The organism is Actinomycetospora succinea, from assembly GCF_004363095.1.
Classification (GTDB): Bacteria; Actinomycetota; Actinomycetes; order Mycobacteriales; family Pseudonocardiaceae; genus Actinomycetospora; species Actinomycetospora succinea.
Genome location: NZ_SNYO01000001.1, coordinates 1,196,410 through 1,251,586, shown reverse-complemented (window position 1 = coordinate 1,251,586; position 55,177 = coordinate 1,196,410). Strand labels below are relative to the sequence as shown.

Annotated in this window: 60 protein-coding genes (2 of these 60 running past the window's edge); 33 read left to right on the top strand and 27 right to left on the bottom strand. The window is 75.7% G+C overall.

Going from position 1 to position 55,177, the window contains the following annotated elements; translation table 11 throughout:
- The 5 genes in view from EV188_RS06020 to EV188_RS06000 are tightly spaced (at most 54 nt apart) and all read left to right on the top strand, a layout consistent with a single transcriptional unit that may run on beyond the window.
- A protein-coding gene (locus EV188_RS06020; protein ID WP_208113986.1) for a hypothetical protein crosses the window boundary here: on the top strand, positions 1-115 show its 3' end. 140 nt of this gene lie to the left of the window's left edge; the window shows 115 of its 255 coding nt (coding positions 141-255); the start codon falls outside the window, past its left edge; it ends in the stop codon at positions 113-115.
- Positions 116-169: 54 nt separating this feature from the next.
- The gene (locus tag EV188_RS06015) at positions 170-349 is read left to right on the top strand and encodes a hypothetical protein (protein WP_133825242.1); all 180 of its coding nucleotides are present in this window, start codon (positions 170-172) and stop codon (positions 347-349) included.
- Entirely contained in the window at positions 346-780 is a 435-nt protein-coding gene (locus EV188_RS06010; RefSeq protein WP_133825241.1) for an Asp23/Gls24 family envelope stress response protein, read from the top strand. Before EV188_RS06015 ends, EV188_RS06010 begins: the two co-directional genes overlap by 4 nt.
- A gap of 3 nt (positions 781-783) precedes the next feature.
- Entirely contained in the window at positions 784-1,317 is a 534-nt protein-coding gene (locus tag EV188_RS06005; RefSeq protein ID WP_133825240.1) for a DUF6286 domain-containing protein, read from the top strand.
- Entirely contained in the window at positions 1,314-1,919 is a 606-nt protein-coding gene (locus EV188_RS06000; protein ID WP_133825239.1) for an Asp23/Gls24 family envelope stress response protein, read from the top strand. Before EV188_RS06005 ends, EV188_RS06000 begins: the two co-directional genes overlap by 4 nt.
- Here EV188_RS06000 and EV188_RS05995 read toward each other — a convergent pair whose 3' ends face one another.
- The gene (locus tag EV188_RS05995; RefSeq protein ID WP_133825238.1) at positions 1,920-2,990 is read right to left on the bottom strand and encodes an ATP-dependent DNA ligase; all 1,071 of its coding nucleotides are present in this window, start codon (positions 2,988-2,990) and stop codon (positions 1,920-1,922) included. It abuts the gene before it with no gap.
- A 99-nt stretch (positions 2,991-3,089) separates the two neighbouring features.
- Between EV188_RS05995 and EV188_RS05990 the strand changes: the two genes are divergently transcribed.
- The 4 genes from EV188_RS05990 to EV188_RS05975 all read left to right on the top strand — a co-directional run bounded on the left by EV188_RS05990 (position 3,090) and on the right by EV188_RS05975 (position 7,595).
- On the top strand, positions 3,090-4,661 hold the full coding sequence (locus tag EV188_RS05990) for an alpha/beta hydrolase (RefSeq protein ID WP_133825237.1): 1,572 nt from the start codon (positions 3,090-3,092) through the stop codon (positions 4,659-4,661).
- 68 nt (positions 4,662-4,729) lie between these two features.
- The gene (locus tag EV188_RS05985; RefSeq protein WP_133825236.1) at positions 4,730-5,701 is read left to right on the top strand and encodes an SDR family NAD(P)-dependent oxidoreductase; all 972 of its coding nucleotides are present in this window, start codon (positions 4,730-4,732) and stop codon (positions 5,699-5,701) included.
- Positions 5,698-6,918 (top strand): acyl-CoA dehydrogenase family protein, encoded by a 1,221-nt coding sequence (locus EV188_RS05980; RefSeq protein WP_133825235.1) that lies wholly within the window; start codon positions 5,698-5,700, stop codon positions 6,916-6,918. The genes EV188_RS05985 and EV188_RS05980 overlap by 4 nt, the downstream gene beginning before the upstream one ends.
- A 257-nt stretch (positions 6,919-7,175) precedes the next feature.
- A complete protein-coding gene (locus EV188_RS05975) occupies positions 7,176-7,595 on the top strand; it encodes an ATP-binding protein (RefSeq protein ID WP_133825234.1) in 420 nt (139 codons plus the stop codon).
- Here EV188_RS05975 and EV188_RS05970 read toward each other — a convergent pair.
- On the bottom strand, positions 7,592-8,197 hold the full coding sequence (locus EV188_RS05970; RefSeq protein WP_133825233.1) for a TetR/AcrR family transcriptional regulator: 606 nt from the start codon (positions 8,195-8,197) through the stop codon (positions 7,592-7,594). The genes EV188_RS05975 and EV188_RS05970 overlap by 4 nt on opposite strands.
- Before the next feature lie 34 nt (positions 8,198-8,231).
- Here EV188_RS05970 and tsaA point away from each other — a divergent pair, with 34 nt between their 5' ends.
- Together tsaA and EV188_RS05960 are read left to right on the top strand one after the other, a co-directional pair.
- On the top strand, positions 8,232-8,663 hold the full coding sequence (gene tsaA / locus EV188_RS05965; protein WP_133825232.1) for a tRNA (N6-threonylcarbamoyladenosine(37)-N6)-methyltransferase TrmO: 432 nt from the start codon (positions 8,232-8,234) through the stop codon (positions 8,661-8,663).
- 245 nt (positions 8,664-8,908) lie between these two features.
- Entirely contained in the window at positions 8,909-11,077 is a 2,169-nt protein-coding gene (locus EV188_RS05960) for an HNH endonuclease signature motif containing protein (RefSeq protein WP_133825231.1), read from the top strand.
- Between the two features lie 59 nt (positions 11,078-11,136).
- Here EV188_RS05960 and EV188_RS05955 read toward each other — a convergent pair whose 3' ends face one another.
- Both EV188_RS05955 and EV188_RS05950 read right to left on the bottom strand, forming a co-directional pair.
- Positions 11,137-11,730: an Asp23/Gls24 family envelope stress response protein gene (locus EV188_RS05955; protein WP_133825230.1), complete on the bottom strand. Its 594-nt coding sequence runs from the start codon at positions 11,728-11,730 to the stop codon at positions 11,137-11,139.
- A complete protein-coding gene (locus EV188_RS05950; RefSeq protein ID WP_243741496.1) occupies positions 11,727-12,287 on the bottom strand; it encodes an RNA polymerase sigma factor in 561 nt (186 codons plus the stop codon). Before EV188_RS05950 ends, EV188_RS05955 begins: the two co-directional genes overlap by 4 nt.
- Positions 12,288-12,357: 70 nt before the next feature.
- Here EV188_RS05950 and EV188_RS05945 point away from each other — a divergent pair, with 70 nt between their 5' ends.
- On the top strand, positions 12,358-13,056 hold the full coding sequence (locus EV188_RS05945) for an SDR family NAD(P)-dependent oxidoreductase (protein ID WP_243741495.1): 699 nt from the start codon (positions 12,358-12,360) through the stop codon (positions 13,054-13,056).
- Positions 13,057-13,062: 6 nt separating this feature from the next.
- Here EV188_RS05945 and EV188_RS05940 read toward each other — a convergent pair whose 3' ends face one another.
- The 5 genes from EV188_RS05940 to EV188_RS05920 are packed head-to-tail and all read right to left on the bottom strand — an operon-like array spanning position 13,063 to position 18,581.
- Positions 13,063-14,568, bottom strand: a complete 1,506-nt coding sequence (locus EV188_RS05940; protein WP_133825228.1) for an FGGY-family carbohydrate kinase — start codon at positions 14,566-14,568, stop codon at positions 13,063-13,065.
- Entirely contained in the window at positions 14,565-15,635 is a 1,071-nt protein-coding gene (locus tag EV188_RS05935) for an NAD(P)-dependent oxidoreductase (RefSeq protein WP_133825227.1), read from the bottom strand. The genes EV188_RS05940 and EV188_RS05935 overlap by 4 nt, the downstream gene beginning before the upstream one ends.
- Positions 15,635-16,105, bottom strand: coding sequence for a ribose-5-phosphate isomerase (locus EV188_RS05930; RefSeq protein ID WP_133825434.1), 471 nt, complete (start codon positions 16,103-16,105; stop codon positions 15,635-15,637). The genes EV188_RS05935 and EV188_RS05930 overlap by 1 nt, the downstream gene beginning before the upstream one ends.
- Before the next feature lie 5 nt (positions 16,106-16,110).
- Positions 16,111-17,892, bottom strand: a complete 1,782-nt coding sequence (locus tag EV188_RS05925; protein WP_133825226.1) for a dihydroxyacetone kinase family protein — start codon at positions 17,890-17,892, stop codon at positions 16,111-16,113.
- Positions 17,889-18,581, bottom strand: a complete 693-nt coding sequence (locus tag EV188_RS05920; RefSeq protein WP_133825433.1) for an HAD family hydrolase — start codon at positions 18,579-18,581, stop codon at positions 17,889-17,891. The genes EV188_RS05925 and EV188_RS05920 overlap by 4 nt, the downstream gene beginning before the upstream one ends.
- Before the next feature lie 148 nt (positions 18,582-18,729).
- Here EV188_RS05920 and EV188_RS05915 point away from each other — a divergent pair, with 148 nt between their 5' ends.
- From EV188_RS05915 to EV188_RS05885, 7 genes are all read left to right on the top strand, one after another.
- Entirely contained in the window at positions 18,730-19,530 is an 801-nt protein-coding gene (locus EV188_RS05915) for a DeoR/GlpR family DNA-binding transcription regulator (RefSeq protein ID WP_243741494.1), read from the top strand.
- Positions 19,531-19,601: 71 nt separating this feature from the next.
- Positions 19,602-20,945: an RbtT/DalT/CsbX family MFS transporter gene (locus EV188_RS05910; RefSeq protein WP_243741493.1), complete on the top strand. Its 1,344-nt coding sequence runs from the start codon at positions 19,602-19,604 to the stop codon at positions 20,943-20,945.
- A 5-nt stretch (positions 20,946-20,950) separates the two neighbouring features.
- Positions 20,951-22,447, top strand: a complete 1,497-nt coding sequence (locus tag EV188_RS05905; RefSeq protein ID WP_133825223.1) for an FGGY-family carbohydrate kinase — start codon at positions 20,951-20,953, stop codon at positions 22,445-22,447.
- On the top strand, positions 22,444-23,049 hold the full coding sequence (locus EV188_RS05900; protein WP_133825222.1) for a histidine phosphatase family protein: 606 nt from the start codon (positions 22,444-22,446) through the stop codon (positions 23,047-23,049). The genes EV188_RS05905 and EV188_RS05900 overlap by 4 nt, the downstream gene beginning before the upstream one ends.
- Positions 23,050-23,074: 25 nt before the next feature.
- A complete protein-coding gene (locus EV188_RS05895) occupies positions 23,075-24,247 on the top strand; it encodes a glycosyltransferase (RefSeq protein WP_133825221.1) in 1,173 nt (390 codons plus the stop codon).
- A complete protein-coding gene (locus tag EV188_RS05890) occupies positions 24,244-24,945 on the top strand; it encodes a 2-keto-4-pentenoate hydratase (protein ID WP_133825220.1) in 702 nt (233 codons plus the stop codon). The genes EV188_RS05895 and EV188_RS05890 overlap by 4 nt, the downstream gene beginning before the upstream one ends.
- Complete coding sequence (locus EV188_RS05885) at positions 24,942-25,610, top strand: DUF427 domain-containing protein (RefSeq protein ID WP_133825219.1); 669 nt, start codon at positions 24,942-24,944, stop codon at positions 25,608-25,610. The genes EV188_RS05890 and EV188_RS05885 overlap by 4 nt, the downstream gene beginning before the upstream one ends.
- Positions 25,611-25,652: 42 nt before the next feature.
- Here the strand turns inward: EV188_RS05885 and EV188_RS05880 are convergent, their stop codons facing one another.
- Positions 25,653-26,399: an HAD family hydrolase gene (locus EV188_RS05880; RefSeq protein ID WP_133825218.1), complete on the bottom strand. Its 747-nt coding sequence runs from the start codon at positions 26,397-26,399 to the stop codon at positions 25,653-25,655.
- A complete protein-coding gene (locus tag EV188_RS05875) occupies positions 26,396-28,747 on the bottom strand; it encodes a phosphoribosyltransferase domain-containing protein (protein ID WP_133825217.1) in 2,352 nt (783 codons plus the stop codon). Before EV188_RS05875 ends, EV188_RS05880 begins: the two co-directional genes overlap by 4 nt.
- A gap of 71 nt (positions 28,748-28,818) precedes the next feature.
- On the opposite strand from EV188_RS05875, the gene EV188_RS05870 reads away from it, so the two are divergent.
- Positions 28,819-29,481 (top strand): GNAT family N-acetyltransferase, encoded by a 663-nt coding sequence (locus EV188_RS05870; RefSeq protein ID WP_133825216.1) that lies wholly within the window; start codon positions 28,819-28,821, stop codon positions 29,479-29,481.
- A gap of 205 nt (positions 29,482-29,686) precedes the next feature.
- Entirely contained in the window at positions 29,687-30,499 is an 813-nt protein-coding gene (locus tag EV188_RS05865) for a hypothetical protein (protein ID WP_133825215.1), read from the top strand.
- Between the two features lie 9 nt (positions 30,500-30,508).
- Here EV188_RS05865 and EV188_RS05860 read toward each other — a convergent pair whose 3' ends face one another.
- The 6 genes from EV188_RS05860 to EV188_RS05835 all read right to left on the bottom strand — a co-directional run bounded on the left by EV188_RS05860 (position 30,509) and on the right by EV188_RS05835 (position 35,042).
- Positions 30,509-31,636 (bottom strand): serine hydrolase domain-containing protein, encoded by a 1,128-nt coding sequence (locus EV188_RS05860; protein WP_166659727.1) that lies wholly within the window; start codon positions 31,634-31,636, stop codon positions 30,509-30,511.
- Positions 31,637-31,658: 22 nt separating this feature from the next.
- Positions 31,659-31,904 (bottom strand): hypothetical protein, encoded by a 246-nt coding sequence (locus EV188_RS05855; protein ID WP_133825213.1) that lies wholly within the window; start codon positions 31,902-31,904, stop codon positions 31,659-31,661.
- A 90-nt stretch (positions 31,905-31,994) separates the two neighbouring features.
- A complete protein-coding gene (locus EV188_RS05850) occupies positions 31,995-32,414 on the bottom strand; it encodes a PASTA domain-containing protein (RefSeq protein ID WP_166659726.1) in 420 nt (139 codons plus the stop codon).
- A gap of 136 nt (positions 32,415-32,550) precedes the next feature.
- The gene (locus EV188_RS05845) at positions 32,551-32,760 is read right to left on the bottom strand and encodes a hypothetical protein (protein ID WP_133825211.1); all 210 of its coding nucleotides are present in this window, start codon (positions 32,758-32,760) and stop codon (positions 32,551-32,553) included.
- Positions 32,757-34,016 carry an Nramp family divalent metal transporter gene (locus EV188_RS05840; protein WP_279536701.1) on the bottom strand — a complete coding sequence of 420 codons (1,260 nt, stop codon included), beginning with the start codon at positions 34,014-34,016 and terminating at the stop codon, positions 32,757-32,759. The genes EV188_RS05845 and EV188_RS05840 overlap by 4 nt, the downstream gene beginning before the upstream one ends.
- A 72-nt stretch (positions 34,017-34,088) precedes the next feature.
- Positions 34,089-35,042, bottom strand: a complete 954-nt coding sequence (locus tag EV188_RS05835) for a manganese catalase family protein (protein WP_133825210.1) — start codon at positions 35,040-35,042, stop codon at positions 34,089-34,091.
- Positions 35,043-35,319: 277 nt separating this feature from the next.
- On the opposite strand from EV188_RS05835, the gene EV188_RS05830 reads away from it, so the two are divergent.
- The 3 genes from EV188_RS05830 to EV188_RS05820 all read left to right on the top strand — a co-directional run bounded on the left by EV188_RS05830 (position 35,320) and on the right by EV188_RS05820 (position 38,415).
- Complete coding sequence (locus EV188_RS05830) at positions 35,320-36,027, top strand: AfsR/SARP family transcriptional regulator (RefSeq protein WP_133825209.1); 708 nt, start codon at positions 35,320-35,322, stop codon at positions 36,025-36,027.
- A 76-nt stretch (positions 36,028-36,103) separates the two neighbouring features.
- A complete protein-coding gene (locus tag EV188_RS05825; RefSeq protein WP_133825208.1) occupies positions 36,104-36,676 on the top strand; it encodes a TetR/AcrR family transcriptional regulator in 573 nt (190 codons plus the stop codon).
- Positions 36,655-38,415, top strand: a complete 1,761-nt coding sequence (locus EV188_RS05820) for a CocE/NonD family hydrolase (RefSeq protein WP_133825207.1) — start codon at positions 36,655-36,657, stop codon at positions 38,413-38,415. The genes EV188_RS05825 and EV188_RS05820 overlap by 22 nt, the downstream gene beginning before the upstream one ends.
- On the opposite strand, the gene EV188_RS05815 is transcribed toward EV188_RS05820, so the two are convergent.
- The 3 genes from EV188_RS05815 to EV188_RS05805 all read right to left on the bottom strand — a co-directional run bounded on the left by EV188_RS05815 (position 38,396) and on the right by EV188_RS05805 (position 41,372).
- Positions 38,396-39,613 (bottom strand): cytochrome P450, encoded by a 1,218-nt coding sequence (locus EV188_RS05815; protein WP_133825206.1) that lies wholly within the window; start codon positions 39,611-39,613, stop codon positions 38,396-38,398. The genes EV188_RS05820 and EV188_RS05815 overlap by 20 nt on opposite strands.
- Before the next feature lie 9 nt (positions 39,614-39,622).
- Positions 39,623-40,558: a PDR/VanB family oxidoreductase gene (locus EV188_RS05810; RefSeq protein ID WP_133825205.1), complete on the bottom strand. Its 936-nt coding sequence runs from the start codon at positions 40,556-40,558 to the stop codon at positions 39,623-39,625.
- 64 nt (positions 40,559-40,622) lie between these two features.
- Positions 40,623-41,372, bottom strand: a complete 750-nt coding sequence (locus EV188_RS05805) for an IclR family transcriptional regulator (protein ID WP_133825204.1) — start codon at positions 41,370-41,372, stop codon at positions 40,623-40,625.
- Positions 41,373-41,479: 107 nt separating this feature from the next.
- Here EV188_RS05805 and EV188_RS05800 point away from each other — a divergent pair, with 107 nt between their 5' ends.
- From EV188_RS05800 to EV188_RS05790, 3 genes are all read left to right on the top strand, one after another.
- Positions 41,480-42,406: a Rieske (2Fe-2S) protein gene (locus EV188_RS05800; RefSeq protein WP_133825203.1), complete on the top strand. Its 927-nt coding sequence runs from the start codon at positions 41,480-41,482 to the stop codon at positions 42,404-42,406.
- A 21-nt stretch (positions 42,407-42,427) separates the two neighbouring features.
- Positions 42,428-42,784 carry a Rieske (2Fe-2S) protein gene (locus EV188_RS05795; protein WP_133825202.1) on the top strand — a complete coding sequence of 119 codons (357 nt, stop codon included), beginning with the start codon at positions 42,428-42,430 and terminating at the stop codon, positions 42,782-42,784.
- Between the two features lie 75 nt (positions 42,785-42,859).
- Complete coding sequence (locus tag EV188_RS05790; protein WP_133825201.1) at positions 42,860-43,561, top strand: L-2-amino-thiazoline-4-carboxylic acid hydrolase; 702 nt, start codon at positions 42,860-42,862, stop codon at positions 43,559-43,561.
- A 63-nt stretch (positions 43,562-43,624) separates the two neighbouring features.
- Here the strand turns inward: EV188_RS05790 and EV188_RS05785 are convergent, their stop codons facing one another.
- On the bottom strand, positions 43,625-44,590 hold the full coding sequence (locus EV188_RS05785; RefSeq protein WP_133825200.1) for an Lrp/AsnC family transcriptional regulator: 966 nt from the start codon (positions 44,588-44,590) through the stop codon (positions 43,625-43,627).
- A 109-nt stretch (positions 44,591-44,699) separates the two neighbouring features.
- Here EV188_RS05785 and EV188_RS05780 point away from each other — a divergent pair, with 109 nt between their 5' ends.
- The 3 genes from EV188_RS05780 to EV188_RS05770 all read left to right on the top strand — a co-directional run bounded on the left by EV188_RS05780 (position 44,700) and on the right by EV188_RS05770 (position 47,838).
- Entirely contained in the window at positions 44,700-46,205 is a 1,506-nt protein-coding gene (locus EV188_RS05780) for a DHA2 family efflux MFS transporter permease subunit (protein WP_133825199.1), read from the top strand.
- Positions 46,202-47,026, top strand: coding sequence for an SAM-dependent methyltransferase (locus EV188_RS05775; RefSeq protein ID WP_243741492.1), 825 nt, complete (start codon positions 46,202-46,204; stop codon positions 47,024-47,026). The genes EV188_RS05780 and EV188_RS05775 overlap by 4 nt, the downstream gene beginning before the upstream one ends.
- A gap of 74 nt (positions 47,027-47,100) precedes the next feature.
- The gene (locus EV188_RS05770; protein ID WP_133825198.1) at positions 47,101-47,838 is read left to right on the top strand and encodes a TetR/AcrR family transcriptional regulator; all 738 of its coding nucleotides are present in this window, start codon (positions 47,101-47,103) and stop codon (positions 47,836-47,838) included.
- Positions 47,839-47,848: 10 nt separating this feature from the next.
- Here EV188_RS05770 and EV188_RS05765 read toward each other — a convergent pair whose 3' ends face one another.
- Positions 47,849-48,280: a nitroreductase family deazaflavin-dependent oxidoreductase gene (locus EV188_RS05765; protein WP_133825197.1), complete on the bottom strand. Its 432-nt coding sequence runs from the start codon at positions 48,278-48,280 to the stop codon at positions 47,849-47,851.
- Between the two features lie 91 nt (positions 48,281-48,371).
- On the opposite strand from EV188_RS05765, the gene EV188_RS05760 reads away from it, so the two are divergent.
- Positions 48,372-49,124 carry a hypothetical protein gene (locus EV188_RS05760; RefSeq protein ID WP_133825196.1) on the top strand — a complete coding sequence of 251 codons (753 nt, stop codon included), beginning with the start codon at positions 48,372-48,374 and terminating at the stop codon, positions 49,122-49,124.
- On the opposite strand, the gene EV188_RS05755 is transcribed toward EV188_RS05760, so the two are convergent.
- The 4 genes from EV188_RS05755 to EV188_RS05740 form a co-directional block, all read right to left on the bottom strand.
- The gene (locus EV188_RS05755) at positions 49,099-50,148 is read right to left on the bottom strand and encodes a hypothetical protein (RefSeq protein ID WP_133825195.1); all 1,050 of its coding nucleotides are present in this window, start codon (positions 50,146-50,148) and stop codon (positions 49,099-49,101) included. The genes EV188_RS05760 and EV188_RS05755 overlap by 26 nt on opposite strands.
- A gap of 17 nt (positions 50,149-50,165) precedes the next feature.
- On the bottom strand, positions 50,166-51,743 hold the full coding sequence (locus EV188_RS05750) for a fatty acyl-CoA synthetase (protein ID WP_208113982.1): 1,578 nt from the start codon (positions 51,741-51,743) through the stop codon (positions 50,166-50,168).
- Positions 51,744-51,803: 60 nt separating this feature from the next.
- The gene (locus EV188_RS05745; RefSeq protein WP_133825194.1) at positions 51,804-53,192 is read right to left on the bottom strand and encodes an HNH endonuclease signature motif containing protein; all 1,389 of its coding nucleotides are present in this window, start codon (positions 53,190-53,192) and stop codon (positions 51,804-51,806) included.
- Between the two features lie 152 nt (positions 53,193-53,344).
- Positions 53,345-53,800, bottom strand: coding sequence for a BLUF domain-containing protein (locus EV188_RS05740; protein ID WP_133825193.1), 456 nt, complete (start codon positions 53,798-53,800; stop codon positions 53,345-53,347).
- Between the two features lie 101 nt (positions 53,801-53,901).
- Between EV188_RS05740 and EV188_RS05735 the strand changes: the two genes are divergently transcribed.
- On the top strand, positions 53,902-54,201 hold the full coding sequence (locus tag EV188_RS05735) for a hypothetical protein (protein WP_133825192.1): 300 nt from the start codon (positions 53,902-53,904) through the stop codon (positions 54,199-54,201).
- A 29-nt stretch (positions 54,202-54,230) separates the two neighbouring features.
- Positions 54,231-54,554 (top strand): rhodanese-like domain-containing protein, encoded by a 324-nt coding sequence (locus tag EV188_RS05730; protein WP_133825191.1) that lies wholly within the window; start codon positions 54,231-54,233, stop codon positions 54,552-54,554.
- Here the strand turns inward: EV188_RS05730 and EV188_RS05725 are convergent.
- A protein-coding gene (locus tag EV188_RS05725) for an alpha/beta fold hydrolase (protein WP_133825190.1) crosses the window boundary here: on the bottom strand, positions 54,551-55,177 show its 3' portion. 165 nt of this gene lie beyond the right edge of the window; 627 of the gene's 792 nt are visible here — the last part of the coding sequence; the start codon falls outside the window, past its right edge; it ends in the stop codon at positions 54,551-54,553. The two genes, EV188_RS05730 and EV188_RS05725, sit on opposite strands and share 4 nt — an antisense overlap.

Below are 55,177 nucleotides of genomic sequence, written 5' to 3'. Positions count from 1 at the left end.
GTTCGACGCGCCGATCGTGGTCGTCCCCGACGGCCGCATCGCCCGCCTCGGGCGGTTCGGGCGTCGCCTGGCCCGCCGGTACGACCCGCGCCGCGGGACCGCCCGCGTGCTGTAGGACTTCCGGCCCCGCCGACCCGTGCGGGGCCTGCACATCGTGGAGGTAGTGGTCATGAGCGCCACCCGCGCCGGCATGTTCGTCGGCCTCATCCTGGGCGTGGCGGCCGCCGCCGGCGGTCTCCAGGGCTTCTTCATCGCCCTGGTCCTCGGCGTCCTGGGCTTCGTCGTCGGGCGCGTGCTCGACGGCGAGCTCGACGTCAACCAGTTCGTCGGGCGCGGCCGCGACAAATGAGCACCCCGACCGACGTCACCGTGCCGACCGGGGTGCCCGTCCCGGAGAGCGCCGACGAGACCGACGAGGCCGCCGAGCGCGGCCGCCTCGACGTCTCGCTCTCCGTGGTCCGCAAGATCGCGGAGTACGCCGCGGACCGCACCCCGGGCACGGTGCGCACCCAGCGCCGGCTGGCCGGGCTGGACCTCGGCGAGTCCGGGACCAGCGCCAAGGTCTCGGGCTACGGCGAGCAGGTCGACCTGCGCCTCGAGGTCCCGCTGGCCTACCCGGCGCGGATCGCCGACAGCGCCGCCGCCGTGCGCGACGCCGTCCGCGAGCGCGTGCAGGAGCTGACGCCCTACCGCGTGCGCTCGCTCGACATCGGCGTCTCCGCGCTGACCGACCCCGCTCTGCGGGCGCCCTCCCGGGCCCCCGCCTCCCGGACGGAGTGAGAAGTGCGCCTGCTCCTGCGCGTGCTCGCGCCGCTGTTCGGCCTCCTGCTGGCCGTGGTCGGCCTCGCCCTGCTGGTCGAGACGGTCACGGCCTGGATCGCGCCCGCCTCGAGCCCGCTCGTCGTGCCGTGGCCGGCCTGGCGCACGGCCGTCGAGGGCCTGACCTGGCAGTCCGGGTCGGTCCGCGCCACCGCGATCGCCGTGGGCGTGATCGGGCTGTTCGTGCTGGTCCTGGGCCTGGTGGCCCGCCGCCACGACGTCTTCCTCGCCGACCCGGTTCCCGAGGTCACGGTCACCACCTCGCCCCGCTCGCTGGCACGCGCCGTGGGCCACGAGGTCCGGTCGCACGACGACGTCGTCTCGGCGTCGGTGGTCGCCTCGTCCTCGAAGATCACCGTCAAGGCGGCGACGCTCGACCCCGCCGAGGGGGTCCGCGAGGCCGTGCGCGAGCGGGTCGCCGAGATGCTCGTCCGGCTCCCGCTGGCCCGCCGGCCGCGCGTGTCGGTGTCCGTCACCACCACCAAGGGGGTCAAGTGAGCCGCCGCTCCCGCAAGGCCGTCGCCCGCTCCGCCGGGGGCGACCGGACGCTCACCACGATCCTGGGCCTCGTCCTGGTCGCCGCGTCGGTGCTCGTGCTGCTCGTGGGGTACGGCGTGTTCGGCGCCAACCGCGCCCAGCGCCCGGTGATCGACCCGATCGCCGTGCTCTGGGTGGTGACCCACGCGAGCGCCACCCGCTGGATCGCCATCGGCGTCGGCGTCCTGCTCTTCGTCATCGGTCTCTGGTGGACGCTGCGCTCCCTGCGCCCCGAGCCGCGGCCCGACGTGTCGCTCTCCGAGCTGCCGGGCGAGCGGCTGACCGTCGAGCACGCCGCGATCTGCGACGCCGTGCGCCACGACGCCGAGACGATCAACGGCGTGAGCCGGGCGCGCGTGCGGCTCGTCGGGAACCCGGAGAAGCCGGCCCTGCGGATCGCGCTGACCCTGGTCGAGGGCACCGACGTCCGCGACGTGTGGGCCGAGCTCGACGGACGGGTCCTCGCCCGCGCCCGCGAGGCGTTCGCCGTGTCCGCCCTGCCCACGGCCGTGCGCCTGGAGCTCGACGCCAGCTCGGCGCCGACGCCGGCGCGGGTGGAGTAGCTACCTGGCGGTCAGCACCTCCGCCAGGTCGAACCGCACCGGCCGGTCGAGCTGTTCGAAGGTGCACGACGCCGGGTCGCGGTCCGGCCGCCACCGCTTGAACTGCGCGGTGTGCCGGAAGCGCACGCCTTCCATGTGGTCGTACTTGACCTCGACGACGAGCTCCGGGCGCAGCGGCACGAAGGACAGGTCCTTCTGCGCGTTCCACCGGCTGTGCTCGGCCTCGCGGGGCGTGCGGGTGCCCTCCTCCTGCGCCGCCCAGGCCCACGGGTGGCCCTCGAACGAGGTGACCAGCGGCTGGAGCTCGGCGAACAGCTCCTTGCGCTTCGCCATCGGGAACGCGCCGATCACGCCGATGCTCTGCAGCGACCCGTCCTCGGTGTAGAGCCCGAGCAGCAGCGAGCCCAGCGCGTCGGGACCCGACTTGTGGACCCGGTAGCCCGCCACGACGCAGTCGGCGGTGCGCTCGTGCTTGATCTTGCTCATGACCCGCTTGTCGGGCTGGTAGGTCAGGTCCGCCTTCTTGGCGATGAGCCCGTCGAGCCCGGCGCCCTCGAACTGCTCGAACCAGCCGCGGGCGGTGTCGAGGTCCTCGGTCATCGGCGTCAGGTGCACGTCGGGGCGCTCGAGCCCGCCGACGACCTCGGCCAGCCGGGCGCGCCGCTCGGTGAAGGGCAGGCCGGTGAGGTCGTCGTCGCCGAGGGCCAGGAGGTCGAACGCGACGAAGTGGGCCGGGGTCTCGACGGACAGCTTCTTCACCCGCGAGGCGGCCGGGTGCACCCGCTGCAGCAGCGCCTCGAAGTCCAGGCCGGTGCCCTCGGCGTCCACGACGACGATCTCGCCGTCGATGACGCAGCGCGGCGGGAGCGCCGCCCGGAACGCCTCGACGAGCTCCGGGAAGTAGCGGGTCATCGGCTTCTCGTTGCGGCTGCCGATCTCGACCTCGTCGCCGTCGCGGAAGACCACCGACCGGAAGCCGTCCCACTTCGGCTCGTAGTGTTGCCCGGCGGGGATCTCCGGGACGGCCTTGGCCAGCATCGGGGCGACGGGCGGCATCACGGGCAGGTCCACGTCGGTATCTTCCCGCCCCCTCACGGCGACGCCACCCGTGGCCGTCAGACTCGCGGGTGGGACCCACCGGAAGATCGTCACGAATCAGGAGCAGCGCGCGTGCCCCGACCCGTCAGAGCGGCCCTGGTGCTCGTTCTGGGCGCCGCCCTCCTGGGCGCCTGCGCGGTGGGGCCGTCGCAGCGGCCGCCGGTGGCCACCGTCGTCGACGAGCCGCCGACGTCGGAGCCCGCGCCGGAGGGCTCGGCGCCGGGGCCCGCGCCGGGGCTGCTCCCGCCGCTGGTCCCCGCGCCGGGGGCGGGCGCCGGGTTCACCGACTGCACCGCCGAGATCCGGGCCACCGTCGCACCCGCCGAGCTCGGGGGCCGCGACCTGCGCTTCGGCTGCCAGAGCGTCCCGGTCGGCGGGGGCGGGTCGTCGCGCGCGGAGGTCGGGGTGCTGCAGGTCAGCATCGGCCCGCTGCCGCCCGGCGGGCCGGTCCCGATCGCCGTGGTGGGCGAGGCCGGCGGCCCGAGCGGCAGCGACCGCGCGATCCGGCTCGCCGCGACGGCCCCCGAGCCGCTGCTCGCGGGCACCGCGCTCTACGGCGTCGACCTGCGCGGCACCGGCAACTCCGAGCCGGTCGACTGCATCACGCCCTCGACGCGGGAGGCGCTGGTCGACGCCGACCCGGTCGCCGCCGACCCGGTGGCGCTCGCCGGGCTGCGCGACGCCGCCGCGACCGCGGCCCGGACGTGCACGCAGGTGCTCGAGAACGCCCTCACCGACTTCCGCACGGCGGTCGACGCCGACGACCTCGAGGAGGTCCGCGCGTCGCTCGGCGTCGAGAAGATGCACGTCGTGGGCGTCGGCGAGGGCGCCGGGGTGACCGCGACGTGGGTGCGCCGGCACCCCACGGCGGTGGGCCGCACGGTGCTCGACGGGGTCCCGGACGCGACGACGTCGTTCTCCCAGCGCGCCCGGGAACGGGCGAGCGCGGCCCGCGAGGCGCTGGGCGCGTTCGCCGCCGACTGCACCGCACGCCCGGAGTGCCCGCTCGGCCCCGACCCGGCGGGCGCGGTCGCCGGCATCCTCACCAACCTGCACGCCGCGCCCCTGTCCGGGCCGGCCGGGCGGCGGGTCACCGACGGCACCGCCACCCGCGCGCTGGTCACCGGGCTCGGCGAGCCCGCGCGCTGGCCCGCGCTCGCCACCGCGATCGCGGCGGCCGGCCAGGGGGACCCGAAGGGCGTGCTCGACCTCCTCGCGCCGGAGGAGGCCGACGGCGGCGGGTTCGACGCCGGCATCCTGCTGACCTGCAACGACACCCTCGAGCGCCCCACGCTCGACCAGGTCGCCCGCGACGCGGGCCAGGCCCGGGCCGCCGACCCGGTGTTCGGGGCGTACTTCGCGCACGACGCGCTGCTGTGCAGCTCGTGGCCCGTGCCGACCGAGATCGCGCCCCCGAGCGCCGCCACCGGCCCGCCATCGCTCGTGCTCGGCACCCGCGGCGACCCGATCACCCCGCTGCCGGGCAGCGAGCGCGCCGCGGCCCAGCTGGGGTCGGCGAGCCTCGTGACCTGGCTCGGCGCCGGTCACGGCGCCTTCCCTGCCACCCCGTGCGTCCGCACGGCCGTCGCGGGCTACCTGCGCGACGGGACCCTGCCGCAGCAGGGCACGGTGTGCCCGCCGTGACCCCCGCCGTGATCTTTGTCCGGTGCGTCCGGAGAGCCCCGCACGACGCTTCTGGTTAGCCTCCCCCCGTGCAGCTTCCCCGCCTGGTCGATGCCGCGCTCGACCGTCTGGTCGTGCCCGGGTACTCCCGGTTGGGCTACGCCGCGCGGCGTGCCGGCTGGAACACGCTGAGGGCGGGGAGCCTCGAGGGCCGCACGGTCCTCGTGACCGGCGCCTCCGGCGGGCTCGGCGCCGCGACCGCGCGGGGGCTCGTGGCGCTCGGGGCGCGGGTCGAGCTCGTGGTGCGCGACCGCGCCCGCGGCGAGCAGGCGCGGGCGGCCCTGCACGCCGAGCACCCGGGCGCGACGGTCGACGTCGCCGAGTGCGACGTCTCCTCGCTGGCCGACGTCCGTCGCTACGCCGCGGAGGTCCGCGACCGGGAGGCGGCGGTGCACGGCCTCGTGCACAACGCCGGCGTCATGCCGCCCGAGCGCACCGAGACCGCCGAGGGCCACGAGCTGGCGCTCGCCACCCACGTCCTGGGGCCGTTCCTCCTGACCCGCGAGCTGCGCCCGGTGCTGCGGGCCGGGGCGTCGCCGACCTCGCCGTCGCGGGTCGTGTTCGTCTCCTCCGGCGGGATGTACACTGCGTCGCTGCCCACCGACGACCCCGAGTTCCGGTCCGGCACGTACTCGGGCGGCGCGGCCTACGCGCGGACCAAGCGCATGCAGGTGGTGCTCGCCGAGCTGCTCGCCGACGACCTCGCGAGCGACGGCATCGTCGTCCACAGCATGCACCCGGGCTGGGCCGACACCCCCGGCGTCGCGAGCTCGATGCCCGGCTTCCACCGCGTCACCGGTCCCCTGCTGCGCACCGACGCGCAGGGCGCCGACACCGCCGTGTGGCTCCAGGCCGCGCCCGAGGCGGGGCACAGCACCGGGGTGTTCTGGCACGACCGGGCACCACGCCCCACCCACTACCTCCCCCGCGGCGCCGAGACACCCCAGGCGCGGGCCGCGCTGTGGACGCTGTGCGTGGACGCCACCGGGGAGGACGCGTGAGCGACACCGGGAAGCGCCGCGGCCTCGGTGAGGTCACCACCGCCGCCCCGGCCGACGCGCTGGCCCTGACCCCCGCGCGCCGGGACCTGCAGGCCGCCGCGCGGGCGTTCGCGATGAAGGAGGTCCTCCCGGTCGCCGACGAGCTCGACCCGCGCCACGAGGACATCCCGGCGAGCCTGCTCGACCGCCTCGGTGAGCTGGGCTTCTTCGGGCTGCTCGTCGACGCCGAGCACGGCGGGCAGGGGCTCGGGGTGTTCGAGTACTGCCTCGTCTCCGAGGAGCTCGCCCGCGCCTGGATGAGCGTCGGCAGCATCATCGCCCGCGGCAACGGCACCGGGTGCGCCTCGCCGGACCCCTCCCGGCGGGCGGAGCTGCTCCGGGCGAGCGCCGCCGGCCGGTGGGTCGGGGCGATCGCGTTCTCCGAGCCACACGCGGGGTCCGACCTCGCGGGCGTCGAGTGCACGGCTCGTCGTGACGGTTCCGAGTGGGTGATCGAGGGGACCAAGCGCTGGGTCGGCCACGCCCTCTCGGCCGACTTCCTGCACCTCCTGGCCCGCACGCGCCCGCCCGGTGAGGGAGAGAGCCGCTCCGACGGCCTCGAGCTCTTCCTCGTCCCGAAGGAGCGCGGGCGCTTCCCGGACGGCGTCACCGGCACGCCCATCGACAAGATCGGCTACTTCGGGCTGACGACCTGGGAGCTGCAGCTCGACGGCCTGCGCCTGCCCGCCGACGCGCTGCAGGACACCGGGCAGGCCGAGGGCCAGGGCTTCAAGGACAGCCTGCGCTGGCTGGGCACCGCCCGGGTGCAGACCGCCGCGCGCGCCGTGGGGCTCGCCCGCGGGGCGCTGGAGGACGCGGTGGCCTACAGCAGGCGCCGCGAGCAGTTCGGTCACCCGATCGCCGACCAGCAGGCCCTGCGCCACAAGCTCGCCGACATGGCCGCCGCCGTCGACGCCGCCCGCGCGCTGTGGTGGCACGCCGCCTGGCTGCTCGACGAGGGTGCCCCCGGCGGCGACGTCGCGGCGTCGTCGGCGAAGCTGTTCGCGTCGGAGACCGCGGAGCGCGTCACGAGCGACGCGCTGCAGATCTTCGGCGGCAACGGCTACACCACCGAGCACTCGGTGGAGCGCTACTGGCGCGACGCCCGCCTGACGACCATCTTCGAGGGCACCTCCGAGATCCAGCGGAAGATCATCTCGGACGCGCTGCTCTCCTGACAGCATCCGGGGGAGATCCCGTTCACCCGGATGTCACGGCTGTCGTTCACCCGGTCGGACCTGGGGCGGGGCGCGTTCCCCACCGTTCACCCGCCGACCGTGCCGGACGGACCGTTCGTGTCGTTGGTGGTCGACCTCTCCGGTGATCAGCGCGCACGGTGGGCATGCGATGCCGGGCGTGACCGGCCCGTGACCGAGGGTCGCAGGCCGGGTAGCCGAGGCACGCGACGATCCGGGGCGGGGGACGGGGAAGAGTCATGACGGATGCGGTGGAGTTCGCGCGGGCGGTGCATCCCGCGCGGGCCGACGAAGCACAACGGATGCGCCACGAGGCCCGGGACTGGCTGGCGGGGCTCGACATCGACCAGGAGTCCCGCGAGCGGGTGCTGACGGCGGTGTCCGAGGCCGTCGAGAACGCCTGCGAGCACGCCTATCCCGGCGACGACGCCGAGGGCACCGTGGAGCTCACGCTCTGGTGCGAGAAGGACGCGGTGAACGTGCGGGTCACCGACAACGGGCAGTGGTCCGAGGGCTCGACCCCGGCGGCGCCGGGCTCGCACGCCCGGCGCGGGCGCGGTTTCGTGCTGATGCACCGCAGCGTCGACAGCGTGGCGATCCGGCACACCGCGGGCGGCACGACGGTGGCGCTGCGGCAGCACCGGGAGCCGGCGGGCTAGCTCCGTGTCATCCCGCTGAGGACCTGGTCGAAGAAGCCGAGCAGCTCCTCACGCAGCGCGGGGTGCTGCTCGGGCGGGGCCTGGCCGAGCAGCTGGCCGGCGCTCGAGAGCATGCCGAGCACGAGCGTCGGATAGGACGTGCCGGGCGGGCGGACGAGGCTGCCCTCGCGGGCCAGCCCGTCCAGCACCCGGGCGATGAAGGCGTAGGCGTAGTCCCGCTCGCACTCCCGCCAGCGCTCCCACCCGAGCGCGAGGGGCCCGTCCCGGAACACGATCCGGCCGTAGCGGGGCTCGCTGCAGGCCTCGAGGAAGGTCGCGAGGGCGGTCCGGGCGCCGGTGAGCAGGTCCGGGGCGTCCTCGAGGGTCCGGGTGAGGCGCTCGTGCACCTCGGTCTCGCGCGCGGAGAAGACGGCCTCGAACAGGGCCGCCTTGCCGGCGAAGTGGTGGTAGACCGCGCCCTTGGTCATGCCCGCGACGGCGGCGACGTCGTCGATGGAGGTCTCGGCGAACCCGCGCTCGGCGAACAGCGCGGTCGCGGCCTCCACGAGCCCGGCCCGGGTCGCGGCCGTGGCCTCGGCACGGGGGGACGTCACGCGGGGCACGGCCGAAGGGTACGGCGCGGCCTACGGTGAGCGTGTGTCCGACTCTTCCCCCGTCCTCCGTGTGCTGGGGCACGTGTCCTCGCCGCTGGCCGACCGCTCCGAGGCGCCGCGCCAGGGCGACGAGGGCGGCCCCGAGGCCGTCGTGCGCCTCGACCCCGACCTCGCCCCGGCCCTGGCCGACGTGTCCGTCGGCGACGAGGTCCTGTTGATCACCTGGCTCGACCGCGGCGACCGCTCCGTGCTGCGCGTGCACCCGCGCAACGACACCTCCGCGCCCCTGACCGGCGTCTTCTCCACCCGCTCCCCCGACCGCCCCAACCCGCTGGGACTGCACCAGGTCCGCGTCCTCGCGATCGAGGGCACGGAGCTGCGCGTGTCGGACCTGGAAGCCGTCGACGGCACGCCGATCGTGGACATCAAGTCGACCCTGGGCCCGATCGGCTCGCGCTGCCACGACCGGCGGTAGGGCGGGCCCCAATGCGAGCGATGCGGCATCGCTGGCGTGTGACGCCAGGCTCGCCACATCCTCGCTGCGCGACACGCCGGTGGGGGGTGGCGTGCCCCGGGGTGTTTCAGCGTGGCGGCCACGCTGGCGTTGAACGTCAGGATCGCCACCAGCTCGATTCCGCGACACGCCGGACCGGAAGCGGGCGTTGACCTGCGGTTCTTGATCGTCTGGGACTGTCGGGGGTCGGAGCTAGCGTCTGTTTCGTGAGCATCGACGACCGCGCGGCCGGCACCCCGGTGCCGTACGGCGTGCTCGACGCGCTCGAGCTCTCGGGGCTGGCGGACCTGGCCGGGGCGGAGGTCATCGATCACGCGCGGGCGTGCTTCCGGGCCCGCAACCAGGCCACCGCCCGGTTCCTGACCGCGCTGCACGAGGCCGGCCGCGCGGTGGACGGGCACAAAGGTCGCCGGGCGCTGCTCGATGAGTTCTCCGGCGACGAGGCCGCCGCGGCGCTGGGCTGGTCGCGGGCGATGGCCTCCCGCTGGCTGGATCTGGCCGAGGACCTGCTGCGCCGCCTGCCCGAGGTGCACGCCGCGATGCGCGGCGGCGAGCTCGACGACACCAAGGCCCGGGTGATCTCCGACTGGACCCGCGACCTGGCCGACGACCACGCCCACCACGTGTGCGCGGTGGTCCTGCCCGAAGCACCTGGGCTGACCGTCTCAGCGCTGATCGAGCGGATTCAGCAGGTCGCGACCGCGCTCGACCCGCCGTGGGCCGAGCGCCGAGAGCGCACCGCCGAGAAACAGGCGCGGGTGCTGTCCTCGCGCAACCCCTCGGGCACGGCGAACGTGTGCGGCTACGACCTGCCGATGGAGCGCACCGCGGTCGGGATGGCGCGCCTGGAGGCGCTCGCGGCGGCGCTGCGCCGCCGCGGGGTGCCGGTGAAGATCGGCACGCTGCGGGCGCACGTGTACATGGCGTTGTTCGACGGCACCGCGGTCGGGCTCGACGACGACGCCCTGCTCGACCTGCTCGCCACCGAACTCGGACCAGACGACACCGACGACGGCTCGGAGGACGACGGCCCCGACGACGGACCCAACGACGGACCCGACGACGGACCCGACGACGGACCCGACGACGGACCCGACGACGGACCCGACGACGGACCCGACGACGGACCCGACGACGGACCCGACGACGATGGACCCAACGACGACGGACCCAACGACGACGGACCCGAGGACGGCGGCCCGAGCGACGGCCCGAACGATGACGAGCCCGGCGATGACGGGTCCCGCGAGGACGAAGCCTGCGACGACTCCGGTCCCGGTGTCGTGCCGCATCCCGAGGAGCCCGACGGCGGCGACGACCCCGGCGATCGCGACACGGGGACCGAGATCGCGCCTCGTTCCGGGGTGCGGGACGGGACAGTGGAGGTCCGGTTGCGGCTGAGCACCGCGCTCGGGCTCGACGACCTCCCCGCTCAGCTACCGGGCTGGGGGACCGTCATCGCCCGCACCGCGCGCAATCTGCTCGAGCGCTACCGCCACGGCGAATGGCGCGTCGTGCTCACCGACCCCGACGGCCGCCTCGAACACCTCCTGCTCGCCCGCCGCCGACCCGCCGGCCACATCGACCGCGCCGAGCCGCCGTCCGGGATCGGGCGACCACCCGGCCCCCGCCGCCACCAGCGGCGGGGGCGGGCAGGACCAGCCATCGTCGAACTCCAGGTCCCGACGACGCTGCTCGCCGCCCTCCACCCGAACGACCACCCCGGATGGGCGTCGCTGCTGCGCGAACTCCAGGCCCGCCTACCCGGACTCGCCGCGCGCACCAGGAACGGGCCGCCGCGCGGCCCCGACGACCACATCCACCCCGCCGACGCCCGGCACCGCCGGCCCAGCGCCGAGATCGACCGCTGGGTCCGCGCCCGCGACGGCACCTGCATCGCCCCCGCCTGCGGACGCCCCGCCCACAGCACCGACCTCGACCACACCCTCGACCACGCCCACGGCGGGCCGTCGCTGAGCCGCAACCTCGGCGCCCTGTGCCGCCACCACCACCGCGCCAAACACGACGCCGGCTGGCGGATCGAGCAACCCGAACCCGGCCGCTTCCACATCACCACCCGCGCCGGCGCCCGCTACGACACCCGACCCCGCCGCATCCTCGAACCCCTCCCGGAACCCCGACCCACTGCCACGCCACGCCCGCTCCCCGCCCACGAACAGCACCACGACGACCCCGAGACGGACACCGACCACGCCGAGCACGACGACCTCGTGACCGCGCTCCGGCCCCGCCGCCCGCGTACACGCCGACCCGACCGCACCGCCACCCGCACCGACGCCCAACGCGTCAGCCTCCGACGCCGCCGCGACGACTCACCGAGCCCCACGCCCGACCCCGATCCGGCGCCCTTCTGAACGCCGTCCCGCGTCCCCGAGCCGCAGCCCCGCCACTCGCGCGCGCGACCGACGAGCGGCTACATCAGCACGTCGTCGACGTGCACGAGCACCGCCACCGGTTCCAGTCCCGTCGACGCGCGGATGCCGTCGGCGACGACCGCGCGGATGCGGTCGCCGAGCGCGACGAGGTTCTCCCCGAGGTCAGCAGCGAGCGTGATCGACACGACCGTCGACGACCCCGCGACCCCCGCCGTCACCTCGGGCCCGCCCATCAGGCTCGTCTCCGGCCCGCCGCCGGCGGCGACGAGCCTGCTCAGCGCGACCCGCACGCCCGGGACCTGCGACGCGAGGTGCCGGGCCAGCGACTCGACCGCGTGCGCGCTGATCCTCGTGCGCCCGCGGACGTCGGAGATCGTGCCGAACTCCGGGTCGGCGGCCACCCCGCGGATCCGGCGCAGCGCCTCGTCCAGGATGCCCTCGGGCGCGCGCGGGCGGTGGTCGGCGACCGCCCGGACCGGCGCCCACAGCCGGTCGAACTCGGCGAGCGCGGCCTGGCAGTAGGGGCAGTCGCGCTGGTGGTCGTCCCGGGGCTCGGCCGCACCGTCCGCGACCTGCGCGACGAGCGCGTCGGTGTCGCGCCCGCAGGGCAGCCGGGCGTCGGTGGAGGTCATGTCCAGTCCTTCATCTCGGACATCAGGGTGGCGCGGGCCCGGGCGAGCCGCCCCCGCACGGTGGCCTCGCTGGTCTTGGTGACCACCGCCGCCTCGCGGTACGACAGACCCTCGAGCTGCACGAGCACCAGGGACACCCGCTGATCCTCGGGCAGCCCGCTGATCGCGCGCAGGCCCGCCTGCAGCTCCTCCCCCGCGAGCACCCGGCTCTCCGGCCCCGCGACCGGCGGGTGGTCGGCGTCGGCGAGCTCGGCGTGGGGGCGCTGGCCGCGGCGGTGGTTCAGGCAGCGGTTGACGACGATCCGGTACAGCCAGGTCGTGAACGCCGACGTGCCCGCGAAGCCCGACATCGCCGTCCAGAGCTGGATGACGACCTCCTGGGCGACGTCGTCCGCGTCGGCGGGGCTGCCGAGCATGCGCAGCGCGATCCGGTAGATCCGGTCGCGGTGCCGGCGCACCAGTTCCTCGTAGGCGCCGCTGTCGCCGGCGCGGGCCATGCCCACCAGCCAGCGATCGGCCTCGTCGTCGAGGCCGGGCTCCCGCCCGGGCGCGCTCACGCGGGTGAGCTTCCCACGGTCGGCCACGGGCAACCGATCTTCATGGCCCCTGTGGGGGACGATGCTCCCCGTGGACGCACCCCAGGGCCCCGGCCTCGCCGTCGTCACCGGCGCGAACCGGGGCCTGGGCCTCGGCGTCCTCCGCCGCCTCGCGGAGCGCGGGCACCCCGTCGTGCTCGGCGCCCGCGACGTCGAGAAGGGCAGGGAAGCCGCCGAGGGCCTCGGCAACGTCCACGTCCACGAGCTCGACGTCACCCGCCAGGACTCGGTCGACGGCCTCGCCGCCTGGGTCCGCGAGCACCACGGCGGCCTGGAGATCCTCGTCAACAACGCCGCGGTCCACTACGACACCTTCCAGACCGCCATCGGCGCCGACCTGGCGATCGCCGAGGAGGCCCTCGCGGTGAACACCCTCGGCGCCTGGCGCACGACGGTGGCCTGCCAAGACCTGCTCCGACGCGGCGCTCGCGTCGTCAACGTCTCCAGCGGCTCGGGGTCGTTCGGCGAGACCGACGGCGCGGGCGGCACTCCGGCCTACGCCGTGAGCAAGGCGGCGCTCGACATGCTCACCGTCAAGCTCGCCGCCGACCTGCGCCGCCGCGGGGTGCTCGTCAACGCCGTCTGCCCCGGCTGGGTCGCCACCGACATGGGCGGCCCGGGCGGGCGCCCGCTCGACGAGGGCGTCGACAGCATCCTGTGGGCCGTCGACCTCCCGCCCGACGGCCCGACCGGCACGTTCACGCGCGACGGCCGCCCGATCCCGTGGTGAGAAACGCTAGGCCGACGCCAGCACGGCGTCGTCCCGCCGGAAGCCCTGCGCCTGGCGCGCCCAGAAGTCCCGGGCGGTGTCGACGTGGGCGCGGTAGCGCAGGTAGCCGTCGGCGTAGGCCACGCGCGCCTGGGGGCACGGCTCGATCGTCCGCGACGGCGCCGCCCAGGTGCCGGGGTCGAGGTCGTCGCCGAGCGCGCGGGCGGCGGTGACGGCGGCGCCGCGCGTCCCGAGGCCCGGGTCGTCGGGCACGGTCAGCGGCCGGTCCAGCACGTCGGCGAAGATCTGCGCCCACGGCCCCGAGCGCGCGCCGCCGCCGCAGGCCACCAGCCGGCCCTCGACGCCGGCCGACGACGCGGCCCGCTCGAAGCAGTGCCGCGCGGTGTAGGCGATGCCCTCGCAGACGGCGCGCACCACGTCGCCCCGGCCCGTCGAGAGCGTGATGCCCTCGATCTGGCCGCGGGCCCGGGTGTCGACGAACGGCGCCCGCTCCCCCGACGCCGCCAGGAACGGCAGCGCCGACACCCCGCCCGCACCGGGCACCGTCCCGTCCAGCAGCTCGCCGAGCGCGTCGATGCCGACGCCCATGAACTCGAGCAGCCAGTCGAGCCCGGCGGTGCCGACCATCGCCGGCATCGCCCGCAGCCACCGGCCGGGCTCGGGGGTGCACAACCACATCCCGGCGGCCTCGGGCCGCGCGTCGGGCTCGACGGTGTCGGTGAAGACCTCGCAGGCCAGGGTGGTGCCGACGATCAGCAGCCCGTCGCCCGGGGCCGAGAGCCCGGCACCCACGGCGCAGGCGGGCAGGTCGAAGGGGCCGCCGGTCACGGGCGTGCCCTCCGGCAGCCCGGTGATCTCCGCGCCGCGGCGGTCGAGCGCGAGCACGGTGCCCGGCGGGGCGGGCTCGGCGAGCAGGTGCCGGCGGTCGGTCAGCCCGCAGGCCGCGATCGCGGCGTCGTCGTACCGGCGCGCGGCGACGTCGAGGAACGGCAGCGAGGCGTCGGACGCGTCGACGGTGACGACGCCGGTGAGGCGCTGGACCAGCGCGTCGACGCAGTAGCCGGCCACGGCCGCGCGCTCGAGCGACTCCGGCTCGTCACGGCCCAGCGCGACGAGCAGCGGCGCGTGGCAGCCGGGGAACAGCCCGACCCCGGTGCGCCGGTAGACCTCGTCGACGGTGCCGTCGTCCTGCCAGCCGCGCACGATGTCGGCCCCGCGGTCGTCGAGCCACGAGATCGGCGGGCGTACGGCGAACCCGTCGGCGTCGCGCAGCCAGAGCCCGTCGCCCTGCCCCGTCAGCGCGAGCGCGCGGACCGGGCGGTCGGCCTCGGCGACGACGCGGCGCACGACGTCGGCGACCGACGCGACCACGTCCTCGAGGTCCTGCTCGACGCGCCCGTCCGGGTACTGCTCGAGCCGCGACGCGCGCTCGGCGCTCGCGAGCTTGCGGCCGTCCTCGTCGTAGGCATCGGCCTTGGTCATCGACGTCCCGACGTCCACTCCGACGATCATGAGACGACCTCCTCGGTGGCGCGGCGCGCGGCCGCGTTGGCGGGGTGGGCCAGCGGCTCCCCGCGCAGGTGGCGACCGGCCTCGCCGGCCGCGATCGCGGCGGCGCGGTGGGCGGTCTGGCGGGTGGCGCCCGCGAGGTGCGGGGTGGCCACGACGTTCGGCAGGCCGCGCAGCGGCCAGTCCTCCGGCGGCGGCTCGACGTCGTAAACGTCGACGGCCAGCGCTCCGAGCCGGCCCGAGCGCAGGGCCTCGGGCAGCGGCGCGTGGTCGAGCAGGCCGCCGCGCGCGGTGTTGACCAGCACGGCCCCGTGCGGCAGGAGCCCGAGCTCGCGCTCGCCGATCAGCCCGCGTGTCTCCTCGCTCAGCCGCGCGTGCAGGCTGACGACGCTGCTCGCGCGCAGCAGCTCGTCGAGCGCGACGAGCCGGACGCCGTCGGCCGCCGCGGTGGCGGCGTCGGTGTAGGGGTCGGCGACGAGCACCTCGGCGCCGAAGGCCCGCAGCACCCGGGCCACGATCCGTCCGATGGCGCCGTAGCCGACGAGCCCGGCGACGGTCCCGGCGAGCTCCAGCCCGGCGCGGTCGTAGGCGTAGAGGTCGCCGCGCCAGCGGCCGTCGCGCAGCTCGGCGTCGGCGTACGGGACGTGGCGGGCGGCCGCGAGGATCATGGCGACCGCGTACTCGGCGGCCGCGGCGGCGTTGCGCCCCGGCGCCTGGGCCACGGCCACGCCCGCGCGGTCGGCCGCGTCGAGGTCGACGTTGACCGGCCCGCCGCGGCACACCGCGACCATCTCGAGCTCGGGGCAGGCGTCGAAGACCCGGGCGGTGAACGGCGCCATCTGGGTCAGGCAGACCCGGACGCCCGCGAGGGCCTCGACGAGCTCCTCCTCGGTGCCCGAGGCCTCGTCGACGACGGAGTCGCCGGAGCCGACGGGCCCGAACGGCTCGGAGGGCCAGCCGCTGGTCAGGTGGACGGTCTCGAGGTCGCCGGGCAGGCCCGGCTCCGCGCGCAGCGCGGTCTCGAACAGGTCGGGGGCGACGAAGTGGTCGCCGGCGGCGAGGACGCGCATCAGCCGACACCCCCCGGAGCGGCCTGCTCGAACTCCGTGATGTGGGCGACCTTCTCGGCACTCGCCGACGACGGGTCGAACGAGTAGCCCAGCCACTCCCCCACGATCTTCTTGGCCAGCTCCGGCCCGATGACCCGGCCGCCGAGGCAGAGCACCTGGCAGTCGTTGGAGCGCACCGAGCGCTCGGCGGAGTAGCTGTCGTGGGCGACCGTCGCGCGGATCCCCTCGACCTTGTTCGCCGAGATCGCCATCCCGATCCCGGTGCCGCAGACGAGCACGGCACGGTCGGCCTCGCCGTCGGCGACGGCCTGCGCGGCGGCGAGCCCGAGCAAGGGGTAGGCGCGGTCGTCGGACTCGTCGGGCACGCCGAAGTCGGTGACGTCGCTGACGCGCTCGTCGGCGCGCAGCTGGTCGGCGAGCGTGTTCTTCAGCGCGACGCCGGCGTTGTCGGCGGCGACGGCGATGCGCATCCCGGTCATCGGGTGCCTCCCCGGAGTTCGGAACCACAGCGTTCGGTGATCACGGCCGCGGCCGCGTCGAGCATCAGGGCCAGCGAGGTCGCCCCGGGGTCGGGACTGCCGCGCCCGCGGTCGCCGAGACGGGCGGCGCGCCCCACCGACGGGGTGAGGTCGGCGGTGGCCCGGGCGGCCTCGTCCGCGGCGTCGGCGGCCTCGCGCCAGGCGGCGGGGACCTCCGCCGACCGGTCCGCGGCGGCGCGCAGGGCGCCGACGGCGGCGTCGAGCGCGTCGACCATGGTCTTGTCGCCGGGGCGGGCCCCGCCGAGCTCGGTCACCGCGTCCTGGGCCGACCCGAACGCGGCGGCGAGCGCGGCGGTGTCGATCGCGTCGGCGGGGTGCAGACGGCGCCCGGTCTCGGTGAGCAGCAGGCCGAACAGCGCCCCCGAGGCACCCCCGGCGGCGTCGGCCAGCGCCGTCCCCGCGGCGAGCAGGGCGGTGCCGACGTCGGCCGGGGAGTCGGTGCCGCCCCCCCTGGTGCGGGCGGCCGCCACCGCGGCGCGCATCCCGCGCACGATGCCCTGGCCGTGGTCGCCGTCGGCCGCGACGGCGTCGAGCCGGCCGAGCTCGTCCTCGGCGTCGGTGACCGCCCCGAGCGCCGCGGTGAGCGCGGCGGCGGCGACGCCACCGGCGGCCGGGTCGGTGTCGGCGAGGTCCGGGGCCACCGAGGGGCTGCGGCGCTCGGCCTCGGGGACGGTGTCGGGGGCGCGTCCCGCGAGAGTCCCGCCGGCGGAGAGCTGGAACGCCGGCGTCTCGCAGGGGGCGTCGTAGAGCTCGGCGAGGGTGTCGTCGAGCGGCACGAGGGTCAGCGAGAGCCCGGCCATGTCCATCGAGGTCACGAGCTCGCCGACCTCGGGCCGGTGCGGCGTCAGGCCCGCGTCGAGCAGGCGGGCGTGCACGCGGGAGTAGGTGACGAACAGGTCCTCGTAGGCGGTCGAGCCGAGCCCGTTGAGGATCACCGCGACCCGCCCGTCGCCGCCGGCGGGCAGCTCGGGCAGCAGCTGGTCGACCAGCACGTCGGCGAGCTCGTGGGCGTCCATCGCCTCGGCGCTGCGCATCCCCGGCTCCCCGTGGATGCCCAGGCCCAGCTCCACGGCCCCCTGGTCGACGGTGAAGAGGGGCTCGGTCTGGCCCGGGAGCGTGCAGCCGTCGAACGCGACGCCGAACGTGCGGGTCCGCGCGTTGGCGTGCTCGGCGAGCTCGGCCACGGTCGCGAGGTCCTCGCCGCGGGCGGCGGCCGCGCCGGCGACCTTGAAGACGACGAAGTCACCGGCGACCCCGCGCCGGTCGGCCACCGTCGTCGCGCTCGCGACGTCGTCGGTGACGATGACGGTGCGCGAGTCGATGCCCTCGGCGGCGAGCCGGCTCGCGGCGAGCCCGAAGTGCATGACGTCGCCGGCGTAGTTGCCGTAGCTGAACAGCACCCCGGCGCCGCCGTCGACGGCCGCGGCCGTCCGGTAGACCTGCTCGGCGCTCGGGCTCGTGAAGACGTCGCCGACCACGGCGGCGTCGGCGAACCCGGGACCGACGAGGCCGGCGAACGCCGGGTAGTGGCCGCACCCGCCGCCGATGACGACCGCGACCTTGCCGGCGGTCGGGGCGTGGCGGGCGATCACGCCGTGGGCGTCGGGCGCGCGCCGGACCGTGCGCCCGTAGGCGGCGACGAGGCCGTCCACCCAGCGCGTCTTGAACGTCGCGGGATCGGTGAGGGTGGTGGGGCGTGGGGACGGGATGGTGGTCATCGGGTGGCTCCCGGGGCCGTGGCGGAGTGCGTGTCGAGCAGGCCGAGCACGGCCTCCCGCGCACCCGCGACGCCGTCGACGACCGTGGTGGCCAGCGCGAGGGCGTCGCTCTTCGGCGGATAGGTGGGGTTGGGCACGGCGACGACGGTCAGCCCCGCGGCGTGCGCGGCGCGCAGGCCGTTGCTCGAGTCCTCGACGCCGACGCAGTGGCCCGGGTCGACGCCGAGGCGCGCCGCGGCCTCCACGTAGACGTCGGGGCTCGGCTTGCCGCGCGCGACCTCGGCGCTCGACACCGTCGCGGTGAACGAGGCGGTGAGGTCGTTCCGGGCGAGGACGGCGTCGACGAGCCGTCGCGGCGCCGAGGTCGCGAGCCCGACCGGCACCTTCTCGGCGGCGTCGCGGACCATGGCGACCGCGCCCGGGTAGGGCTCCATCCGCCCGGACTCGAGCGCGGCGACCATGTCGTCGACGACGGCGCGCTCGCAGGCCTCGGCGCTCTCCCCGCTCCCGGACCGCTCGGCGAGGTAGGCCGACCACTCCGGCGCGCTCATGCCCTGTACGTGCGCGGTGTCCTCGGGGGTCCAGCGCACCGCGAAGCGCTCGGCGTAGCGGACCCACATCTCCTCCCAGAGGTGCTCGCTCTCCAGCAGCACGCCGTCCAGGTCGAAGACGACCGCCCGCAGCTCGATGTCCATCGGGTGCTCCTCCCATCGACCATGCGAAGTTAACATTCGAGATGTGACCAGTGAAGGGCCTCACAGCAGATCGTCATCTCGACGACGCCGCCGATCGGGCGCGTCGCCGCCGGCGGGCCCCCGGGATCGGGATGCTGGGGGCGTGAGTGAGCAGGAGAAAGGCGTCGCCGGCGGGCGGTCGCGGAGCACGCGCCAGGACCGGATCGTCGAGCACGTGCTCGCCCGGGGGTCGGCGAGCTCCGCGGAGCTGGTGGAGCTCACCGGCGTCAGCCTCATGACCGTGCACCGGGACGTCGACGAGCTCGCCCGGCGCGGCCTCGTGCGCAAGTACCGGGGCGGGGTCTCGGCCCAGCCGACGTCGGTGTTCGAGTCGCACTCGGACTACCGCCGCTCGGCCCGGCTCCGCGAGAAGGCCGCGATCGCCCGGGCCGCCCTCGAGCACGTCGAGCCCGGTTCGTCGATCATGCTCGACGACTCGACCAGCGCGCTCGCCGTGGCCCAGCTGCTGGACGAGGTCGGGCCGCTGACCGTCGTCACCAACTACCTGCCGACGATCGACGTGCTCAAGACGATGCCCGAGGTCCGGCTCATCGCCCTCGGCGGCGACTACTCGCGCACCCACGACTCGTTCAACGGGATCGCCTGCACCGAGTCCATCGCGGCGATGGCCGTCGACCTCGCGGTGGTCTCCACGTCGTCGATGACGGGCTCGATGACCTACCACCAGGAGCAGGAGGTCGTGGTGGTGAAGCGGGCGATGCTCGACGCCGCGGCCCGCTCGGTGCTGCTCATGGACTCGAGCAAGAGCCCCCGGCGCGCCCTGCACCAGCTGCGCCCCACCGACGCCTTCGACGCCGTGGTCGTCGACGACCGGATCAGCCCGGCCGTGCTCTCGGAGATGCGGGAGCACACGGCGGTGACGGTCGCGGAGCTCGACGGCTGACGTTCTGTCGCTTGTGAACTTAACATCGTCTCTGTTACATGTGGTCGGCCACACACTCGTGGGAGGACCACATGGACGTGACGAGCGGGGACCGGCCGACGGGCGTCGAGCGCTGGGGCATCCCCCATCCGCTGCGCTGGGGCTTCGTCGGCGTGCTGATCTTCATGATCGGCGACGGCGTCGAGGTCAGCTACCTCACCGACTATCTCCAGCAACCCGACGGCGGCGGGCTCTCGGGAGCCCAGGCGTCCTTCTACACGGTCACGCTCTACGGGGTCGCCGTGCTGATCGCGTCCTGGTTCTCGGGGACGCTCTCGGCGATCTGGGGACCGCGGCGGGTCATGTGGCTCGGCGCCGCGATCTGGATCGTCTTCGAGATCCTCTTCCTGGCGGTCGCCCTGCCCTCGCAGAGCCTCGGGCTGATCGCGACGATCTACGCGATCCGCGGCCTCGCCTACCCGCTGTTCGCGTTCGCGTTCCTCGTGTGGATCCAGACCCTCGCCGCGCCCCGGATGCGCGGCTCCGCCGCCGGCTGGTTCTGGTTCGCCTTCACCGGCGGCCTGCCCACGCTCGGCGCCGCCGTCGCGGCGATCGCCGTCGGCCCGCTCGGGATCAGCCTCTACGGCACGCTCGTGCTCTCGCTGGTGCTCGTGACGATCGGCTCGGTGATCGGCTGCTTCGCGGTGACCCACCCGTCGGGCCTCGAGCCCATCGCCGACGAGACCGTCGCGAACCCCCGCAGCCCGCGGCGCCTGCTCGAGGGCGTCGACATCCTCTGGCGTGACAAGCGCACGATCTCCGGCTTCTTCGTGCGCCTGGTCAACACCGCGCCCCAGTACGGCTTCTTCGCGATGTTCCCGTTCACGTTCGGGCCCGCGGCACCGGGCGGCGGCTTCCTCACCACCGAGCAGGTCGCGATCGTCCAGACCGTCGCCTACGCCGCGAACATCGGCGCCAACCTGTTCTTCGGCGTCTTCGGCGACTACTTCGGCTGGCGGCGCACCGTCTCGGTGTTCGGCTGCCTGGGCTGCGCCGTCGCCACGCCGCTCTGGTACTTCGGCAGCGTCGCGGCGGGGAACCTGCTGGTCACCGCCGTGCTCGGCGCCGTCTACGGCATCGTGCTCGCGGGCTTCGTGCCGCTCTCGGCGCTCATGCCCTCGATGGTCGCGGCGAAGGACAAGGGCGCCGCGCTGGCGATCCTCAACACCGGCGCCGGCGGGGCCGCCCTGCTCGGCCCGCTGACCGTCACCGCGCTGTTCCCGCTCTTCGGGGGCGGCGGGGTCGCGATCGCCTACTGCGTCATGTACCTGCTCGTCGCCGGCCTCGCGCTGACGATCCGCTCGGACATCGACCCCGGCGAGGTCCGGCGTGCGGCCGGGGCCCCTCGACCGGCGGGCGCCACGCGGGCAGCGTGACGGGGGTGCGTCACCGTCTCTGGATCGGCGTCGACCTCGGCACCTCGGGCGTCCGCGGTCTCGCGGCCGACGACACCGGCACCGTCCGGGCGTCGGCCGCCCGGCCGTTGACGAGTACCCGGCGCGGGGGCCGCCACGAGCAGGACCCGCGGACCTGGGTCGAGGCGGCCGTCACGGTCCTCGGCGAGATCGCGGGTCACGTCGACCCCACCGCCGTCGCCGGGATCGCCGTCGACGCCACGTCGGGGACGGTCGTCCTCGCCGACGGCCCCGGACCGGAGGCGGCGTTCCTCGGCCCCGGGGTGATGTACGACGACGACCGAGGCGGGGCGTACGCGGAGCGCGCCCAGGAGGCCGGGGCGGCGACGTGGGACCGGCTCGGGCACCGCATCGGCACGACGTGGGCGCTGCCGACCGTGCTGGCGATGCTCGCCGACCACCCCACCGGCCACGTCCGCCACCAGGTCGACGTCGTCACCGGCGCCCTGGTCGGCGCGGCCGTCGCCACGGACGCCGCGAACGCGCTGAAGACCGGGTACGACGCCGTCGAGGGCCGCTGGCCCGGCGAGGTCCTCGTCGGGCTCGGGCTCGACCCCGACCGGCTGCCCCCGGTCGTCGCCCCGGGCACCCCGCTCGGGGGGCTCGGCCCGCGGGCGGCCGTGGAGAGCGGGCTGTGCCCCGGGACCCCGGTGGTGGCGGGCACGACCGACGGGTGCGCGGCGCAGTTCGGCGCCGGCGCGGTGGCGCCCGGGGCGTGGAACGCGGTGCTCGGGACGACGCTGGTGCTCAAGGGCGTCGCCGCCGAGCTCCTGCGCGACCCGTCGGGCGCGGTCTACTGCCACCGCGGCCCGCAGGCGGGGTGGTGGCTGCCGGGCGGGGCGTCGAGCACCGGGGCCAGGGTGCTCGGCTCGCTCCTGGACCCGGGCCGGTTCGACGCGCTGACCGCGTCGCTGCAGGAGGACCCGCCGGGCGAGCTCCCGGTCGTCTACCCGCTGGCCGGGCGCGGTGAGCGCTTCCCGTTCACCGTGCCCGACGCGGAGGGGTTCTGGCTCGACGGTGACGCCCCGCGCCCGCTGGCCGAGCTCGTGCCGGCGTGCGGCGAGCGGGAGGCCTTCGCCGCGCTCGCCGAGGGCGTCGCGTTCGTCGAGCGCCTGTGCTTCGAGCACGTCGCGGCCCTCGGCGCCGACGTCTCGGGCCCGCGCACGATCACCGGCGGCGCCACCCGCAACCCGTGGTGGAACCAGCGCCGCGCCGACGTCCTCGGCGTCGCGCTGCGCCGCCCCCGCCACGACGACCCCGCCCTCGGCGCCGCCCTGCTCGCGCGCGCCGGCGTGGAGGCGGCCGGCGGGGAACCCGACCTCGTGGCCGCGGCCGCCGCGATGGTGCACACCGCCGAGGAGATCGCGCCGCGCCCGGACAGCGTGGATCCGGACACCGCGCTCGAGCGCCGGTACGCCCGGTTCCGGGCCGCGCTGGTCGATCGGGGATGGTGGGCGCCGTGACCGACCTGGTCCTGGCGCGCCACGGCGAGACGCGCTGGCACGCCGAGAACCGCTACGCCGGACGCTCCGACGTCGAGCTCGCCCCGGGCGGGCACCGGCAGGCCGCGGCGCTCGCGCGCTGGGCCGCCGGCGCCGGGCTCGACGCGGTGATCAGCTCGCCGCTGCAGCGCGCCGTCCACACCGCGACGCCCGCCGCCGAGGCCGCCGGGCTGCCCCTGCGCACCGACCCCCGGCTCGTCGAGGTCGACTTCGGCGCGGGCGACGGGCACACCCGCGAGGAGATGACGGCGCTGTTCCCGGAGGCGCTCGACGCGTTCCTCGCCAAGCCGGCGAGCTCGCCCCTGCCCGGCGGCGAGACGGGTCCCGACGCCGTTGAGCGCGTGCTGCCGGTGATCACCGAGGCGCTCGCGGCGCACCCCGACGGCCGGGTCCTGGTCGTCGCCCACCAGACCCTGCTCCGGCTGCTGCTCTGCCACCTGCTCGGCATCCCGCTCGACCACTACCGCGCGGTCCTCCCGCGTCTCGAGGGCGCCGCGCGCACGGTGGTCCGGCCGGCGGCGCACGGGCCGGCGGCGCTCGTCGCGCTCAACGTGCCCTGCTGACCGGGCGCGCCTAGCGTCGGTGATCGTGGCCGCACCCCGGATCCTCGCCACCGTCACCGGATCGCCCTCGCACGCCCGGGCCGTCCTGCCGTTCGCCCGCGCGTGCGCCGCGGCGGGGCACGAGGTGGTGGTCGCGTGCCCCGAGGAGCTCAGCGGCGTGTTCACCGCCGCCGGTCTCGAGGTCGCCACGGTCATGCCGCCGATGAGCGCGGCCGTCGCGACGCTGCGCCCGGCGCTGGCCGGGCTCACGGGCCCGCCGGACATGGACACGGTCATGCCGCTGCTGTTCGCCGGCCCCCACGTCAGCGACGCCGTGCGGGCGCTGCGGCCGGTCGCCGGGCGCTTCGCGCCCGACCTCGTCCTGCGCGACGGCACCGAGCTCGCCGGGCTGCTCCTCGCCGAGGAGCGCGGGATCCCGCACGTCGCGGCCCCGTCCGGCGGTGGCCAGCGGATGGGCCCCGACCTCGTCGACGACGCCCTGCGCGCCCGCAGCGCCGAGCTGGGCCTCGCCGTCACCGGCAAGGACCTGCACCGTCACGGCCGCCTCGACTGCCTGCCGCCGAATTGGTCGTTCGCGGCCGAGGGGGTCGCGCCGGCGTGGTCCTACCGCCAGGACGACGAGGTGGCGCGCGGCGACGTGCTGCCCGCCTGGATCGGGGAGCTGCCGGCGGGGCGCCCGCTGGTGCTCGCGGCGATCGGGACGGCGCTGCCGATGATGGCGGGCCGCGACGGTGACGGGCCCCCGGTCGACCCGTCCGGGGCGCTGCGCGCGCTCGTCGACGGGCTCGCCGATCTGGACTGCGAGGCGGTCGTCGCGACCGGCGGGCTCCCCGTGGCCGACGGTCCGCCGCCCGCGGACCACGTGCACGTCCTGGACTGGGTGCCGCAGCCGCTGCTCCTGTCGTGCGCGGACCTGCTGGTCACCCACGGCGGCTACAACAGCATCCGCGAGGCCGTCCGCACCGGCACCCCGATGGTCGTGCTGCCCCAGTTCGGCGACCAGGAGGCCAACGCCGACCGCGTCGGCGCGCTCGGCCTGGGACGCCGGATGGGGCCCGCCGACGTCACCGCGACCTGCTCCGCGGTGCTCGCCGACCCCGGCGTGCGCGCCGAGGTGCGCCGCGCCCAGCGCGCGATGCTGGCGCTGCCGCCCGTCGCGGCCGCGGCGGACGACCTGGCCGCCCTGGTGGGCCCGTGACGTCGGCGGACGCCTGGGCGGCGTGGATCGACGGGGCGCACGGTGCGGGGCAGGTGCTGGACGCACCTGCGGATCTCCAGGACCCCTACGCCGTCCAGCGCGCCCTCACGGCTCGTCGGGAGGCCCGCGGCGCGCGGCGGATCGGGTGGAAGCTCGGCTACACGTCGGCGGTGATGCGCGCGCAGATGGGCGTCGACTCCCCCAACCTCGGCCCGCTGCTCGACACGATGGTCGTCGCGCCGGGTGCCGCGGTGCCGGCGTCGCTCGTCCAGCCCCGCGTGGAGCCCGAGATCGGGATCGTGGTCGACGCCGACGGGCGGCCCGCCGGGGCGCGGGCGGTGCTCGAGGTCGTCGACTCGGTGTGGCGCGACTACCGCTTCACGCTCGCCACCAACACCGCCGACGGGTCCTCGGCCGCCGGGGTCCTCGTCGGCGACCCGCTCGACGGGGACCTCGCCGCGCTGACCGTCGAGCTGTTCCGTGACGGCGTCCTCGAGGCGACCGGCACCGGCGACGCCGCCATGGGCCACCCGCACCGCGCCCTCGACTGGCTGCGCGACGAGCTCGCCGCCCACGGCGCGGCGCTCCGCGCGGGCGACCTGGTGATCACCGGCGGGCTCACCCGGGCGACCGAGCTGCCGCCCGGCAGCGTCGTCGAGGCCCGCTTCCCCACGACGAGCATCGAGGTGCGCCGATGACCTTCCCCGGCCCCGCCGTCCCCGTCGGCCACGTCGAGCCCTGCCCGCGCCGGGTGCGCGCCCGGCTCGGCGGACGGATCGTCGTCGACACCACCGGCGCGCGCTACCTGTGGGAGCACCCCTGGTACCCGCGCTGGCTGATCCCGGCGGACGACGTCGACCCCGACGCCCTCGCCGCCGACCCCGGCCACCGCCGGCACGACGACGGGTCGCTCGCCCTGACCTGGACCGCGTTCGACGCCTGGTTCGAGGAGGACGAGGAGGTCCGCGTCCACCCGCGCAGCCCCTACGTCCGCGTCGACGCGCTGCGCTCGCGGCGCCGGGTGCGGGTGGAGCTCGACGGGGTCGTGCTCGCGGAGTCCGACGCCCCGGTCCTGCTCTTCGAGACCGGCCTGCCCACGCGCGCGTACCTCGACCCGACGGCCGTCGACGCCTCGCTGCTCGAGCCGTCGGCGACCGTGACGGCGTGCCCGTACAAGGGCGTGACCAGCCGGTACTGGTCGGTGCGCACCCCGGCGGGCCGGTACGACGACCTCGCCTGGTCCTACGACCACCCCGCGGCCGCCGTCGCGCGCATCGCCGGGCTCGTCGCGTTCTACGACGAGCGCGTGGACGTCGTCGTCGACGGGGTGCGGCAGGAGCGCCCGCGGACGCACATGGCCTGAGGCCACGTGAGTGGAATGGGTCGTCCTGGCCACCCATTCCCCTCACGTGGGCCGCAGGCCCCTCACCAGCCACGCGGCGATCTCCTCCCCGGCGGCGAGGCCACGGCCGCTGGTGACCGCCACGTGGTCCGCGCGCCAGCCCGACGCGTACAGGCGCCCGTCGACCGGCTGGATCCCGGCGTCCGCGGCGGCGAGCAGGTCGGCGTCGAGCGGCGAGTCGCCGGCGGCCAGGAGGTGCGTCGTCCCGGTGCGGCGCCGGACCTCGGCGACCGCGGCGCTCTTCGTCAGCGCCGCCGGCAGGACGTGGACCTTGTCCCGATACGCGTCCACCCGCCAGCCCCGCTCCGCGCACCACGCCGCCAGCCCCTCCTCGGCCTCCCGCGCCAGGAAGAAGCACCCGTCGACCTCGCGGGCCGCGCCGAGACGCCGGGCGACCTCGGCTTGGGAGGCCGCCGACGCCAGCCTCCGGGAGACCTCGCTCGACCAGGCGGGATCGCGCACCCCGTCCACCAGCAGCACCCCGCCGTTCGCGCACACCGCGAACCGGGGCGCGACGCCGAGCCGGCGGGGCAGGTCGAGGCGCTCGTACTCGGCGACCGAGCGGGTCGTCGCCGGGACCCAGACCGCGCGGTGGTCGAGCGCCGCCAGGTCGGCGGCGGTGCGGCGGGTCAGCATCGCGGTGGGGACGTCGCCGCGCCGCTCGAGGCACAGGGTCCCCTCGGGCACCGGCCCGGCGGCCCGTGCCGAGTGCACCAGGGTCCGGTCGAGATCGGCGGCCACAAGGATCATCGCGTCCGGAGCACCCCGACGCAGCGGTACGGCGAGGCGATCCCGCCCGCGGACGCCGGGAGCGGCCGGATCGCCACGCCCCGCTCGGCGCAGAGCCGGCGCACCGGGTCGAGGTCCGGCCCGGCATTGGGCGCGAGGAGCACCGCCTCGGGGTCGCGGCGCAGGAGCACCCGCAGCGTCTCGCCGACCCCGCCCCGCAGCCGCCGGGGATCCGCCTCCCCGTCGCCCCGGAGGGCCGCCAGGTAGCGGGCGCCGCGATGGTCGGGCGGGGTGGCCGGCGGGGCCGGCGCACACGGAGCGAACCGGGAGCTGACCACGTCGAGGAACGCCGCCGTCCGGTCGCCCGCCGCGTTCTCCGCGTAGAACTTGGCGCCGTCGTAGGCCCCCGGGCCGAGGAGATCGGCGCGGGCGACGGTGCGCGACACGAGCCCGGAGACCGTGGCGTTGAGGCAGGCCTGCGGCACGAGGAGGTCGTCGCGGGTGCCGTAGAGCGCGCTGCGGTGCGCGGGGTCGGCGAGCACGGCGACGGTCGGGTCGACGACGGCGCCGGTCTCCGCGGCGTAGCGGGCGAGGTCGGCGCGGACCTCGTCGGCGATCCCGCCCGCGCCCGTCCACCCGTCCAGCAGGACCAGGGAGGCGGGGTCGTGGGCGGCGACGAGGGCGTCCAGCGCGGCGCGGTCCAGCCCCCGGCCGCGGACCACGCTCATCGCGTAGTGCGGCAGCGCGACCCCCCGGACGCGCGCCGCCCACCGTCGGACCAGCACCCCCACCGGTGTCCCCGCCCGCGCGAGCGACACCAGCACGGCGCCCCGGCCACGACGGGCGAGCACCCGGTCGGCGAGCACACCCACCGCCGCCGCCACCGGCGCGGCGGAGCGGTCGAGCGCCCGCGCCACCACCCGCGCGTACGCCGGGCTCGGCGCCGGCTCGACGGGCAGCGTCGCCGCGTAGGAGGTCCCGGCCGCGATCGCGTCCTCCCGCGCGGCGGTCGGGGTCTCGAGCGCGTGGCCCGCGAGGTCGCTGAGCAGCCAGCCCACCTCGTCGCGGGCGAAGGTGCCGAACCCCGGGCCCCGGCGCGTGGCCACGACGGGGCCGGCTGCGGGCCGCGGCGGACGGCACGGCACCACGGCCTCCACGACGCGCCCGGCGACGGCGGCGAGGCGCGGGAGCAGACCGTCGGGACCGCGCAGCGCCGGGGTCCGCGCGGCGGCGTCGACGACCACGACGACCGTGTCGTAGCGGCCCGCCCCGACCCCGTAGACGAAGCGCTCCGGCGCGTGCCCGAGCGCGTGGTCGTGCGCCGCGTACGCGAGCGCGGACCGGACGGGGTAGCCCGGGACGTCGCGCGCCACCAGCGGCGAGCGGCTCGTCGCCCCGATCTCGACGTCGTGCCCGCGCCCGGCGAGGGCCTCGGCGAGGCGGACCGGCAGGTAGTGCAGCTCCTCGCAGCCCAGCACGAGCACCCGGCCGGGCCGCGGACCGAGCGCGCCGGCCAGCACCTCGGCCGCGCCCGGGACCGCCGTCCCGAGCGCGGCCCGCCCGGCGCGGTCGAGCCCGTGCCGCGCGCCCTCGGCGGCGCCCCCGAGGGACAGGGAGACCGCGGTGACCGGAGGGCCGGGCGACGGCCGCGCGGTCGTGTCCGGCTCGGCGGCAAGGATCCGCGCGGCGCGCTCGAGGACGTCGGCGGGAGCGGTCAGGGCGGCCCGGGCGACGGCGACGACGTCCACCCGGACCCCGAGCTCGCGGGCGAGGCGCGGGATCGCGTCGTCGTCGGGACCCCGCAGGTCGGCCAGCGTCGCGACGACGTAGCGGCACCGCGGCAGGCGGCGGTGCAGCCGGCGCACGGTGGCCGCGACGGTCCGGCCGGTGGAGAGCTCGTCGTCGACGAGGACGAGGGGGCGGTCGGGGGTCCAGCCGCCCGGGTCGTCGGGGACGAGGACGTGGCGCGGGGCGTGGCTGTGCGCCTCGTCGAAGGCCGCGAGGACCGCGGCGCCGGCGACGACCCGGCGGGTGGTGTGGACGACGTGCTCGGCGTCGAGGGCGTCGGCGACGAGGTGCGCGAGCGCCGTGGCGTTCTCGGCGAACCCGACGACGACGGGCGCCGCGCCGTGCTCCGGCAGCCCGCGGCGCACGCGGTCGGCGAGCGCCTCGGCCGCCGACCGGACCCGCGCCGGCGCGACCGGGAGGTGCTTGCCCAGGAGGCGGGCGACCGGGAGGTGCGCGCGCCGCGGGTTGCGGCGCAGCGCCAGCCCGACGACGTCGCGCGCCGGCACGGCCTCCTCGTCGGGGCCGAGCGCGAGACCGAGGGCGTCGTGGACGACCTCGCCGGGCCAGCTCGCGTCACCCACGGGTGTCCTTGATGCCAGACGCGCGAACGGAGCACCACCGTCCGCGGCGAGAGCGACCAGGATGAGCGTGGATGGCCCCCGATCCCGCCGACCCGCTGCGGCACTGGCCGCTGGCCGGGCTCGTGCTGCGCACCCCGCGGCTCGAGCTGCGTCCCGACGACGACGTCGGCCTCGCGGCGCTCGCCGACCGGGCCCTCGACGGCGTCCACCCCGCCGACCAGATGCCGTTCCTCGAGCCCTGGACCGACGGCGCCGGCGACCCGGGCTTCGCGCGCGGGGTCATGCAGTACGCCTGGGGCTGCCGCGCCGACCTCGGGCCCACGCGGTGGACTGTCAACTTCCTCGTCCGCGAGGGCGGCCGGGTGCTCGGGATGCAGACGCTCGCGGCGACCGACTTCGGCGTGCTGGGCGAGGTGCGCAGCGGGTCGTGGCTCACCCGGGCGGCGCAGGGCCGCGGGCTCGGCACGGAGATGCGCCACGCGGTCGTCGCGCTCGCCTTCGACCACCTCGGCGCCCGCGCGGCGCGGACCAGCGCGTTCGCCGACAACTCCGCCTCGCGGCGCGTCTCCGACCGGCTCGGCTACTCCCCCGACGGCGTCGAGCGCCACGTCCGCCGTGGCCGCCCGGCGCTGCTGCTGCGCAGCCGGCTCACGCCCGACGACTGGCGGCGTCCGGAGTGGACGCTCGCGGTTCAGGGACTGGATGCGTGCCGGGGGCTGCTGGGCGCGCCCTGATCGTGACCCTCCCCCGCCGTGTCCAGGCGACACGCCGCACACCTTCGGGGATTACCGACGGTCGGGGGATTCGCGAGCGGTCTCCGAGGGGGTAGACCACGATCAACACCGCTCGCCCGGGGGGACCATGTCGTACGCCGCGCCACTCGACGCGTCGTCGCGTGCTGCCCGGGGCGTCCAGCGCGGCGTCCATCGTGCTGCCCGGGTGCTGGTGTCCGTGGTCCTCACCGGGCTGTTCGCCGGGTCCTTCCTCGTCCTGCTCGAGACCGCGGTCGCCGAGCCGGACCCGCGGCGCACGGTCGGCGAGCTCCTCGTCCCGGGCGCCGCCGAGGCCGCCCCGGCCGCGCCGCTCCCGTACGGCGGCGCGCTCCAGCGGCGCACCACCCCCGACGAGCTCATCGGCCCCGGCGGCCTCCTGGGCCTCGGGCTCCTCGTGCTCGGGCTCGCCAACGGGCTGGTCTTCCTCACCACCGCGACGTGGGACGGCATGGTCGCGCCGACCGCGGCCGAGACCCGGCGGCGGCTGAGCAACCGCTCGGACCCGGGAGTCGTCCCCGGCGGCCGGCGCGAGGTCCGGCGCACGGTCCCGCTGCGGGCCACGGCGCCCGCCGCGTCGGCCGGCCCCGCCCTCGAGGACGCCCCCGCGCTGCGCAGCGTCCCCGGGCCCCCGGTGCCCGGCACCACCTACGCCCCCTTCCCCCGCCCCGGCACCGCGTGGCGCGAGCCGCTGCCGGCCGTCGCGGTCGCCCCCGACCCCGAGCCCCTCCTGGAGGCCGATCCCGTGCCCCTCGACCCCGTGACCGAACTCGATCCCGTCGTCCCCGAGGTTCCGGCAGCCCCGGCAGCCCCCGCCGCTCCGGCGGCCCCGGCGGCCCCGCGGCGCCCCTCCCCCGTCCCGCGCGACGGCGGCGACGGCACGCGGCGCGCCACCCGGCGCGGCTCCGGCCCCTGGGGCTGGCGCCCGGCGCGTCCCGACCCGGTGCCGTGGCGCAACCCCGTGCCGGCGATGGCGCACTGAACAGGGCCCTCAGCCGACGAGCGCGTCCTCGATCGTCCGCGTGAAGGCCGCGAACACCGGCCCCGTCGGCGGCACGACCTGGGTCACCAGCATCGCGGCGAGGTCGTGCTCGGGCCACGAGTACCAGAGCGTCCCCAGACCGCCCGCCCACCCGTAGCGCGGCCCGGCGGGACTCGCCACCACGCCGACGCCGAGCCCCCACCCGCCGCCGTCGAGGAACGGCGCCGCGCCCGGTGCGCCGCGCTGGGCCGGGGTGAGCCGGTCGGTGGTCATGGCCGCGACGGCCGCGGCGTCGAGGATCCCGCCGCCGCCGTCGAGGAGCATCCCGGCGAAGCGCAGCAGGTCCTCGGCGGTCCCGACGAGCCCGCCGCGGGCGTCGGGGAACGCCGGCGGCGCGAGCCAGCGGCTGTCGGCCACGCCGTCGAAGTGGCCGAGGCCGCCGTCGTCACCGCGGGCGAACGCCGGGACGAGGCGCGCGGGGTCGGCGACGAAGCCGGTGCCCTCCATGCCGAGCGGGGCGAGGATGCGCGCCGTGAGGACCTCACCGAGCCCGCACCCCGCGGCGCGCGCGAGCAGCACGCCGAGCACCGCGAACGAGAGCTCGTAGCGCCACGCCGCGCCGGGCGGGTCGAGCAGGGGCAGCTCCGCGAACCGCGCGAGCCACTCGTCGGGTCCGGGGAGACCGTGCGGATCGGGCGGCCCGAAGCCGAGCCCGAGCGCCAGCGCGCGGTCGAACGTCGGGCACGGCCCCTCGTCGACGACGAAGCCGAAGCCCGTCCGCATGGTGAGCAGGTCCTCGACGGTGATCGGGCGCGCCGCGGGGACCGTGTCCGTGCCGTCGAGGCGCGTCAGCACCCGGCGGTCGGCGAGCTCGGGGAGCAGCCGGTCGACGGGCTCGTCGAGCGCCAGCAGCCCGTCCGCGACGAGGCAGAGCGCGAGGGCTGCGACCAGCGGCTTGGTGTTGGAGCTGATGCGGACCACGGCGTCGGGGCGCAGCGCGACGTCGCCGCCGGGCTCGGTGGCGCCGACGGCGGCGAGGCTGGTCGCGCCGGCGTGGCGGACGCCGACGATCGCGCCGGGCACGACTCCGTCGTCGACGAGCGGGGCGATGCCCGCGAGCACCTGATCAGCGTGCACGGGCGCCCTCCGGAGCCGGACCTCAGGCGACCCCGGCGGTGCTCCGGCGGTGGTCGCCCAGCGGATCCGCACCGTAGCCGAGGACCTGCGGGTCGACGACGAGGCGCTCGGGGTGGACCACGATGCGGCGGGCGCGGGAGTCGAGCACCGAGACCGTCCCCGGCTGCCCGGCGGCGCGCAGGGCGCGGATCCGCTCGAGGTCCTCGGGGCTCACGAAGGCGCCGAGCGCGGGGCGCCCGACGTAGTGCAGCGAGACGTGGTGGTACACGATTGAATCGTCAACTGCTTTCCCGTCCGGCGCCAGGCGGACCGACGCGGATCACACCGCGCGGCCGCCCGGCACCGGACCGGCTGGGGCTCAGCCGTTGAAGCCGCCGCCCGCGGGGCCCACGGGGCTCGGCTCGGGCTTGACGCCGCCGCCCCCACCGGACCCGTCCGGGCCGTCCTCGGGGTCCGGGCCGGTCGGCGTGCGTGCGGCCCCGCCCTGGATCCAGATGCCCACCTCGGTGCCGCGCTCGAGCTTCTGCCCGGCCGACGGCTCCTGGTCCTCGACGTGCCCCCGGCCGGCGCCCGTGTGGACCGCGTTGCGGCCGACGGCGAGCACCCCGGCGTCCAGGGCGCGGTCGTGCGCCTCGGCGGCCGGCAGGCCCACGAGCTCGGGCACGGTGGTCATTCCCTCGGGCAGGTCCGTGGCCGTCTGGGCCGTGTCCTGGGCCATGTCCTCGGTCGTCCCCTTCGTCTCGGTGTCCATCGTCGCCTCCTTCGGCGTACCGCTCATGACGGATCCGTACCCATCCTGCCCGGGGCCCGAAGCGGCGTCGGGCATCACCCGGGGTGTCGGGGCGCTCTCCGGCCGTCACGACCCGCCCCGTGCAGGGACGCAGACGCCGGACCACACCCGTGTGGTCCTCGTCTCACCCGTCCCGTCGGAGGGTCTCGTCCGCGTCCACGACGTCCTGCAGCCAGCGCCGCACGAGCTCGCACGCGCCGTCCACGTCGCCCGCGACGCCGACCGGGTGGGTCGGGCCGCCGAGGTCGTCCGACGCGGTGAGCCGCACCCGCAGCGCCCCGCCGTCGAGCCACGCGGACAGGAGCAGCACCGCCCCCTCGCGCCCGGCCGTCACGAGAGCACCGCGACGACGAGGTAGCCGTTGACCCCGATGACGAGGGCCGCGAGGACGCCCGCCACCGCGGTCACCGCGGGCCGGGTCACGAGCCCGCCCATGAGGTCCCGGCGCCGGCCGAGCTCGAGCACCGGGACCAGCGCGAACGGGATGCCGAACGACAGCACGACCTGGGAGATCAGCAGCACCACGGTCGGGTCGGCGCCCAGTCCGAGCAGCAGGAGGGCGGGGGCGAGGGTCACGCCCCGGCGCACCCACAGCGGGACCCGGCGGCGCAGGAAGCCCGACATGATCACCTGGCCTGCGTAGGTGCCGACGCCCGACGAGACGAGCCCCGAGAGCAGCAGGGCGACCGCGAACGCCGTCGCGGCGAGCGGCCCGGCCAGGGCGCCGAGCCCGGCGTGCACGCCCTCGAGGTCCTCGGGGGCGGCCACGCCCGGGCGGAAGAACACCGTCGCCGCCACGACGAGCATGACGGCGTTGAGCAGGCCGGCCGTGCCCATGCCGAGCCCCAGGTCCCAGCGCTGGCCGCGCAGCGCCGCGGTCGTGCTCCCGGCCCGGAGGCGGGCGTCGCGGGTGAGGTCGGAGTGCAGGTAGATGACGTGCGGCATCACGGTGGCGCCGAGGATGCCGGTGGCGAGCAGCAGGCTGTCGGTGCCGGCGAGACCCGGCACGAGCCCGCCCGCCACGACGGCCGGGTCCGGCGACGTCTGCCCCAGCGTCGTCAGGAGGCACACGAGGATGCCGCCGAACAGGGCGACCACGAGCAGCTCGAAGCGGCGCGGACGGCGCTGCTGCACCGCGAGCAGCGCGCAGGCGACGACGCCGACGGCGAGCCCGCCGGCGAGCAGCGGGACGCCGAACAGGAGGTTCAGGGCGATCGCGCCGCCGACGACCTCGGCGAGGTCGGTGGCGATCGCGACGGCCTCGGCCTGCACCCACAGCCCCCGGGTCACCGGGCGCGGATAGTGCTCGCGGCACAGCTCGGGGAGGTTGCGGCCGGTCGCGAGGCCGAGCTTGGCGGTCAGGTACTGGACCAGGACGGCCATGAGGTTGGCGGCGACGATCACCCAGAGCAGCAGCGCGCCGTGGGACGCGCCGGCGACGGTGTTGGTCGCGAAGTTGCCGGGGTCGACGTAGGCGGTGGCGGCGACGACGGCGGGGCCGAGCAGCGGGAGCAGCCGGCGGACGCGGCCGGGCCGAGGGGACGGAGCCGACGGTCCGGGGGCGGTGTCGTGGTGGGCGGCGATCGTCACGGATGCTCCTCCGGCGGGCGGGACGGGACGGCGGCCCCGCGGGAGTCGGCGACACCCGCGGGGCGAGCCGGCTCAGCTCCCGGCGGGGCCCCACAGCGGCGCCGCGGTCTCGCGCATCTCCATCTCGGCCGTGGCCTGCACGAGCTCCATCAGCTCCGGGTCGAGGCCGGGGCCGAACTCCTCGGGACGCTCGACGGCGATCCCCGGGAACGGGACGCCCACGGGCGCCTGCTCGGTGGACAGCGTCGTCCCGTCCTTCGAGGGCGACTCACCCTGGAAGACGCGGCCGGCCTCGGACAGCTGGTCGAGGCTGAAGGTGTACTGCTTGCTCTGCAGCCCCTGCTCGAGCAGCGTCGCCACCTCGGGGAAGCGCTCGGCGTTCGTCTTCGGGATCGGCAGCAGCTTGTTCCACTCGACGCCGAGGGCCTCCAGCGCCTTGGCGTAGGCGTTCTCGTGCGCCTGGTCCCGCACGATGAGGTACGCGATCGTCGACCGCGCGGTCTTGTTGGCGGTCATCTCGTAGAGCCGGCACTTCTGCAGGCGGCCGGTCGACTCGAGCATGAGGTTGTAGAGCAGGTTCAGCGGGAGGTTGCCGCTGTCGTAGACGTACTTGCCGGTCCACGGGTCGCCCTGCGCGTCGACGGGCAGCGCGCCCTGGGCGCCGACGAGCCAGTGGTGGATGTTGCCGCCGGACAGCGCCAGCGACAGCGGGGTCTCCCCGCCTGCACCGGGCTCGTCCAGCGAGGTCGGGTTGCCCTGGTAGCGGGGCGAGCCGTCGACCAGCTGCGCGATCGTCGACGCGATCAGCTCGACGTGGCCGATCTCCTCGGTCCCGACGCCGTAGAGCAGGTCACGGAACGGTTTGGCCGTCGGGCCGCGGAAATTGAAGCTCTGGAAGAGGTACTGCATCATCGTGCGCATCTCGCCGAACTGACCGCCCAGCCCCTCCTGCAGGGCGTTGGCGGCCGCCGGGTCCGGCTCGTCCGGGACGATCTCGTTGAGCATGCGCTGCACGTGGAAGAACACGGTGTTCCTTTCGGGGATTCGCGGTGCGGTCCGTGCAGCCTGTGAGACCCCCGTCCCCGCGCCGTCCCCACCGCCGTCCCCACCGCCGTCCCCGGCACCGTCTCCATCGGCGTCCCCGACGACGTCTCGATCGCGTCATCGGTGGGCACCCCCGCTCCGTCCGCCGCCCTCACGGCGGGCCGAGCGCGTTGAATCCGACGAGCGCGCCGCCTCGGTCCCCCCGCGGGACCTCCCCTGACGCGATCAGCCGGGCGCGCGCCCGGCGGGAACGGCGGCGATGACGACCGATCTCCCTGCGCCGTCGCTGGCGCAGCTCTTCCTCGTGGGGCGCTTCGCGTGCCGGGTCGGTGACGACGACGTCCGCCTGACGCCGACCGCCGAGCGGGTCCTCGCGTTCCTCGCGCTGGCCCGGCGCCCGGTCCGACGCCACCAGCTCGCCGGCACGCTGTGGCCCGAGGTCACCGACAGCCAGGCCCTGACCCGCCTGCGCTCGACCCTGTGGAAGGTGCCCACGGCCCACCGGACCGCGCTGGTCGAGGCCGACGCGACGACGGTGTCGCTGCACCGGGGCACAGCGGTCGACCTCTACGCGCTCGACGACCCCGACGCCTCCGACACGACCCCCGTCACCCCGATGGCCGACGGCGAGCTGCTGCCCGGCTGGTGCGACGAGTGGGTCCTCGTCGAGCGGGAGCGCCACCGCCAGCTGCGCCTGCACGCACTGGAGGACCGGTGTGCCCGCGCCTGCGAGCAGGGGCGCTACACCGACGCGCTGCGCGCCGGCCTGGAGGCGGTGGCCCAGGAGCCGCTGCGCGAGAGCGCCCACCGCCGCGTCATCGAGGTCCACCTCGCCGAGGGCAACAGCGCCGAGGCCCTCAACCAGTACGAGAGCTTCCGGACGCTGCTGCGCGCCGAGCTCGGCCTGGCCCCCTCCCCCGCCATCCGGGCCCTGGTGCGCCCGCTGCTGGGGCGGCCCGCCGACTGACGCTCCGGGACGCGGTCGTCGTTGACTTCTCGCCCGACCAGGAGTTTGGTAGGACTACCAACCAGGGAGGCGGGACATGGCGGACCGGCGCGGCGAGATCGTGCGCGCCGCCCTGGACGTCGTCCGGGAGGGCGGGCTCGGCGCGTTCACCCAGCCGCGGGTGGCCCGACGGGCGGGCCTGCGCCAGAGCCACCTGACCTACTACTTCCCGACCCGCGACGACCTGCTCGCCGCCGTGGCGCACGAGGCGGTGCAGCAGCGCATCGCCGCGCTCGCCCCGGTCGGCGACGCCGAGGGGGCCGAGGGGAAGCTCGCGGCCCTGCTCGACGTCCTCGTCGCCCCCGAGCAGACCCGCGTGCTGCTCGCGCTCACCCAGAGCGCCGAGCTCGACGACGCCGTCCGCGCGAGCATGGCCCAGCTGGGCCGCGGCATCGCCCCGCTCGGCGCCGCCCTGCTCACGGCGTTCGGCGTCCCGGTCACCCCGACCGCGCTCGACGCCCTGCAGACCACCTCCACCGGCGTCGCCGTCCTCGCGCTCGCCCAGGGCGGCGAGCAGTTCCGCCCCCGCGCCGAGGCCGTGCTCACCACGCTGCTGACCGGCATGTCCGACCACTCCCGAGAGGCACCATGTCCCCGCGCATCCCGCTGAAGGGCTCGACCGCCGGACGCCAGTACGCGGGGTGGACGCCCCGGGCCCTGGCCGCCGAGGGGCTCGGGAACCGCGTCCTCGCCGACCAGCGGATCCCCGTCAGCGGCGGCGCGACCCTGCACGCCGACGTCTACACGCCCGCGACGCCGGGCCGGTACCCCGCCGTCGTCTCGTTCGCCGCCTACAGCACCGAGACGCACACCGCGGGCATCCCGACCGGCTCCAACGAGATCGGGTCGCCGCCGGTGTTCACCGACCGCGGCTACTGCTCGGTGATCGTCGAGCGCCGGGGCATGGGCCGCTCCACCGGCGAGCAGGTGATGTTCTTCGCCGACCAGGACGTCGACGACCACGAGGCGGTCATCGCCTGGGCCGCCGAGCAGCCCTGGTGCACCGGCGAGGTCGTGCTCTTCGGCACGTCGTACTACGGCATGACCCAGCTCCAGGTCGCCGCCCGCAGGCCGCCGGCGCTCCGGGCGTTCTTCGCCAACGAGGTCTGCACCGACTACTTCCGCCACCTCGTCCAGTTCGGCGGCGTGCCCGGCAGCTTCTTCTTCTCGCTGTGGATGGGCGCGAACTTCACCGACGCGCGCTACGACGCCCGCCTCACCCCGGACCGCCGCGCCCTGATCAGCCACCTCACCAACGGCGCGCTGCACCCGCTGCTCGAGAAGCTGGTCCACCGCAACGTGAGCACGATGTTCGAGAAGTTCATGGCGGCGACCCCCGACGAGTTCGTCCGCGCGATCTACGCGCACTGGATGTTCGACGAGAAGACCCGCGCGCAGTCGACGATCCCGGAGGGCCCGTCACCGGTGCTCGGCGGGATCGAGGTCCCGTTCGCCGTCGTGCAGAACCTCGGCTACCTCAACCTGCACCAGTTCGGTGCCTACGACCTGTTCGAGCACGCGGGCACGCCGGCCGACCGGAGGTGGCTGATCCTCGGGCCGCCCGAGTACGACCTGCCCGTGTACGCCTGGCAGGGCGAGGCGCTGGCGTTCTTCGACCACGTCCTGCACGGCGTCGACAACGGCTACGCCGACCAGCCGCCCGTGCGGTACTGGGTCGAGGGGGACGGCGCTTTCGCGGCCGCCGCCGACTTCCCGCCGCCGGACGGCGAGGTCGTGCGCCTCGGTCTCGAGTCGGCGGGTGCGGACCACGAGACCCACCGGCTGACGACCGGGGCCGCCGCGGCCGGCGCGAGCTCCTGGGCCGCGGTGCCGCGCGGTGTGCCGGTGCTCGGCGGGCTCGACGAGCTGGCGAACCAGCTGCTGACCTTCGAGCTGCCGGTCACCGAGGAGCTGCACCTCGCCGGCCCCGTCACCGCACGCCTGACCTTCAGCGCCAACGAGATCGACTCCTACGTCCTCGCCCGTCTGACCCGCGTCGACACCGACGGCGCGCTCCACCAGCTCTCGATGGGCGCGATCCGTCCGGTCGCCCGCACCGAGGACGAGGCGCGCAGCACCGCGACCGAGATCGCGATCGACTCCGGGCACCGCGAGCCCCTCGTCCCCGGCGAGCCGGTGGTGCTGCGTTTCAGCCTCACCCCGTTCCCGGTCGTGCTGCGCCCCGGCGAGCGCCTGCGCCTCGACCTCGGGAGCCGCACGGACCTGCTGCGCAAGGACCCGGGCCAGGGCTACGTGCAGTTCGACCTGCCCGTCCCGCCGTACCTGTGCCGCAACACGGTGCACTTCGGCGGCGAGAGCTGGATCGAGGTCACGCGCGTGCCGGGGTGAGCCGCAGCGGCAGGGCGGCGAAGGCGCGCATCGTGTTGTTGTGGTGCCTCGTCGGCGCGGCGGCGGGTTCGATCCGCTCCACCCGCCGGGCCAGCGCGGTCAGCAGGGCCGCGCCCTCGAGGCGCGCGACGTGCTGGCCGACGCACTGGTGCAGGCCCATCCCGTAGCCCACGTGGCCCGAGGGGTCGCGGTCGAGGTCGAAGCGGTCGGGGTCGTGCCAGTGCCGGGGGTCGCGGTTGGCGGCGCCGAGGAACATCAGGATCTTGTGGTCGGCGGGCACCACCGTGCCGCCGATCGGGACCTCGCCCTCGGCGGTGCGGAAGAACGTCTGCACCGGGCTCTGCCAGCGCACCGCCTCGTCGAACGCGACGCGCGCCCGCTCGGGGCGCGCCCGCAGCGTCGCCCACGCGTCGGGGTGGGTCGCGAGGCCGTGCAGGACGGCACCGAGGCCGTGCACGGTCGTGTCGACGCCCGCGGTCAGCAGCGAGCGCACGATCAGCGGGGCCTGCGCCGGGGTGATGTCGCCCCGGTCCGACGCCGCCCAGATCGCCGCGCCGAACCCGTCGTCGGAGAGCACCTCGCGCGCGCACTGCGACGCCACCCACGCCGAGAGCTCGCCGACCCGCGGCGCGCCCTTGGCCACGAGGTCGTTCGACGGGCCGAAGGCGTTGAAGGCGTGGTCGCCGTAGGGCAGCAGGTGCTCGCGTCCCTCGGCCGGCAGCCCGACGGCGTCGGGGAAGACGCGCAGCGGGAACGCCTCGGCGAGCGCGGTCATCCCGTCGAGCTCGACGACGTCACCCCGACCGTCCAGCAGCCCCGCGACGAGGTCCTCGGCGTCGGCGAACCAGCGGTCCGTCAGCCGGCGCAGTGCCCGCGGGCCGAGGATCGCCGAGAGCACGGCGCGCGGCGCGTCGTGGTGCGGCGGGTCGGCCTCGAGCAGCAGGCTCGGCGGTCGCCAGGGCGTCTCGTGCTTGAAGTTCGACATCCCGACCCCGGCGCTCGACGGGAACCGCTGCCAGTCGACGAGCGCCGCGCGGACCTCCTCGTAGCGGGCGACGGCGTAGAGGTCGTAGCGCGGGAGGTACACGACCGGCCCGGCGTCGCGCAGCGCCGCCTGCATCGGCAGCGGGTCCTCGAGGGTCTCGTGGGAGAACGGGTCGACGTCGAGGGTCGGGACCGCGTCGAGAGTGGTGGTCATCGCGGGCTCCTACAGGTCCAGCACGAGGCGGTCGGTGCACGAGCGCGAGACGCAGGGGAACAGGCAGTCCCCGGCGGCGCGCTCGTGGTCGGCGAGGATCGAGTCGCGGTGGTCGGGCACGCCGGCGAGCACCGGCGTCTCGCACGTGCCGCACGTGCCCTGCTCGCACGAGGACAGCGCGGTGGCCCCCGCCCGCCGGGCCGCCTCGAGCACCGAGAGCTCCGGGCCGACGGTGACGGTGGCGCCGGAGCGGGCGAGCTCGAGGACGAACGGCTCGTCGCGCACCGGGGCGCCGAGGTCGGCGGCGACGAAGCGCTCGGTGCGCAGCAGGTGGCGGGGCCGGTGCGCCGTGGCGTCCTCGATCGCCGCCAGCAGGGGCGCCGGGCCGCAGCAGTAGACGACGGTCCCCTCGTCGGCACCGGCGACGAACGCCGCGAGCGGCAGCAGCCCGCCCTCGTCCTGGGGGTGCACGGTGACCCGGTCGCCATGGCGCGCGAGCTCGTCGGCGAAGGCCATCGTGCCCCGCGAGCGCCCGCCGTAGAGCAGCGCCCAGTCCGCGCCGACGAGGTCGGCCTGGTGCACCATCGGCAGCAGCGGCGTGATCCCGATGCCGCCCGCGACGAACAGGTAGCGCGTCGACGGCACGAGCGCGAAGTGGTTGCGCGGCCCGCCGAACCCGACGGTGTCGCCGACGGCCAGCTCGTCGTGCACGTACGCCGAGCCGCCGCGGCCGTCGGGCTCGCGCAGCACCGCGACGCGGTAGGTGTGCGCGTCCCACCGGTCGCCGCACAGCGAGTACTGGCGGGTGGCGCCGGACGCGAGGGTCAGGTCGACGTGGGCGCCGGGCGCCCAGTCGGGCAGGCGCCCGCCGTCGGGGCGCGCGAGCACCAGCGCGACGACGCCCTCCGCCACCTGCGTCTTTCCCTGCACGACGAGCCGGTCCATGCCGGGGAGGATGCGGCGCGGCCGGCAGGACCCGGAACGGCGATCCCATTCAATGGGCAGGCCGTCAGGGGGCGCTCAGCCGTTGCTCGATCCGCCGGGCCGCCGCGGCGAGCGGCGCGATGTGGTCCCGGGCGCGCTCGTCGTTGGGGACGATCACCGAGACGGCGGCGGCGACCTGCCGGTGCTCGTCGCGCACCGGCACCGCGATGCCCGTCGCCTCGGGGTGCAGGAAGCCGCAGCACACGACGAAGCCGTCGCGCCGGATGTCGGCGAGCCGGCGGCGCAGCACGGCCGGGTCGGTGATCGTGAACGGGGTGAACCGCGCCAGCGGTCCCGCGAGCACCTGTTCCTGCAGGTCGGCGGGGGCGTGGGCCAGCAGGACCTCGCCCGACGACGACGCGTGCAGGGGCAGGCGCGCGGCGATGCGCGTGTAGTTGATGACCGCCTGGTCGGCCGACAGGCGCTCGACGAACAGCACCTGCTCGCCGTCGAGCACCCCGAGCTGGACGTGGTGGCCGACGTGGCCGTGCAGCTCCTCGAGCACCGGCATGGCGAGCTCGCGCAGCGAGAGCGTCGGCGACGCCCGCGACGCGAGCTCCCAGAGCCGGGTGCCGACCCGCACGCGCCGGTCGGCGTCCCGGGCGAGCAGCCCGTGCTCGACCATGTCGGCCACCATTCGCGAGCCGGTCGCCGCCGGCAGCCCCGCCCGCCGCGACAGCTCCCCGACCGTCAGCGCCCGGTCGGACGGCGTGAACGCCTCGAGGACGCGCACGACGCGTTCGAGGACGGACTCCCCCGACGACGATCGCGCCACCGTCGCGAGTGTGCCGATCTGGGACACCTCTCGTCCACGACGGATATGGCGGAGATCACAACGAGGTGCCAGGCTCCTCCACGCGGGACGGACGGAGGGGAGCACGGATGGCGGACTCCGGAGCGACGGCGTGGCACCAGCGCGCCGTCGCGGAGATCACCCGGTGGCCGTGGCTGCAGCGCCTGAACGACCAGGCGACCGCGGCCGTCGCCCCCGTCTACGACCGGTTCCGCGCCAACCCCGTCGTCGAGCTGATGCACGGCGGACGCTGGCTGGGGCACTCGCTGCACCCTGCGCTGTCCGACCTCCCGATCGGGTTCTGGTCGGCGACGCTGCTGCTCGACATGGCGGGCCAGGACGTCCCGGCCGACGGCGCGCGCCTCGACCCCTCGTCGACGCTCTCCGCCGCCGGGATCGCCGCGGCCGCCGCCACGGCCGCCACCGGCGTCGCCGACTGGAGCGTCAGCGACAACGAGGACCGGCGCGTCGGGCTGTTCCACGGCCTGCTCAACGGGGCGGGCACCGTCCTGCAGGGCGTCTCCCTCGCCGCCCGTCTCTCCGGTCACCGCCGCACCGGCCGCGCCCTCGGCGCCGCGAGCCTCACCGTCACCGTGGCCGCGGCCTACATCGGCGGGCACCTCGTCCAGGGCCGCGCGGTGATGGTCAACCGGGTCGCGACCAACACCGGGCCGCAGCGCTGGGTCAAGGCGGTCGCCGACGACGAGCTCGCCGACGGCGCGGTCACCGGCGTCGAGGTCGAGGGCCGCCACGTGCTGCTGTTCCGCCGCGACGGCGAGGTCCACGCCATCGACGACGTCTGCAGCCACGCCGGCGCCCTGCTGCACCGCGGCGAGGTCGACGGCTGCACCGTCGCCTGCCCGCTGCACTACTCGGTGTTCGACCTGCGCGACGGCCGCATCGTGCGCGGCCCGGCGCACCACCCCCAGCCCGTTCTTCCCGCGCGCGTGCGCAACGGCTGGATCGAGGTGCGCGGCTCCGCGCCGGCACCCCGGTCGCGCCGGTCGTCCGGTTAGTTCACGAGAGGAACCACCACCATGGCCTGGGAAGCCGTTGCCGACCTCGACCAGCTCGAGGAGGGCGACATGATGCTCTGCCACATGGGTGGCGAGCCGATCTGTGTCGTCCGGCTCTACGAGGACGAGGCGGTCGCGGTGCACAACACGTGCACCCACCAGCAGCAGCCGCTCAACGAGGGCTACCTCCAGGAGGACGACTCCCTGATCTGCCCGGCGCACAACTCCCGGTTCGACCTGCACACCGGCGTGCCCACGGGCGTCCCCGCGGTCGATCCGATCCCGACCTACGCCTGCAAGATCGAGGACGGCGCGATCTGGGTCGACTTCGAGCAGCAGACGAACGACGCCGCGATCCCGCACAAGCCGTACCACTGAGCTCACCCCCGCCGGGTGAGTCCGGCCGCTCCCGCGCGGGTTCATCGTCGACCCCCGACGGGGCGAGGTGGTCACGTGGACGAGACCCGGACGACGCTGTGGGAGCTCGAGGGCCGCTGGACGATGGGCCGGGCCCTGCCCCGCGACCTGCTGAGCACCATCGGCGCCTGGCTGCGGCGCGAATTCCCCGACCGGCGCGCCTTCGTGCTGGCGGTGATCCGCCGGCGCGCCGAGGAGATCCGCGAGGAGGACGCGGGGCTGCCGGTCGACGGTCCGGCGGAGGGGATGCTGGCGCTCTCGGCGACGGTGCTGGCGGCCCACGAGACGCTGATCGACGTCTTCGACGGCGACGCCCGCCGCACCGTCCTGTTCCTGCGCCAGGCCCTCGGGTCGGTCCTGCGCCGCCCGTTCCAGGTCACGTTCGGCGCCCCGGGCCGGCGCGACGACCCGCTCGGCGCGATCGAGTCCGCCTGCCGCGCCGAAGCCGGGCGCCACGGCGCGTCCGTCGACATCCGCGTCGAGCGACCCGACGCGGACGCGGTCGAGATGCGGGTCGAGCGCTGCTTCTTCCACGACTTCTTCGCCCGCCGCGGCGTCGGCGACGTGACGACGGTGATGTGCGCGTGGGACGCCACCTGGATGCGGGCGGTCGATCCGGCGGTCAGCGGCCTGCGTGCCGAGCGCACGACGCTGCGCTCGCAGGGGGACGACGCGTGCCGCTTCCGCGTCGTGTGCACCGAGGACCCGGCCGCGACCTTCGTCGACGCGCTGAGGTGACCAGCCGTCTCGAGCGGGTCGGCATGTGGCCGCGCCGGCCGATCCCTAAAGGCGTCGACGTGATCAGCGCACCGGGTACTGCGTGCGCGCCGCCTTGACCGTGCGGATCACCGGCGCGGTCTCGACGCTCGTGACGCCGGGCAGGTCGGCGACGCGGGTGGTCAGGTAGCGGTAGAGCCCGGCGGCGTCGGCGCTCGCGACGCTGGCGTAGATGTTCGCCCGCCCCGCGATCGCCGCGGCGAACGGGACCTCCGGGTGGGCGGCGAGCGCCCGGCCGGCGGCCTCGAGGTGGGCCGGGGCGACCGTCAGCCAGAGCATCGTGCGCAGCGGCAGCTCGATGACCTCGGGCGTCACGTCGACGTCGAGGTAGAGCAGGCCGCCGGCGCGCAGGTCGTGCAGGCGGCGCCGGACCGTCGACGCCGACGTCCCGCACGTGCGCGCCATGTCCTCGACCGGCGCGCGGCCGTCGACGCGCAGGAGGTCGAGCAGCCGGCGGTCGACGTCGTCCAGGCGCGGCGGCGGGGCCGGTGCAGGCAGGTGCTCGCGCAGGGCCGCTGCCTGGTCGTCGGTCAGCGCGCCCTGCTTGGTGAACGGCTCGCGGGCGCCGCCGTAGAACACGTGCAGCACCTCGTGGGCGCTGACCTCGAGGATGCGCGGTGTGCGCGGCAGGCGGTGCAGCAGCATCTCGTCGGCGTCGTCCCCGCGCCCCCGCAGCGAGCAGGCGATCTCGGTGCCGCCGGAGATCAGCCCGATCCACGCGGTGTCCGGGCGGCGGGCCAGCGCCTCGGCGATCTCGACGCTGGCGTCCGGGGCGCAGCGCAGCCGTACGTGCCACTGGTCGTCGCCGACCACGGTGGGGTCGCTGACGCCGACGACGCGCAGCGCCCTGGTCGAGCGCAGGCGGGCGTAGCGGCGGGCGACGGTCTGGTCGGAGACCCCGAGGACCTCGGCGACGCGGCGGAACGGCGCGCGCCCGTCGATCTGCAGGGCGTGCACAAGGGCGCGGTCCGTCTCGTCGAATTCCGTCACCCCGGGCCTCCTTGATGTCGATGATCGCTGACAACGGCGTCATGGCTCGGGCGACGCGTCAGGCGATGTCGAACATGGTCGCAGCGTCCCTGCTTCCCGAGGAGAGACCATGCGTCCCTGGTGGCCCCTGGTGGCGATCTGCCTGGGCACCTTCATGCTCCTGGTCGACGTCACGATCGTGAACGTCGCCCTGCCGCCCATCGCGACGTCGCTGGAGACGTCGTTCTCGTCCCTGCAGTGGGTGATCGACGGGTACGCGCTCGCCCTGGCTGCGCTGCTCATGGTCACCGGCACCCTCGCCGACCGCTTCGGGCGGCGCCGGCTCTACCTCGCGGGTCTCGGCGTCTTCGCGGTGTCGTCGCTGGCTTGCGGGCTCGCGCCGTCCGCGGGCGCGCTCGTCGCCGCCCGGGTCGCGCAGGGCCTCGGCGGCGCCGCGATGTTCGCGACGACCGCGGCGCTCATCGCCGCGACGTACCACGGTCCGCGCCGCGGCACGGCGTTCGGGATCTGGGGCGCGGTCAACGGGCTCGCCGCCGCGTGCGGCCCGCTGCTCGGCGGCCTGCTCACCGAGGCCTGGGGCTGGCGGGCGATCTTCCTCGTCAACCTCCCGGTCGCCGTGGTCGCCGTCGCGCTCACCCTCGCCGTGGTCACCGAGTCATCCTCCGCGGCCGTCGGCCGTGTCGACCTCGTCGGGGCGGGGACGTTCACGCTCGCCTCGGGCGCCCTGGTCTGGGGCCTCGTGTCCGCGGGCGAGCGGGGCTGGACGGCGGCGCCGACGGTCCTCGCGCTGGCGCTCGCCGCCGTCGCCCTGGCGGTGTTCGTGGTCGCCGAGCGCCGCACCGAGGCGCCGATGCTCGACCTCGCGCTCTTCGCGAACCGCTCGTTCACCGCGCTGATGGTCGCGGCCGCGGTGCTCTCCGCCGCCGCGTTCGCCGACCTCGCCCTGGTGTCGCTGTGGCTGCAGTCGGTCCTCGGGCTCACCCCGATCCGCGCGGGCCTGGTCGCGCTGCCGCTGAGCCTCGCCGCGTTCACGGTGTCCGCGCTCGCCGGCCGCTTCCTGCACGGCGGCTCCCCCGCCCGCCCGGTCGGCGGCGGCCTGGCGCTCATCGGCGCCGGCGCGCTGCTCATGACCGTCGTCGACGCCGGCTCGGGACCGTGGGCGCTCGTCCCCGTTCTCGTCGTGGCCGGTCTCGGGGTCGGCCTCGCGACGCCGGTCCTCGTGTCGGCCACGCTCGCGGTGCTGCCGCCGTGGCGCGCCGGCGTCGGCAGCGCCGCGGTCAACACCTTCCGCCAGCTCGGCCTCGCCGTCGGGCTCGCCGTGCTCGGCACGATCTTCACCGGCCGGGTCACCGGCGTGCTGACGTCGGCCGGGGTTCCCGACGCCGACGGGCTCGCCGCCGCGGTGGCCGGGGGTGGCACGCCCGGGGTGGTCGCCGGGCGCCCGGCCCTCGCGCCCCTCATCGGCGACGCGTTCCCCGCCGGGCTCGACACCGTCTTCACCGTCGCCGGCGTCGCCGCCCTGCTGGCCGCGATCCTCGTCGTCGTGATGGTCCGCCCGGCCGCCCGGGATGAGAAGGTCGTCCCCACGCAGGAGGCGGCGGGGAGGGCGACGTGACGGATTCGGGCAGGACCTGGCGCGAGGCCGAGCAGGCGCTGGAGGCCGGGATCGACTTCGACCGCGCCAACGCCGCCCGCATCTACGACTACCTGCTGGGCGGGGCCTGCAACTTCGCCGTCGACCGCGAGCAGGCCGCGAAGATCCTCACGCAGAACCCGGACATGGCCTACGTCTGCCGCGCGAACCGCGACTACCTGCGCCGCGCGGTCGACTGGTGCCTCGCGCAGGGCATCACGCAGTTCCTCGACCTCGGCTCCGGCGTCCCGACCGCGGGCAACGTCCACGAGATCGCGCTCGCCCACCGGCCCGACGCCCGCGTCGCGTACGTCGACTTCGAGCCGGTCGCGGTCGCCCACGCCCACGAGGTGATCGACGGGATCGAGGGCGTCAGCGTCACCCGCGCCGACATGCGCGACCCGGAGGCGGTGCTCGCCGCGCCCGGGGTGGCCGACCTGCTCGACCTCGACCGTCCGGTCGCGCTGCTCACCGTCGCGGTCCTGCACTTCGTCCCCGACGCCGCGCTGCCCGGGATCCTCGCCCGCTACCGCGCGGCACTGGGCCCCGGCAGCGTGCACGTGATGAGCCACGGCAGCGCCGACCACGACGACCCGGAGCTGGCGGCGCGGACGCGCGCCATCCAGGACGGCTACCGGGGCAGCGCGACCGAGGTCGTGCTGCGGTCGCGGGCCGCGATCCGGGAGCTCCTGGGTGACGGCGAGCTCGTCGCGCCCGGCCTCGTGGACATCGTCGACTGGCCCACGCCGAGCCCCGGCGAGCGCCCGACCGGGGGGTATGCGGCGATCGCCCGGTTCTCCTGACGGTCGGCGCGCCGCTCACCGCACCGACGGCAGGTTTCCTGACGGGAGACGGCGCCGGTCCGCATACTCGGCGTATGGCACCGGAGTGGTTCGACCTCCCGGTGCCCCGCTGGTCGGACCGGGCCGTCACCGCGCCCCTGCAGGCGCGGGCGCGCGCGACCCGCCGCGAGCTCCTCCTCGCCGCCGCGCGCCGCTTCGCCGACCAGGGCTACCACCTCACGTCCCTGTCCCAGGTGGTCGCGGACGGCGGGCGCACGAAGGGCGCGCTGTTCTTCCACTTCGAGAACAAGTCCGCGCTCGGCTGGGCCGTGGTCGACGAGCTGCACTCCTCGTGGGAGGACATCAGGGCCCGCATCGCGGCCCGGGGGCTCGACCCGTTGCGCGCGCTGCTCGTCGTCTACGACGCGCAGATCGCCCGGCTCGTGCACGACCCGATCGTCACGGGCGGCGTCCGGGTCATGCGCGAGGACCCGGGGATGCAGGCCGACCGCCACAAGTGGGTCGAGGGCTGGCGCTCCGAGACCGAGGTCCTGCTCGGGCAGGCCTGCGCCGCCGGGCTCGTCACCGCCAGCACCGACCCGATGTCGGTGAGCTCGACGCTGCTCTCGACGGTGGTCGGGCACCACTACCTCGCCGAGGTCCAGCCCGACGGCCCCTCGCTCTGGGAGCGCATGACCACGACGTGGCTCGCGCTCCTGCCGACGCTGGCCGAGCGCTCGTGGCTCGAGTCGTGGTCGGCCTCCGGGTGGTCGCGGCGCCCGCCGCCGGACGCCGCGACCTTCGACCGTGCCCGCCGGGAGGACACGGCCTGACCCGGACTCCTCAGCGGGGGTCGAGCACGAACACCGGGATCTCGCGGTCGGTGCGGGTGGCGTACTCCGCGTAGTTCGGGAACGCCGCGACGGCGCGGTCCCACCACTGCGCGCGCTCGTCGCCGGACACGACGCGCGCCGTGTACTCCCGGGTCTCCGTGCCGTCCTGCAGTGAGATCTCGGGATGTGCGCGGATGTTCTCGAACCACACCGGGTTCTCGGGCGCTCCGCCCTTCGAGGCGACGACGGCGTAGCTGCCGTCGTGCTCGACGCGCATCACCGGGGTGTACCGGAGCTTGCCGGTCTTCGCCCCGCGCAGCGTGAGGAGCACGATCGGCGAGCCGTTCACCTCGATGCCCGCGGTGGTGCCCGTCTCCAGGATCTTCTGTGTCTGGCCCCGTACCCAGTCCGTCGGGCTGAGCTCGGCCTTCTCGTCGGTCACAGCCGGAGAACCCGGCGCGCGCCGGGCTCATTCCGGCGCTCGTCCCGGCGCTCGTCGGGGACCCGGCCGTCTCGCGGTGCACGATGAGGGCGTGGCGACGACGGAGCGGACCATCCTGGCGCTGCCCAGCGTCGGGCCCGACCCGTTGACGCTGGACCGTGCCCGGGACGCCGTCGTCGGCTACGCCCGCGGGATGCGCTGGCTGCGCTTCCGCTCCCCCGGTATCCCGGAGGGCCGCTGGGCGCAGGTGCCCGCCTTCGGGTGGTCGCGGTTCGACGCGCGGCCGGTCGGCGAGAACCTCGACGCCGACGTCCTGATCGGCGAGGGCCTGCACGGTCGCCTCGACCCGGCCGGCTGGCACGCCGTCCACGACGCCCTCGCTGCGCTCGCCCCGCGGGTCGAGGCGCTGGCCGCCCGCGCGGACGGGCGCCCGTTCTGGGAGCTGCCCGACGAGGAGCTCTCGGTGCTCGGCGAGCCCGGCACGGTCGGCGCGCTGCTGCGCGGGATCGGCGAGGACGCCGGCAGCCACGCCCCGCACGTCCTCGCCGCCCTGCACCACCGCCGGCCCGACCTCGTCCCGCACCTGACACGGACCACCCGCCGCACGCTGCTGCCCCACCTCGAGGAGGGCGACAGCGGCGTGGAGGCGGTCGTCCACCGGGAGCTGCGGGTCAACGACGTCGGGTTCGCCGCGCTCGAGTCCGCCGTGGCCGCGGAGCTCAGTGGGACCGCACCGACGCGCCTGCGCCTGCACGACGTGCTGCTGTGGCTCGCGACCACGCTGCGGTTCGCGCACGCCGAGGACGAGGGCCGGCGGCTCAGGTCCTCTCGGTCGTCTGGGTGAGGAAGCGCGTCCGGTACCGGCCGGCGAGCAGCAGCAGGGCGAGCTCCGCGACGACGGCGACCACCACGAGCTCGGCGTCGAGGTAGCCCAGCGCGACGTTCACGCCGGCGAGGGCGACGAGCAGCCCCACCCGGCACAGCCGGATGCCGACGCGGTCGCGGCCCAGGAGCAGCGCGCCCGCCGCCACGAGCAGGAGCACCCCGAGGAGCGCCTCCCCCGCCGACGCGACGACGAGCACCGGCGGCCTGCTGCCGGGCGGGAGGGTCTGGTCGTCGAGGACGATCTGCACGTCCGGATCGCTGCTCCACAGCGCGAGCAGCACCACGAGCCCGACCAGCGAGAGCAGTCCGAGCAGCACCGACCCCACGATCAGCACGATCCGGTGCACCCAGCGCGGCACGAGGCCGGACTCGGCGCGATGGAGCACGGCGAGCAGCGGGCGGGCGCGGTCCCGGGGCACGTCGGTCGGGGCCTGGTCCACCACCGGGCGCAGCGCGGCGGCGTAGGCGGCGAGGTCGGGGCGGGCCGGGTGGTCGGCGAGCGCGTCGAGGTCGCGGAGCAGCGCCGCGCGGTCGTCGGGACGCAGCGGGCCGTCGGCGAGGCTCTTCGACCGGACGGCCACCGAGTACGCCAGCACCCGCGGCCGGTCGAGCCGGGCGCGGCCCGCCAGCAGCGCGAGCCCGAGGACGCCCAGGAACACGGCGTAGATGATCGGCGCGGCGAGCGGGGTGAAGTAGTCGTTGCGCTGGGTGATGAACTTGCCGACCTCGTCGACGAACAGCCCGGACCCGACGCCGGCGCACACGGCGGTGACCGTCGGGACCCAGCGGTTGCTCCAGGCCAGCGCGGTCAGCCCGCCGACGAGGAGCAGCAGCCCGCCCCAGAGCGCGTGCGCGAGGTGGTAGACCTCGCCGCCGATCTGCGGATAGCCGGTCAGCGCGAGGTAGAGGCGCGTGACCACCACCGTCACCCCGAACCCCACGGCCACCAGCCGCACGCTGCGCGCCGCGTCCTCGCGCGGCACGGGACCCCGGTGGGCGCTCACCCGTCGGCGAGCCCGGCGTAGGTGTCCCGCAGCTCGCGCTTGAGGATCTTCCCGCTGGGATTCTTCGGCAGCTCGTCGACGAGGACCACGTACTTCGGGGCCTTGAAGCCCGCCAGGCGCTCGCGGGCGTGGGCGACGATCTCGGTCGGTTCGGCGGTGTGGCCGTCCCGGAGGACCACGGCGGCGGCGACCGCCTCGATCCACTCGGGGTGCTTCACCCCGAACACGGCCACCTCGCTCACCGCGGTGTGCGCGTAGATCGCGTCCTCGACCTCGCGGCTCGCGACGTTCTCGCCGCCGGTGATGATGATGTCCTTCTTGCGGTCGACGATCGTGAGGTAGCCGTCGGCGTCCATCACCCCGAGGTCGCCGCTGTGGAACCAGCCGTTCTTGAACACCTCGGCGGTCGCCTCCGGCTTGCCCCAGTACCCGCGCATCGCGTGCGGGGTCCGGTGCACGATCTCGCCGACCTGCCCCACCGGCACCGGCCGGTCGTTCTCGTCGTGCAGCCGGGTCTCGACGTTGAGGCTCGCGCGCCCGGCGGTGCCCGCTTTGGTGATCTGCTCCTCGGGGAACAGGACGGTGGCGTTCGGGGCGAGCTCGGTCTGGCCGTAGTAGTTGAAGAGGCGGATGTCGGGCAGCCGGCTGCCGAGCTCCTCGAGCACGGCGACCGGCATGATCGCCGCCCCGTAGTAGCCCTTGCGCAGCGAGGACAGGTCGTACCGGTCGAACGCCGGCGAGCGCAGCAGCCGGATCCACACGGTCGGCGGGCAGAACATCTTGGTGATCCGCTCGGCCTCGACCGTGCGCAGGATCGTCTCCGGGTCGGCGGAGTCGACGACGACGCTGGTGGCGCCGAGGTAGACGTCGGGCGTGAGGAAGTCGTGCAGCGCCGCGCAGTGGTAGAGCGGCAGCGCGTGCAGCTCGACGTCGTCGCGGTGGTACTCGCCGTCGACGATGTCGCTGACGTACTGGGCGATGAGGTTGCGGTTGGTCATGATCGCGCCCTTGGGCGCGGACGTGGTGCCGCTGGTGTAGAGCAGCTGGACCGGGTCGTCGTCGCCGATCTCGACGTCCGGCTCGGTCGCGTCCTCGTGGGCGAGCAGCCGGTCGAACGACGTCCAGCCCGGGCTGTGGCCGATGACCACGCCGAGCGAGACGGCGACCTCCGCGGCCCCGAAGGTGTCGACCAGCGCGTCCTCGACGATCACCGCCGTCGCGCCGCTGTCCTCGAGCACGTAGCGGACCTCGGACGCCACGAAGTTGAAGTTCACCGGCACCGAGATCGCCCCGAGCCGCGCGAGCGCGAAGTACGCGACGACGAACGCGTACGAGTTGTGGGAGAAGATCGCGACGCGCTGGTGGCGCACGACGCCCCGCGCCGCGAGCGCGTTCGCGACGCGGTTGGCGTCGGCGTCGAGCTCGGCGAACGTCCGGCGGGTCTCCCGGTGCACGACCGCGAGCTTCGGGCCGTGCTTCAGCGCGCTGCGGGCGAGCAGCGAGCCGATCGTCTGACGGCGCGCGCGCACGACGTCCGCGGTGAGGGGCGGGAGGTACCGATCGAGATCGTCCACCCCGCTGCTCCTACCGATCACGAGGCCGGAGGGCAATGGGCAATCACCGCGCGACGGCCGTCAGGTGGGAACGCGTGGTCGTCCGCCGGGTCGGGGTCGTCGTTCGGTGTCGATGATCCAGGGCGGGGTGAACCAGGGCCGACCGTTGATCATCTCGATGGTCCAGTGCCCGTGGTGGAGCAGCTGGTGGTGGTGGCGACACAAGAGGCACATGTTGTCGAGCGCGGTCGCGCCGCGGTGCTGCAGCCATTCTCGGACGTGGTGGGCTTCGCAGCGTCGTGGTCGTCGGGTGCAGCCGGGGAAGGCGCAGCCTCCGTCGCGGTGGTTGAGGGCGCGGCGGATGGCGTCGGGGGCGGTGCGCTGGCTGCGTCCGACGTCGAGGGGTTCGGACTTGGCGCCGAGGATCATGGGGATGATCTCGGCGTCGCAGGCCCACCGGCGGACCGTGGCGGCGTCGACGTGGTGGCCGGAGTCCAGCGTGCCGTAGCCGCCCTTGCCCGTGAGGGCTTCGCACAGCCAGCGGTGATCGATCGTCACCGTGAGCAGCGCGCGGCCGGGGCGTTCGGTCCAGCCGGTCTTGCCCGTCTCGGGACGGCGAGGTTCGGGGATCAACGCCAACGGCGCCTCGCCGCCTGCCTCGTCGTCGTCCGCCTCTGTCGGCGCGTCGGCCTCGACGCCCGCCGGATCAGGGTTGACGTGCTCTTTGCGGGCGTCGGTGGCCAGACCTCGCGGGCCACGGGCGTCCTGGGTGAGGTCCTTGAACGCATCGGCTTGACGGCGTTCCAGGGAGCGTTCGTCGTCGGCGCCGGCTCGCTCGGACAGGACTCCGAACACCTCGACCGCGGCTTCGGCGTCCAGCGGGTCGTGCAGCGTCCCCTTGAACACCAGCGACCCGTCCCTGCGGCGCAGCAGGTGCATCTCGTCGCGGCAGTGCTCACCGTCGGGTGGAGCGGCGCCGTCGGGGTCGTAGCGATCGATGAACGCCTTCGCCAACTGCTGCAGCTTGCGCGGCGGCAACAGCTCCGCGTAGTCCGCGAGGGTCTTCTCCACCCCGGCCAGCTCGTCCGGCGGCGGCGGGGACGCGAGGCCCGCGAGGTGGGCCATCGTCTCCCGGATGATCTTAACATGCTGCGGGTCGATCAGCCCCGCCGACAGCGCCGCGCCGGTGCAGGGCAGCCGGGCCGGCAGCGGCTCCCCCAGCAGCGACGAGCGGGCACACAGGTCCGCCGCCTCGGCCACCAGCCGCTTGGCGTCGGCGAGGTCGAGGTTGTCCCGATCCGCGATCAGCGACTCGACGGATCGATATCCGGTGTTCGCCGCCGTCCCGAGGTCGGCGATCCGAGCGATGCTCTCGAGGCGGCGGTAGTAGGCGCGGCGCTGAGCGATCATCTCGGCACGAGCGGACTCGAGCGCCTCGCGCTCCGCCACCCCCACCACGTATTCGCTCATGTGTTCGAATGTAGACCCGACCCCCGACAACGCCGGGCCCGTTCACTGAGACCGCCTCAGCAACGTCAGCGCTGTCCCGACGAGGGGCGCCCCTCGCCCACCTCTCCGAGCGAAGGTGCCCTTCGCTCAGGACCAGCGCGCGCCGGTAGACCTCAGACCGTGTCCGCGCCGATCGCGTTGCGCATGGTCGCGAAGACCTTGCTCTGTTCCGCGGTGAGGTGGCTCGGCGCCGCGGGGTGGATCTCGCCGTTGGCGGTGTGCAGGGGGATGTCGGCGTGCCCCGCGGCGGAGACCTGGGCCATCGACCACTTCCCGAACGCGCGCTCGTCGACCGTGCCGGAGTCGAGCACGGCCAGCCGCTCGTGGCGGGGGTCGGCGCTGATGCGGCCGTAGAGCTCCTCGACGGTGCCCTGGGGACCCTCGAGGACCTGGGCGAAGTAGTGGTCGGTGATCAGCAGCGCGCCCGTGATGTCCGCGCCCTTGTTCCGCGACCGCGCCGTGCTGAAGATCTCGCCGAGGACCGTCGGCCGGTCGCTCTTCGGGATGCGGCTGTGGCTCTGGTAGATCAGCCGGAAGACCGGCGACCCGCTCTCGTCCGATGCGGCCATCGGTGGCCCCCTCGTGTCCCCGGCGCGCTCGCCCCGGACGGATGTGATCGGCGTCTCATTATGCTGACCTCTCCGGAGCTGTCCAGAGGAGGAGGCCCGCGATGGCGACCGCAGTCGAGACGACGTTCCACCGGGTGTCGCTCGAGGTGTACGACGACCTGCTCGGGCGGCTGGACTTCCGGCCGGGCGGGCCGTCGGAGCCCGGCTGCCTGTTCCACTTCGCGACGCCCACCGAGGACGGGTTCCGCGGGATCGACGTCTGGGAGTCCCCCGAGGCGTTCCAGCGCTTCGTCTCCGAGCGCCTCGGGCCGGTGCTCGAGCGCCTCGGGATCGCCGCGCCCGACGTACGCGTGCTCGAGGTGCACAACTACCTCATCGCGCCCGCGGAGCGCCGCAGCTAGGCCCGCCCGCGGGTGCCACGCTGGGGGCCATGTCCACGATCGATCCCGCCGACGCCCGCCGCCGCCTCGAGGCCGGCGAGGCCGTGCTCGTCGACGTCCGCGAGCCCGACGAGTGGGCCGCGGGCCACGCCCCGGACGCCGTGCACCGCCCGCTCGGCGACCTCGACCCCGCCGAGTTCGCGGAGCGCTCGGTGATCACGACGTGCCGCGGCGGCGGTCGCGGCACGCGCGCGGCGGAGAGGCTCGCCGAGGCCGGCGTCGACGCCGTCAGCCTCGACGGCGGCCTGCGGGGCTGGTCGGAGGCCGGCGGCCCGATCGTGCACGACGACGGCACGCCGGGGGCGCTCGACTAGCGCCCGGCCGACCGCCGGACGACGTCGCGGACGGTCGCGAGCACCTCGTCGGGGTGGTCGAGGTGCACGCTGTGGGTCGCCCCCGGCCAGGTCAGCACCGGTGCCCCGAGGGCGGCGGCCACGCGCTCGTGGGCTCGGCGGATCGGGGCGCCGGGCTTGCGGTCGGCGGTGACCACCGCGGCCGGCACGCGCGGGAGCGCCTCGTCGCGCCACCCGCGGGCCAGCTCGGTGAGCCCGTCCACGGAGCGCGCCAGCTGGTCGGTGTCCATGTCCAGCGTCGCGTCGACCGCCGCGGCGCAGTCCGGACGCAGCCCCCGCTTCATGCTCCGGGCGGTGAGGGCGAGCGTCCCGCGCAGCAGCGCCGGACCGAGCACCGGGATCGCGGCCGCCCGCGCCACCGTCGCGGCCCGCTGCTCGACCTGCGCGCTGATCTCCGCGTCGTTCACCGGCGTCATGTCGAGCAGCACCAGGCCGGCGACGTCGTCGGGGTGCGCGGCGGCGAGCAGGGTGGCGACGGCCCCGCCGAGGCTCTGCCCGACGGCGACGACGGGCCCCAGGGCGACGTCGGCGACGATGGCGTGGAGGTGGTCGGCGGCGTCCGCGAGCCGTCCGGGCTCGGACGA

Excerpts from the sequence above, each read along its gene's own strand:
- EV188_RS06015 (WP_133825242.1), top strand. The coding sequence starts at position 170 with ATGAGCGCCACCCGCGCCGGCATGTTCGTCGGCCTCATCCTGGGCGTG.
- EV188_RS06010 (WP_133825241.1), top strand. The coding sequence starts at position 346 with ATGAGCACCCCGACCGACGTCACCGTGCCGACCGGGGTGCCCGTCCCG.
- EV188_RS05975 (WP_133825234.1), top strand. The coding sequence starts at position 7,176 with ATGACGGATGCGGTGGAGTTCGCGCGGGCGGTGCATCCCGCGCGGGCC.
- EV188_RS05955 (WP_133825230.1), bottom strand. The coding sequence starts at position 11,730 with ATGACCTCCACCGACGCCCGGCTGCCCTGCGGGCGCGACACCGACGCG.
- EV188_RS05940 (WP_133825228.1), bottom strand. The coding sequence starts at position 14,568 with ATGATCGTCGGAGTGGACGTCGGGACGTCGATGACCAAGGCCGATGCC.
- EV188_RS05935 (WP_133825227.1), bottom strand. The coding sequence starts at position 15,635 with ATGCGCGTCCTCGCCGCCGGCGACCACTTCGTCGCCCCCGACCTGTTC.
- EV188_RS05930 (WP_133825434.1), bottom strand. The coding sequence starts at position 16,105 with ATGCGCATCGCCGTCGCCGCCGACAACGCCGGCGTCGCGCTGAAGAAC.
- EV188_RS05925 (WP_133825226.1), bottom strand. The coding sequence starts at position 17,892 with ATGACCACCATCCCGTCCCCACGCCCCACCACCCTCACCGATCCCGCG.
- EV188_RS05910 (WP_243741493.1), top strand. The coding sequence starts at position 19,602 with ATGGACGTGACGAGCGGGGACCGGCCGACGGGCGTCGAGCGCTGGGGC.
- EV188_RS05885 (WP_133825219.1), top strand. The coding sequence starts at position 24,942 with ATGACCTTCCCCGGCCCCGCCGTCCCCGTCGGCCACGTCGAGCCCTGC.
- EV188_RS05880 (WP_133825218.1), bottom strand. The coding sequence starts at position 26,399 with ATGATCCTTGTGGCCGCCGATCTCGACCGGACCCTGGTGCACTCGGCA.
- EV188_RS05870 (WP_133825216.1), top strand. The coding sequence starts at position 28,819 with ATGGCCCCCGATCCCGCCGACCCGCTGCGGCACTGGCCGCTGGCCGGG.
- EV188_RS05850 (WP_166659726.1), bottom strand. The coding sequence starts at position 32,414 with ATGAGCGGTACGCCGAAGGAGGCGACGATGGACACCGAGACGAAGGGG.
- EV188_RS05830 (WP_133825209.1), top strand. The coding sequence starts at position 35,320 with ATGACGACCGATCTCCCTGCGCCGTCGCTGGCGCAGCTCTTCCTCGTG.
- EV188_RS05825 (WP_133825208.1), top strand. The coding sequence starts at position 36,104 with ATGGCGGACCGGCGCGGCGAGATCGTGCGCGCCGCCCTGGACGTCGTC.
- EV188_RS05820 (WP_133825207.1), top strand. The coding sequence starts at position 36,655 with ATGTCCCCGCGCATCCCGCTGAAGGGCTCGACCGCCGGACGCCAGTAC.
- EV188_RS05815 (WP_133825206.1), bottom strand. The coding sequence starts at position 39,613 with ATGACCACCACTCTCGACGCGGTCCCGACCCTCGACGTCGACCCGTTC.
- EV188_RS05810 (WP_133825205.1), bottom strand. The coding sequence starts at position 40,558 with ATGGACCGGCTCGTCGTGCAGGGAAAGACGCAGGTGGCGGAGGGCGTC.
- EV188_RS05800 (WP_133825203.1), top strand. The coding sequence starts at position 41,480 with ATGGCGGACTCCGGAGCGACGGCGTGGCACCAGCGCGCCGTCGCGGAG.
- EV188_RS05795 (WP_133825202.1), top strand. The coding sequence starts at position 42,428 with ATGGCCTGGGAAGCCGTTGCCGACCTCGACCAGCTCGAGGAGGGCGAC.
- EV188_RS05780 (WP_133825199.1), top strand. The coding sequence starts at position 44,700 with ATGCGTCCCTGGTGGCCCCTGGTGGCGATCTGCCTGGGCACCTTCATG.
- EV188_RS05770 (WP_133825198.1), top strand. The coding sequence starts at position 47,101 with ATGGCACCGGAGTGGTTCGACCTCCCGGTGCCCCGCTGGTCGGACCGG.
- EV188_RS05745 (WP_133825194.1), bottom strand. The coding sequence starts at position 53,192 with ATGAGCGAATACGTGGTGGGGGTGGCGGAGCGCGAGGCGCTCGAGTCC.
- EV188_RS05740 (WP_133825193.1), bottom strand. The coding sequence starts at position 53,800 with ATGGCCGCATCGGACGAGAGCGGGTCGCCGGTCTTCCGGCTGATCTAC.
- EV188_RS05735 (WP_133825192.1), top strand. The coding sequence starts at position 53,902 with ATGGCGACCGCAGTCGAGACGACGTTCCACCGGGTGTCGCTCGAGGTG.
- EV188_RS05730 (WP_133825191.1), top strand. The coding sequence starts at position 54,231 with ATGTCCACGATCGATCCCGCCGACGCCCGCCGCCGCCTCGAGGCCGGC.